Consider the following 55514-nt stretch of genomic DNA (forward strand, 5'->3'; position numbering starts at 1 on the left):
ATGACCGCGATGTAGCCCCTCTCGCCGCCCCGCTGGAATGGCACGGCCTTCATCTCGCCGAGCGACGTCTGGTAGACGGCCAGCACGTTCCGGATGAGCTCCGCGTGTTCGAACGACGCCTCCAGCACGAGCTTCGTGCCAGGCTCCGCGCTGGCGATCGGTGCGTGATGGACGCGCGGCGTCGTGGGCTTCGGCGTCTCGCCCGGCGGGATGTCCTCGGCCTTTTGCGCCTCGGCGTCACGCGCCGCGAAGGACAGCGCGACCGCGGCGAACGTGGCCAGGGTCTTCACGAAGGTTCGCGTCACCATTCGTACCCCACTGCTCCGCCGAAGCCCGGCCCTGCATGGTTGATGGTTCGGCCCTGGAACGACACGCGCGCCGCGACGACGAACCCGGGCGTGAGCCGGTAGCCCACCTGAATGATCCCGCGTGCGCCGACCTCGCCTTCCTCCTGGGACTGCGTGGGCTCTCCGTTTTCGGTCGGCGACCTGTAGCTGCTCGATCCGGCTGGCTGGTTCGTCACCTCGGTCCGGACGAGGATGGGCACGCGCTTGAAGGTGTTCAGCTCGAGCTGGGTGAAGCCGCGTAGACCGACGCCGCCGAGCAGCTCGCCGCCGAGCACCAGGTTCGTCTCGCGGTCGTTGCCGATGCGGAAGAGGATCTGTCCGCCGCCCGAGATGCCGTCGTCGAGCAGCCCGATCGCCATCCTGCCGATCACGCCGAACAGCCGGTGGAAGCCGACCTCCGTTTCGAGGTAGCCGTAGGTCAATCCGACGGGGCGACCCGAGAGCCCGAGCGTATCGAGATCGTTGAGCGAGCCGCCGACGCCGCGGTAGACGCCGAACCCGGTGCGCAGCGCGCGCACGCCGGTGTCGCCGTAACGGAGCCCGAACGTGCCTTCCGTTTGCCAGACGCGATCGTTGCCCTTGAGCCCGTTGTAGTCGGCGAAGTCCGTGAGCACCATCGCCGACGCGATACGTTTCTCAGGTTTCGCGATCTTGGGTGCATCCTGGATCTGGATCCGCTCGGGGGCGCTCGGCAGGCCGACGACGGCTTTTGCGGCGCCGCTCGCCATGGTCGCCTCGATGAAGTACTCGATTTCCGCGGGCACGAGGCGGTCGCCGGGCACGGTCGCGGCCCAGTAGCCGGGGCCAGCGCTCGTCATCACGAACGGCGTGTACGTCTGTTTCCCCTTCGTCCGCACGTGCAGGATCGCGCCCGTGGCCAGGTCGTCGAGCTCCACCGCGAGCTCGAGCGGCGTGCCTTCGACCGCTGCCGTTGGTCGAGAAAAACTCACGAGTGAAGGCTCGGTCCGCGTGGTCTGCCCTTTTGCGGGCGCCGCCTTCGACCCGGGTTTGCCATCGGCTTCGATCAGCCGGCGCAGCGACGCGGCCTCTTCATAGAGCACGCGTGCATAACGACCGTTCGGTTTCTCCCGGACGTAATCCTCGTAGGCCTTGATGCGCGTGACGAGGTCGGCGCCTTTGAGCTTGTCGAACATCGTGGCGATCACGATCGCCTCGGGATCGGCGTCGCCGGCGGGCATCTCCTTCGCCTCCGTGGTCGTGGAGGCGTCGGGCTTTGTGGGCTCGGGTTTGCCGGGGGCCGGGGCTTTGCGCAGGATCACGAGGTCGCCCTTTTCGGGGGTCCGCGTGAGCGTGCCGGTTGCCGTGGCGATCGACATCGAGGGCCGCACTTGCCCGAGCTCGAGGGTCCCGATCCGGAATCGGTCGGAGATCACCTTGCCCGTCACGGGGTGTTTGAGCTTCAGCGGGCGCCAGATCTCGACCGTCGCCCCCTCCGTCGCTCCTTGGGTCGAGCCGAGGTCCAGGATCAGCTCCTCGCCTTCCTCTTCGAGGGCGAGCACCGTCCCCGTGATCTCGGTCGGCGCCGCGTCCGAGGCGGACGTTTTCGTCTGCGCCCCGGCGCCCGTCCCGATTCCGAGAAAGCAGAGCGCGGCCAGCGCCGCAACGAGGCGCGCCCTCGTGCTCCCCCGGTTCAAACCATTTTCGAGTTCGAACACGCTACGATCGATCTTTATCGAATCGAATCCCAAAAGAAAAGAAAATACCGGCTGACGGAAATTCGACACACCGAGGTCGACCGCCTCTTTCGCGCGAATCCGAATTCGCGTTCATCGTCACCGCCCATTCGCGGCAACGATCCATTGTGTGGTTTTTCGGCGATACTCAACCGGTAACGCTATCGACCACCCGGCCCCGGTCGAGCACGAGGCGCGCGCCGGCCCGCTCGCGAAAGAGCTCCGGCTCGTGCGAGACCACGACCACGGCCGCGCCGCGCGCGACCTCCTCGTCGACCACGGCGAGCAGCCGCGTCACGCCCGCCTTGTCGAGGCCGGTCGTCGGCTCGTCGAGCAGGACCAGCGAAGGCTCGTGCGTGAGCGCCCGCGCGAGCGCGATGCGTTGCCGCTGTCCGCGCGAGTACGTCCGGACCGGCCGCTCCGCGAACGCGCCAAGCTCGAAGCGCGACGAAGCCCGCGCCCACGCCTCCGCCGCGTCGAGCCCCACGAGCCGCGCCGCGAGCTCCACGTTCTTCCGACCCGACAGGTCCGGGTACGCCATCGTCTCGTGCGAGACCCAGCCAATCTCGGCACGCACCGCGAGCAGGTCATCGCCGAGCGGCTCGTACACGACCGTGCCCGCGGTCGGCTTGATCACCGTGCCGAGGATGCCCAGCAACGTGGACTTGCCCGAGCCGTTCGCGCCCTCGACGACGAGCAGCCTGCCTAGCTCGATCGTGAGGCTGACGCCGCGCAAGGCCACGGTGGGGCCGTAGGCCTTGATGAGGCCCTTGCCGACGATGCGTGTAAGGCGTGGCGTTCGGCTCATCCGACGCGGCTCACGACCCCTTCTCGGGCACCGGCGGCGCCGGGAACGGGCGCACGAGCGTCGGTCGCTCGTCGGAGAACGAGGGCCGGTCGACGAGTGTGCGCTCGTCGTCGTCGTCGTCGGTCACGGGGCGCGCCGGCGGGACGGGGCGCGGCGGAGGCGGCGGCAAAGGCGCGGCCGCGTGGACCGGGATGGGCACGGACGCCGGGGGCGGCGGCGCCGAAGGCGGCGGCAGCGGCGCGGGCGGAGGCGGCAGCCACGCCTGGCGACCGCTGCCCACGCCCATGCTCGCAAGCTGCCCGGCCGGCATGGTCGACGGCGGGCCCGAGGAGGCGGATGCCTGGGCCGCTTGCTGCTGCGCGGGGTGCGACGGCGGCGGCAGCGGCAAGGGAGGCGGCAGCGGCGCGGGCAAGGATGGCGCGCCTGCGTGCGGCGCGGTGACGGTCGTGGGCGGGCCGAAGCGGGTCGACGGCGGACCCGCGTTGCCGGTGCCCTGCTTCGACGAGCGCGGCGGCGCGATGGGCAGGCCGAGGTCCTTGCGCGAGAACGAGAGCACCATCGTCTCGTCGTCGTCCTCCGCGAACGACATCTTCGCCGGCGGCAGCGGCGCGCGGCGTGACGGCGGCGGCGCCTCGGGCTCGAGGGCGCGTCGCAGGCCGTCCTGGAACTCGGGGGCGTTCTGGTAGCGGTCCTCGCGCATCTTGGCGAGCGCCTTGTCGACGACGCGCTCGAGCCCACGCGTGATGTTCGGACGCACCTCGGAGAGCGAGCGGTGCTTCGAGGTGAGGATCTGTACGAGCAGCGCGTTGTAGTTTCGTGCGACGAACGGGCGGCGGCCCGAGAGCGCTTCGTAGAGGATCACGCCCGCGGCCCAGAGATCGACGCGGTGGTCGAGCCCGCGATCGCCGCGCGCCTGCTCGGGCGCCATGTAGTACGGCGTGCCCATGACGATGCCGGGCATCGTGAGGTCGATGGACGTGTCCTCGTCGATCGTCTTGGAGATGCCGAAGTCGAGGAGCTTGGCGATGGGCGGTACGCCCGCCTTGCGGACGAGAAAAACGTTCTCGGGCTTGAGGTCGCGATGGATGATGGCTTTTGCGTGCGCGGCCGTGAGCGCGGAGAGCACCTGGTGCATCACGTCCGCGACGTCGCGTTCGGGAAGCGCGCCGTCGCGCTTGATGCGCTGGTCGAGCGTCTCGCCGATGAGCCGCTCCATCACGAGGTAGGGCGTGCCGTCCTCGAGGCGACCGAGGTCGTAAATCTCGCAGATGTTCGGGTGACCGATCGAACCGGCGATACGCGCCTCGTGCTTCAGCCGCGCGACCGAGTCGGCCTGCTGCGCGTGCTTCGGGTGCAGCACCTTCACCGCGACGATGCGGCCGATGGCCAGGTGCTCGGCCTCGTACACCGCGCCCATGCCGCCCTCGCCGAGCAGCGCCTTCACGCGGTACTTGTCGCCGATGACGTGGCCCACGAGGTCACGCCGCGCGAGCCTGTGCGAGCTCTGCGAGGAAGGGCCGTCGCGGTTCGGGGCGGCGCCGGGCTGTGCCGGGCGAGCGTTCGCGGCGGGCGCGAGGGCGGGCACGCGGGGCGACGGGATGCCCATGGGTCGTGGAATGCTCGGCGCGGGCGGGATGAACGAACGCGGCGTGTGCATCGCCGGGCGCGACGGCAGACTCGACCCTGGCCCGATGGCGAGCCCCGTCGCCGGGCAAATCACGAGCCGTTCGTCATGCCGGATGCCGCAGTGGCGGCAGCGGAGTTCGCCCATCGCGAGAGCCCTACGTTCGGCCATTCCGTCGCGCGCGGCCACTGCAAAATCGCTCGGCGATCGCGTTTTCGTTCCCACGGCGCAAGCTCACGAGCGCGGGCGAGCCCGTGACGCACTCGGTACGCATCGGTACGCAGGTGCTCGTCTGGTCAGTCCGCGGCGCCCACAGCCGAACGGGGGCAAGCTGGGGATAACTTCCGGTGATCCCAGGGTCTGCCTTGGGGAGAGAACCGGGCTCGGCCGTCCCCCCGTCGAGCTCTCCCCGACCCGACCCCGGGGTTGCCCCGATTCATCCACAGGGGGGTGGCTCCGTAAGTCATCGAAATCATAGGTCGATCCAGAGTTTTCCCCATCGTCCACAGGCTCTACGATGACGACCTGATCTAGATCTAAAGATCTTCCCTAGATCGGAGGGGAACCGGTGAGCTTGGTCACGTTTGCCTCGGTCATCTTTTCGACCTTCGCCCCGCCGATAACCCTGCTAAGAGGGACCGACCCGCTGCTTTCCCGCCGCGGCGGAGTTGAAGGGCCATGGACCTCGTCATCGCGAAGAAAGATCTGCTGCGCCTCGTCGACCGCTGCCAGGGCGTCGCCGACAAGAAGAGCGCCATGCCGGTGCTCGCCAACGTGCTGCTCGCCGCCGACGGGAACGCGCTGCGCGTTTCCGCGACCGACCTCTACCTCGCGGTGAGTGGTCAGACGGCGGCCGAAATCGTGAGCGCAGGCTCCGTGGCCGTTCCGGCGAAGGACCTGCTCGACCGCGTGAAGGCCATGCCCGACGGGCCCATCCAGGTGACCGCGCGCGAGGGCGCGCAGACCGTCATCAAGGCCGTCGGCTCGCCGCGCCGCTACACGCTGCACGGCATGCCCGGCAGCGAGTTCCCCCAGCTGCCGAAGCCCGCGCCCGACGCGCCCTCGCTGGAGCTACCCGTGGAGCTCCTCTCGCGGCTCATCGAGCGCACGCACTTCAGCATCTCGACCGACGAGACGCGCGCGCACGTGAACAGCGCGCTCTTCGAGTGGGCCGGCCACCGCGTCCGCATGGTCACGACCGACGGTCACCGGCTGTCCAAGATGGAGGTCACGCTGGAGGGAACGAGCGCGACGGCGACGATGCTCATCCCGCTCAAGGCCATCCACGAGCTGCGCAGGCTCACGAGCGGCGTCGACAAGGAGACGCCCACGGTGCACATCACGCAGAGCGGGCCGAACGCGTTTTTCGGCGTCGGTGGCATGACCTTCTCGGTGAAGCTCGTCGACGCGCAGTTCCCGCCCTACCAGCAGGTCATCCCGAACGTGAGCGACCGGAGCATCCGCGCGCCGCGCGCCCAGCTCGCCGAGGCCCTGCGCGCCGTCTCGCTCGCCGCGAGCGACCGCACGGGCGGCGTGAAGCTCACGGTGACGTCGCGCGCGCTGCGCATCACGAGCGAGAGCCCCGAGAGCGGCAACGGCTTCGACGAGGTGCCGATCGACTACGATGGGCCCGAGGTGACGATCGGCTTCAACGCGAAGTACTTCCTCGACGTGCTCGCGGCCATCAACGACGACGAGGTCGTCCTCGGCGTGTCGGGCGAGCTCGACCCTGCGGTCATCCGTCCCGCGACGGAGTCGGCGGCGGAGAGCTATGTCTCGGTCATCATGCCGATGCGGATTTGAAACGCGGTCGCTACATGGGGCGCACGTGCGTACCCTCGCCGCGCCCCGTCTCCGATACACCCTCACCCGAACCCCTCTCCCGCCGGGAGAGGGGTGAATCTCGATGAATCGCCTCGAGCTCGAACGGCTCACCGTGCGCGGCCTTCGCGTCCTCTCGCGGGTGGACATGGAGCCCGCGCCGCGGCTCAACGTCGTGTGGGGCAACAACGGGCACGGCAAGACGAGCGTGCTCGAGGCGATTTACTTCGCCGCGACTTCGAAGAGCTTTCGAACGGCACGCGTGGGCGAGCTCGTGCGGCACGGCGAGCAGGCGGCGAGCGTGAAGGCGCGTTTCGTCGAGCGCGGCGGCGCGCTGCCGGCGCTGTCGCGCGAGCAGACGGCCGCGGTGCAGGGCAAGAGCGTGACCGTGCGCATCGACGGCAATCGGCCGCGCGCGCTCGTCGAGTACGCGACGCGCTCGCCCGTCGTGGTGTTTCATCCCGAGGAGCTCACGCTGTCGAGTGGACCGGCGCAGGGACGGCGCACGCTGCTCGACCGGCTCGCGCTCTTCACACGGCCCGAGAGCGCAGATGCGCGCGCGCGGTATGCACATGCGCTCAAAGCACGGCAGGAGCTCCTGCGGCGCGGCGCGGACATACCTTCGAGCGATACACGTGAGCTCGATGCGTTCGAGGAGCTCTGCGCCGAGCATGGCGCGGCCCTCACGCGGGCGCGCGCAGCCGCGGCCGAAGCGCTCGTGGTCGAGCTCGGGAGTGCGTTCGCGCAGATCGCCGCGCCCGACCTCCGCCTCGAAGCGCGATATGCGCCGGGAGGCTCGGCCGACGTGGAGACCGCGCGCGGCGAGCTTGCGCGGGGCCGAAAGCGTGATGCGTTCCGCGCGTCGGCGGGGTTCGGCCCGCATCGCGACGAGCTCGAGCTCTTGCTGGATGGGCATCCGGCGCGCGTGGTCGCGTCGCAGGGACAACATCGCGCGCTCACGCTCGCTCTCAAGGCGGCCGAGACGGCGACGATCGCCAAAGAGCGGGGCATCGAGCCCTTGCTCTTGCTCGACGACGTTTCGAGCGAGCTCGATCCGGAGCGCACGGGCGCGCTCTTTTCATTCCTCGCGCTCCATCGCGGTCAGATTTTCCTGACGACCACGCGCCCCGAGCTCATCCGCGCCGAGGACATATCGGCCGAGGGACGGCGTGACTTCCGCGTGTTTCGGGGCGAGCTCGACGAGGGCGCGGGCTGACCTCCGGCCGTTTCGGAGCGCCTCGACCACGAGCGCGCGAAACGGGCACCAATCGGGCGTGATTTCCTCACGAAAAGGGCCCCGCCGAGCTTGCCCAAGAGGCACAAAAAGGCTAGATTTCCGCGACTCCAAACGGCCCCCGCGCGCGTGACATCAAGGCGTCCGCGCTCGGCCCGAGGAACCTCTCGATCCGCGCAGACGTGCGGGTCGGAACGAACCGATCGGCCAGACGCTCGGGAGCCGAAAGCACGAGACCGATGACGACCGAACCGACGAGCATCCAGCAAACCGAATCCAAGACGACCGCGGGCCAGGCTTACGACGCCAACAGCATCACGGCGCTCGAAGGCCTCGAAGCCGTGCGCAAGCGCCCGGGAATGTACATCGGTGACGTGCACGACGGCTCGGGGCTGCACCACCTCGTCTGGGAGGCCGTGGACAACGCGGTCGACGAGCACCTCGCGGGGCACTGCACCGAGATTCGCGTGACCGTGCACTTCGACGGATCGATATCCGTGGAGGACAACGGCCGCGGCATTCCGGTCGGCATGCACGCGAGGGGCGTGAGTGCGGCCGAGGTCGTGATGACCGTGCTCCACGCGGGCGGCAAGTTCGACAACGCGAGTTACAAGGTCAGCGCGGGCCTGCACGGCGTGGGCGTCTCGGCGGTGAACGCCGTCTCTGAGTGGTTGAAGCTCGAGATCAAGCGCGAGGGCAAGGTCTGGTACCAGGAGTACGAGCGTGGCGTGCCGCGCAAGCCTTTGAAGGCCCTCGGCGAGACGGACCGGACGGGCACGAAGGTGTCGTTCAAGCCGGACGTGCAGATCTTCTCGGTGACGGAGTTCAATTACAACATCCTCGCCAATCGCCTGCGCGAGCTCGCGTTCTTGAACGCCGGCCTGATCATCAACCTCGAAGACCAGCGTCCGACCGGCCGTAGCGAGACATTCCACTACAAGGGCGGCATCGCCGAGTTCGTCGCGCTCCTGAACCAGGCGCAGGAGGCGATTCACGACGACGTCATCGCGTTCGTGGTCGAGGGCCAGGCCGAGGCGGCGGGCAACGGTGGCTCGAAGCCCACGCCGCCCATCACGGTCGAGGTCGCGATGCAGTGGAGCGGCTCGTATACCGAGCAGATCTATTGCTACACCAACAACGTCCACAACAAGGACGGCGGCACGCACCTCGCCGGCATGCGCTCGGCGCTGACGAAGACGATCAATCAGTACGGCAAGGCGCAAAACCTGTTCAAGGAGCTCAAGCAGGAGCTCGCGGGCGAGGACATCCGCGAGGGCCTGACCTGCGTGCTCAGCGTCAAGCACCCCGACCCGTCGTTCGACTCGCAGACGAAGTCGAAGCTCGTGTCGAGCGAGGTGAAGGGCATCGTCGAGCGCGCCGTGACCGACAAGCTCGGCCAGTATTTCGAGGAGCACCCGCAGGGCGCGAAGAAGATCATCGAGAAAGCGGTGCTCGCGGCGCGGGCGCGTGAAGCGGCGCGCAAGGCGCGTGAGGTCATCCGCAAGGGCTCGCTCGACATCACCTCGCTCTCGGGCAAACTCGCCGATTGCCAGTCGAAGGATCCCGAGAAGAGCGAGGTTTACATCGTCGAGGGCGACAGCGCCGGCGGCAGCGCCAAGATGGGGCGCGACCGCCATTTCCAGGCGATCCTGCCGCTCCGTGGCAAGATCCTGAACGTCGAGCGCGCGCGACTCGACCGCATGCTGAGCTCGGCCGAGGTCGGCACGATCATCACGGCGCTCGGCTGCGGCATCAGCGGCGTGCGCACGACGCGCGGCGAGGGCGAGGACAAGGATGACGATGGGATCGAGCTGAACAAGCTCAAGTACCACAAGATCATCCTGATGACCGACGCCGACGTCGACGGGTCGCACATTCGCACGTTGCTGCTCACGTTCTTCTTCCGGCAGATGCGCGAGGTGATCGAGCAGGGTCACCTCTACATTGCGCAGCCGCCGCTTTATCGCGTGCGCAAGGGCAAGAAGGACATCTACCTGAAGGATCAGGCGGCGCTCGACGAGTACCTCGGCAGCAATGCGGTCGAGGACCTCATCCTGTCGTCGGAGGGCCGCCCGCCGGTGCCGTCCGCGGTGCTGCCGAACCTCGCGAAGCGGCTCAAGCAATTCAAGATTGTCCTCGGCAACCTCGACAAACGGTGCGATGCGCGCATGGTGGCCTCGCTCATCCGCGCGACGGGTTTGGGGCAGGAGGATCTGCGCGACGAGGCGAAGGTCGAGTCGGCGCGGGAAAAGCTCAAGGCGTACCTCGAGCGCCGTTATCCCGACATGATGCCGTTCAAGGTCGTCTCGTCGCTCGACTCGGAGCACGGCGCGCATCGCATCACGGTGACCCCGCGGCCGGGCGCTTCGAGCCGCGTGGCCGTGATCGATTGGCAGCTCCTCGGTTTGCCCGAGTACAAGGACGCGCTCGACATCGAGCGTATGCTCGTGGAGACCGCGGGCCCGGCGCCCTGGACCGCCGTGTCGAAGGGCGGCAGCGAGTCGAAGCTCGAGACGAGCGAGGCGCTCATCGAATACCTCGAGGAGCGCGGCAAGAAGGGCATCACGCTCGGCCGCTACAAGGGTCTCGGCGAGATGAACGCGGAGGAGCTCTGGGAAACGACGATGAACCCGGACGTCCGCACGCTGCGCCAGGTGAAGATCGACGACGAGACCGAGGCCGCGCGGCTCTTCGCGATTCTGATGGGTGAGCAGGTCGACGAGCGGAGGCGCTTCATCGAGGTGAATGCGCTGAACGTGAAGAACCTCGATATCTGACGGGGGCAAACCCCCAAGCACAAAGCCCTCCTCGGCGCTGCTCGAGGGGGGCTTCGTGTTTCGAAGGGTTTTACTTCTTCAGCATGTTGTTCGGGCCGCCCTTGGCGCGGTCCTTGGGGACGGGCCTCTGCCACGAGGTGCCGTCCACGTTCATCCAGGAGACGACCACCTCGATGGTGGCATCGGCCTTCCCGGCGGCCTTGTCGAAGGGCCCGACCGTGATATCGGCCGCCTGACCGGCGTCGAGCCCCTTCGGGTGCTTGCCGCTGATCATCTCGATGAGCTTGCCGTCTTTGTCGTACGCGAACGCCTTGTACTCGAGCATCTTGATGCCTTGCTCGCTCGCGTTCTTGAGCTTGCCGCCAAAGCCCTTGTCGGCGACGGCGCCCTGCTCGAACTTCACCGCGTCGGCGACGGCCTCGAGCGTCGCGCTGTCGAGCTTCTTCGGCTCGGCCTTGGCCGGCTCCGCCTCTTTTTTGGGCGCCGCATTGGCGTCGGCGCTCTTGGCGCTCGCCTCGGCTGCGGGTTTGTCCTGATTGGTTTCGGTCTTGGACTGCCCGCAGCCGGCGAGCAGCAATGCACCGAGTGTAACCGCAATGAGAAGGTTCGCTTTCATCGCGCGGCACACTAGGCGAGCTTGCCCTGGCCTGTCCAGGGCGTTACGTCAGTTCGGTCCGCCCTCACAAACGCCGCTACCCTGGGCGACGTTGTTGTCGGTCCGGCATTCGTGCCACGCGTGCGGCGGCGATTGATCATCGACGATCACGAAGATCTTTTTCGACCCATCGAGCACGCCGGCCGGCGGCATCGGGAGGGGGAGCGTCACGTCCTCGGCTTCGGCCGGATAAAGCACCTTCGTGGTCATGACGGGGCTGCCGGGCAGCGGCACGCCGCCGTTTGCCGGGTCGTCCAGGTAAAACCCGATGTTCACGCCCGCCGGTACGCTCGCCTCGCCGATGTTGCGCACGCGCGCGATGAGCCCGTACGTCGGGCCTCCGCAGATCGGGAACACCGTGGCGACGAGGTCCGGCGCGGAGAACTCGCCCGAGGGCTGCACGTTTTGCCGGAAGTTGTTGAGCTTCGGCTGCTTGTAGTTCGGCTGCTCCACCGTGGGGATCGTCCCGTCCTCCTCCACGTTCGTCACGTGATACCCATGCTGATTCCACACCCGGCGCGTGCGGACCCAGTTTCCGTTTTTATCGCCGAAGATCCGCACGCCCGCCGTCTTCGAGCCGTCCGCGCAGGTAAAACTCGAATACGAGTTCGACACGACCACGATGTCGGCCTGCCCGTCGTTGTCGACGTCGGCGACCAGCGGATACTCGTAGAGCGTGCCGTTCGTATTGCACGTCTCGTAAAGCACCGTTCCGTCGGTCCCGGCATAGACGTGGATCATCTTCTCGTCGGCGTAGACGACCTCGGCCTTGCCGTCGCCCTCGAAATCGAAGACCGAGCTGCCCGTCGAGGCGGACGAGCAATCCTGGGTTTGCCGGATCCAGAGCAGCGTCTCGGCGTTCGGGATCGCGGGGGCCATGAGCTTCTTGCCGTCGAAGACCGCGTATCCAACGCCGCCGGCCATGGCCACGTCGGGCGTACCGTCGCCATTGAAGTCCGCCACCGTGGGCGGGCCGCCGCCTTGCGTGTAGCCCGTGCTGTTCGTGGGGCAGAGCGCCGGATTGAGGGTGCCGTTGATGTCGATGCCCGTGCGCACGACCTTGAAGCCGCCGGGCTCGTTCGGGTCCACGCGCCAGATCCGGAGCTCGTGGTTCGAATTGTAGATCCCGATGACCTCGGGAATGCCGTCCTTGTCGAGGTCGCCGACGGCGGGGAAACTCGCAACGAGGCTGGAGTCGACGAGGAGCGTGCCGTCAGCCTTGTAAATGCGCCTGCCCGTGACGATGTCGAGCTTGCCGTCGGCGTCCATGTCGGAGACCACGACGTTCGAGGTGTTCGCCGGGTCGAACGTCGCGACGGTCGCGCCCGTCTTTCCGTCGAGGATCTGCGATTCCACCACGACCTCGACGTCGCCGTCCTGATCGAGGTCCGCGAGCGAGGACATGAAACACGTGCCGGGCCCGCTGAGCCAGAGCTCCGCGCCCGTCGCCGTATAAGCGCGCGCACGGCCGTCGATCGTGCAGACCACGATCTCATTGCCCGGCACGCCGTCGATGTTGCCCGCGGCGATCGAGCGGCCCGGGTGGTTCTGGCTCGTTGCGCCCGCGTTCGCGGTCCACTTCTCGACGATCTGGCCATTGACGATCGAAATGGCGTGGAGCGTGCCATTTTCGTTGTACTTGTTCGTCTGGAACGTGAGGAAGACGATTTCCGGGATGTCGCGCTCGTCGACGACACCGTCGCAGGTGTCGTCGTCGAGCTGGATCACGACGGGCGCCATCATCACGCTGTCCTGCGTGTTCGCCGCGGCCGGGTTTCCCCAGGCGTACTTGAGCACGGGCTCGAACTGGCCGACGGGCGGCTTGTACTCGCATTTCGCGAGGCAGGTGATCGGGTCGTTCGGGCCGGGCTCCATGCCGGGCGCGCATTCGGGCGGCTGCGGCAAGCATTTGCCCGTCGCCGGCGTCACGCCGCCCTGGCACGATCCGCCCGCGCCGCCGTCGGGCATGCCGCCCGGCTCGCCGAGCGCATATTCGCAGTAGGAGCCCGCGGGGCATTCCGTGGCGTCGATGCACGTCGTGCCGGGGACCACGCATTGCTGGAACGAGCAGACCTCCGCGTCGCCGCAGCAAGCCGTCCCACAGGCCTTGTCCTGCGTGCAGCACACGCCGCCCGACGTGCAGACGCCGCCGTCGCCGCAGGCCTCGCCGGGCGTGCAGCCGTTGGTTCCGCTGTCGCCGAAGAGGTCGCCGCCCTGACCACCCTGGCCGCCGCCGCCCTGACCGCCCTGGCCGCCGCTGCCGCCCGAGGAGGTGCCTGCGGAGGCGCCGCTGCCCGTCACGTTACCGTCACCGCACGAGGCGAGCGCGGCCGCGAGGGACGGGACCACGAGCGCCGTGAAAGCGAGAAAAGAGAGCCGATGTTTGCGCATGAAGGCGCATCTTCGCCGAGGGCGCCCGTCCGTGTCGATCGCGAAGAACCCGAAAAGGACTCCCGAGCGTGTGACCTCTTCGCTTCCTTGGCAAGGGCCTTGCTTGCGTGAGATCCGGCCTTAGTTTCGGTCGTGCCATGCGGATCGATAGAATGACCACCAAGGCCCAGGAAGCGGTTCGTGCTGCCGTCGACCTCGCGAGCCGGCGCGGAAACCCGGAGCTTTATCCGGAGCACCTCCTCCGAGCGATCGTCGCTCAGGAGGATGGGATCGGGGCGCCGCTCCTGGAAAAGGCCGGCGTCGACCCGGGGCGTGTTTTGCAGGCCCTCGACGCCAAGATCGATAGCTACCCCCGCGTCAGCGGCGGCGCCGAGCCGAGCTTGTCGCGACGAGCGCTCGGGCTGATGCAAAAAGCCGAAGACGAGATGAAGTCCCTCAAGGACGACTTCATCTCCACCGAGCACCTGGTCCTCGCCGCGCTGAAGAGCGACAAGGACACGTCGCAGCTCCTCGAGCGCGTGGGGCTCAATTACGACAAACTGCTCGCGGCGCTCACACAGGTGCGCGGCAATCAGCGCGTCACCGATCGGGATCCCGAGGGCAAGTTCCAGGCGCTCGAGAAGTACACGCGTGACCTCACGGACCTCGCGCGGCGCGGGAAGATCGACCCGGTGATCGGCCGCGACGAGGAGATTCGCCGCGTGATTCAGGTGCTGTCGCGCCGGTCGAAGAACAACCCCGTGCTCATCGGCGAGCCGGGCGTCGGCAAGACGGCGATCGTCGAGGGCATCGCGCAGCGCATCGTGGCCGGCGACGTGCCCGAGTCGTTGAAGGACAAGAAGCTCGCGGCGCTCGACCTCGCGGCGATGGTCGCAGGCTCGAAGTTCCGCGGCGAGTTCGAGGACCGGCTGAAGGCCGTCCTGAAGGAGATCGAGAACGCGCAGGGCCGGATCATCCTGTTCATCGACGAGCTGCACACGCTCGTCGGCGCGGGCGCGGCCGAGGGCGCGATGGATGCGGCGAACATGCTGAAGCCTGCGCTCGCGCGCGGCGAGCTCCGCTGCATCGGCGCGACCACGCTCGACGAGTATCGCAAGCGAATCGAGAAGGACGCGGCGCTCGAGCGCAGGTTCCAGCCCGTGTTCGTGGGCGAGCCGAGCGTCGAGGATACGATCGCGATCCTGCGCGGGCTCAAGGAACGGTACGAGATTCACCACGGCATTCGCATCCAGGACGCGGCGCTCGTGGCCGCGGCGATGCTCTCGCACCGCTACATCACGGAGCGATTTCTGCCGGACAAGGCGATCGACCTCGTGGACGAGGCCGCGAGCCGCATCCGCATGGAAATCGAGAGCCTGCCGACGCCGATCGACAACGTGGAGCGGCAGCTCGTCAAGCTCGGCATGGAGGAGCAAGCGCTGCAGCGCGAGCAGGACAAGGCGAGCAAGGCGCGGCTCGAGGACGTCAAGCGCGAGATGGCCGAGCTCCAGGCGAAACGCGACACGATGCGGGCGCAATGGATGCGCGAGAAGGAGCTGCTCTCCGAGATCAAGAAGACGAAGGAATCGATCGAGCAGCTTCGCCTCGAAGAGGAGCGCGAGAAGCGACGTGGTGACCTCGGCAAGGCGGCCGAGATCCATTACGGCAAGATCCCCGAGGTGGAGAAGAAGCTCGAAGGGCTGCGTGAAGCGCTCGCCAAACTGCAGGAGAAAGGCAGTTATCTCAAGGAGGAGGTCACCGACGAGGACATCGCGGCCATCGTCTCGAAATGGACCGGCATTCCGGTCTCGAAGATGCTCGAAAGCGAGATGCAGAAGCTCCTGCGCCTCGAGGACGAGCTGCGCAGGCGCGTCGTGGGGCAGGACCACGCGCTCGTGTCGGTGGCGAACGCCATCCGGCGCTCGCGCGCGGGGCTCGGCGAGGAGAAGCGGCCGATCGGCTCGTTCATGTTCCTCGGGCCCACGGGCGTCGGCAAAACGGAGCTCGCGCGGGCGCTCGCCGAGTTCCTCTTCGACGACGAGAAGGCGATGGTGCGCATCGACATGAGCGAGTACGGCGAGCGGCACACGGTCGCGCGGCTCATCGGCGCGCCGCCCGGATACGTCGGCTACGAAGAGGGCGGTCAGCTCACCGAGCCCGTGCGGCGGAGGCCCTACACCGTGGTGCTCTTCGACGAGATCGAGAAGGCGCACCCGGACGTGTGGAACGTGCTCTTGCAGGTGCTCGACGATGGCCGATTGACCGATGGTCAGGGGCACACGGTCGACTTCAAGAACACGATCCTGATCCTCACGTCGAACCTCGGCACGCCGGCGGCGATGGCGGTCGAGGAGCGTGAGGGGCTCGATCCGCGGGACAAGGCCGAGCTCGTGCGGCGCGTGGTGCTCGAGGAGGTGCGCAAGCACTTCCGGCCGGAGTTCTTGAACCGGCTCGACGACATCGTGGTCTTCCGCAGGCTCGAACGGTCGGAGGTGGAGAAGGTCCTCGACATCCAGCTCGCGCAGTTCGAGAAGCGCCTGGCCAAGCGCGGGATTTCGATGACCGTCGCGCCCCCGGCGAAAGCCTTCCTCATCGAGCAGGGCTGGGATCCGCAATACGGCGCGCGGCCGCTCAAGCGGGCCATCCAGCGCTACATCGAGGACGAGCTCGCCAAACGGCTGCTCGCGGGCGAGTTCAAGTCGGGCGATACCGTCGCGATTGGACGGTCGGGCGATGGCCTGACCTTCACGAAAGTCACGTACAACTAGGCTGACAGCGGCGGAGGTCTCGGCTAAACCCGCCCCCATGCTGGACCTCCGCCACGTCGTCGATCACATGGACGACGTCCGCGCCGCCCTGGCGCGGCGCTCGCCCGCGGCCGCGGCCGCCCTCGCCCCCATCGCCGAGCTCGGCCAGAAGCGGCGCGAGCTCATCGCGCTCAGTGAATCCAAGGCCGCCGCGCGCAACCAGGCCAACGAGAAGATGGCCAAGGCGGACAAGAAGTCCGCCGAGTTCACCGAGCAACGCGAGGCCCTGAAGCGCCTGTCCGCGGAGATCAAGGACGCGGAGCAGGCGCTCAAGGACGTCGAGGCGAAGATCCACGAGCAGCTCGCCCTCGTCCCGAACCTGCCCGATCCGTCGGTGCCGGACGGCAAGGACGAGCACGACAACGTCGTCGTCCGGACCTGGGGCGACAAACCGTCGTTCACGTTCACGCCCAAGGCGCACTGGGACATCGGCGAGGGCCTCGGCATCCTCGACTTTTCGCGCGGGGCCAAGCTCTCGGGCTCGCGCTTCACCGTGCTCTGGGGCGCGGCGGCGCGGCTCGAGCGCGCGCTCATCAACTTCATGCTCGACCTGCACACGCGCGAGCAGGGCTATACCGAGGTCCTGCCGCCCTTCCTGGTGAAGGACTCGGCGCTCTATGGCACGGGGCAGCTCCCGAAGTTCGCCGAGGACCTCTTCAAGACGCACAAGAGCGACCCCGAGCGCGCCTACGACCTGTATTTGATCCCGACGGCCGAGGTGCCCGTGACGAACCTCCACGCCGACGAGATCCTCGAAGCCGACAAACTGCCGCTCGCCTACACCGCGTACACGCCCTGCTTCCGCGCCGAGGCGGGCAGCCACGGCAAGGACGTCCGGGGGCTCATCCGGCAGCACCAGTTCGACAAGGTCGAGCTCGTGCGCTTTTCGACGCCCGAGACCTCGGCCGAGAACCACGAGACCCTCACGCGGAACGCCGAGGAGGTTCTCAAGCGGCTCAACCTGCATTACCGCGTGTCGCTGCTCTGCGCGGGCGACATGGGCGGCGCCTCGCAGAAGACGTACGACCTCGAGGTGTGGCTGCCGGGGCAGAGCGTCTATCGCGAGATTTCGAGCTGCTCGAACTTCGGCGACTACCAGGCGCGGCGCGCGGCGATCCGCTACCGGCCCGAGCCGAAGGCGAAGCCGCGGCTTCTGCACACGCAGAACGGCTCGGCGCTCGCGGTCGGCCGGACGGTGATCGCGATCCTGGAGCAGTACCAGCAGGCCGACGGGACCGTGGTCGTGCCCGAGGCGCTGCGGCCGTTCATGGGGTGCGAGGTCATCAAGGGGGTTTGACCTCACCCCCATCCCCTCTCCACTCCGTGGAGAGGGGGGAAGACGCGCGTTTCTCCTCCCCTCTCCACTCCGTGGAGAGGGGTTGGGGGTGAGGCCTGCGAAAACTTGGCCGACCTCACGAGAACCCTGTAGGAGCGCCCTAGTCACGTCGAGCGTCCGCCCGTCGCCCCATATCGCGGGGCCTGCGGACGCCCGGTGTTTGTCGGGAAGGGGCGTCTCATGCAGGCGTCGTGTGCGTCGTCGTCCATCAAAAGCAGGGACCCGGAAGACACGATCCCGAGCGTCTTTCAGCCGCGCTCGTCCATGCTCCCGCCCCCCGCGGAGAACCAGGCCGAGACGCAGCCGGCGCCGCTCGTGCGCGAGAGCCATCCGACGATCCCCTACGAGCGCGCGAACCCCAAATCCTGGTTCGCCGCCCAGAAGAGGCGCAGGCTCGCGCGGCTCCACCTCGACGAGGAGAGCACCGAGAGCGGCCGCCCCATGCCCGAGTGGTGCGTGGAGCACGGCCCGGGTCTGCGGGCCATGACCACGTTCGAGCTCTGGATGGCCCTCGCCAGGGGTGAGATCGGGGCCGAGACGACGGTCTGGCGCGACGGGATGGAGGGGTGGAGGCGCATCGAGCACATCCCCGAGCTCGCCTATGCGCTCGCCGATTCGGTCTCGTTCGACCCGCCGCTCGTGACGCCCGCGCCCTTGCCGGACGTCGCGCTCACGCCGCCGCGTGGCGAATCGAGGACGCCTCTCACCTTCAGCGGTGCCGTCGCGCAGACGGGCGACCCTCCGCACGTACGGTCTCTCGAGGGAGACGAGACCCGCTCGGAGCCGATTTCGCTCCCTGTTCGGGCGTGGCCCTTCGGTCGCAAAGGTGGGTCACGACGGTCTCTGGCAGGGCAAGGAGGGTTCTCCTTCTTACTCGGGTGTGTCGTGGCGGTGACGGCCGTTGGCCTCGCGCTCGTGCATCGAGGGATCGCGCCTGCGGTTCTGTCTGGGCAAGCCGGGGGTCCGGACCGTCCCGCGCTCGTGTCCGGAGCCTCCGAGCTCGTGTCGAAAGTGGGGCACAGGACGGTCGAGACCTTCCGGCAGACAGAGGCGGCTCCCATGGCGCCCCCTCCGCCCTCGGCGCGCCACCATACCGACCCGGGTCAGAGACGGTCGCGACGGGGCGTTCGGCGGTAGCGACCGTCCCCGAAGACGAGCGCGACCCTCCTGCGCTGGGGGTCGACCGCCGGCGAGGTTGGTCACGGCTCTGTTTCGCTGGGGGTCGACCGTCGCCGAAGTCGGTCGGCCTCCTCCCGCGGCCGGCAGCGACCGTCTCCTCGGCACGTGCCAAGCGGGGAGAGTCGCGCTATCGTCCCGGCCCTCTCGAGCTCCGGGCATGCCCGGGGCTCACTCCGGCGTCGTCTAAGGGCAGGACGGGGGACTTTGAATCCCCTAATCATGGTTCGAATCCATGCGCCGGAACCACTAGCGTCCCCCGACCGAGGGCGTTTACCGTAGCTGCGAGGAGCAGCCGGGCGTGACGAGCGACGACGAGACCGAGGAGGCCAGGTTCGTCGCGCGTCTCGTGGCGCGTGACGAGTCGGCCTTCAACGAACTCGTGGTCGCCTACGAGCGACGCGTGTTCGCGCTCGTGTTCCGGATGATCGGGCGACGCGACGAGGCCGAGGACCTCGCGCAAGAGGTGTTCGTCCAGGTCTTCAAGGCGATCGATCAGTTCCGCGGAGAGTCGAAGCTCTCCACGTGGATCTTCCGGATCGCCGTGAACCTCTGCAAGAACAAGGCGAAGTACCTGTCGCGGCGCAAGGTGGGCGAGCAGGAGGACGTCCACGAGATCGCCGATCGCGTGACGGGCGACGGCGGCAAGGGCGTCACGGTGAGCGGAGCGATCAACCGCCCGGACGAGATTCTGGAGGGCATGCAGCTCGAGCGCATCGTCAGGCGCGCGATCGAGCAAGTCGACGCGGACTTCCGCGAGGTCTTGATCCTGCGCGACGTGGAGGACATGTCCTACGACGAGATCGCGGAGGTGACGGGCTTGCCGGAAGGCACGGTGAAGAGCCGCATTTTCCGCGCCCGCGCGCAGCTCCGGGCCCTGGTCGAGAAGGCGCTCGGCGACAAGCTGAGGAGCGAGAAGAAGGCATGAGCGGCGACGCGAAGCGAAAGCCAGAGGCGGGCGCGCCGGCCGACGATCAGGATCTGCTCGGCACGGAGGGCGACGTCACGGGCGAGGAGGCCGAGCGCCTCGCGGCCGAAGCAGAGCGCTGGCTCGACGCCGAAGAGAAGTCCGCGGCGAAGGACGAGACGTCGGGCGCAGACGAAACAGGCGCGGCGAAGACGCGTGACGAGGACGAGGACGAAGCGCCGCTTGACGAGGTCGAGGTGCGCGAGCTGCTCCGGCGCGCGCTGCGTCCACCGCCGGGCGCGGTGGCGCCGAGCCTGCTCGGAGGCGTGCAGAAGAAGCTGCGCACGCGCTCGCGAGGGAAGTTTTACGGCGACGGATGGAGCACGTCGCGCTCGCCGCGCTCGACGTACCTCGTGACCAGCGTGCTCATGCTGGTGCTCGTCGCGTTCGTGTTTTTGGTGCTCCTTCCGTGGGGCGGCGCCGCGCTCCCTTGAGCGACGCGCCCTAGGCCACGAGCTCGTCGTCTTCGACGGCCTTCGCGCTCGGCTCCGACGCGCCCGCGGCGGGCAGGTGAATCAGAAACCGCGTGCCGCCGCCTTCACGGCCGAGGCAGCGGATCGTTCCGCCGTGCGCTTCCACGATGTCACGCGTGACCGCGAGGCCGAGGCCCGTGCCGCGTTGCTTCGTGGTGAAGAAGGGATCGAAGATCGACGCGCGTAGCTCCTCGGGCACGCCCGAGCCCGTGTCGTCGACCGCGAGATCGATGCCATCGTCCTTGGCCTTGCGGATCGACACGACGAGCTCGCCGCCTTTCGCCATGGCCTCGCGCGCGTTGCGCACGAGGTTCAGGAGCGCCTGACGGAACTGCGACTCGTCGAGGCGCGCGTCGGGCAGATCGTCGTCGGCATCCACGCGGCTCGCCACGCCGCCGCGGTCGAGCTCGGGTCGCACGAAGGCCACGAGCTCGCGCGCGAGGTCCTCGACGCGCTCGCGTTCGAGCCGCGGGCGAGGCCTGCGCGAGATGCTGAGGTACTGCTCGGCGATGCGCGAGAGCCGCTCCACCTCGGCCTTGATGGCGACGACGAGCTGCGAGGCCTCCTTGTTGTCCGACGACGCGACCTCCTCTTCGAGCAGCTCCAAATTGAGGCCGATCGACGACAGGGGATTGCGAATCTCGTGCGTGACGTGCGCGGCCATCTTGCCGATGGCGGCGAGGCGCTCGGCGTTGACGAGCTCGCTGCGGGCGCGCTGGATGGCGGCGACCATGCCCTCGAACGTGGTCGCGAGCTCGCCGATTTCGTCGTTCGTGGCCATGACCTCGCGCGGCGTGAGGTCGCCTTGGGCGACGGCCTTCGCGCGCTCGGTGACGGCCGTGAGCGGCGCGAGCACGCGGCGCGCGTAGATGGAGATCACCACGCCGACGAGCAGCGTGAGCACGAAGAGGCCGACGAGGAGCTGGATGGACCGGGCCTCGCGTCGTTTCGCCTCGGCCGTGAGGCTCTCCATCCGCTCCTCGACGCGCAGCTTGATGGCGCGGAGCCGCTGCGCGCCCTCGGCCTCGCGCTTGAGCAGCTCGTCCCGCGCCCGCTCCGCGGCTTCACGATCGCTCACCGCGAGCGCCTGGAAGAGCTGCCCGAACCGCTCGGGATCCGCGCCGAGCAGCCGCTCGATCGCCGCGGCCTCGCGTACGATCTCGTCCTGGAACTTCGCGACGGAAGGATCTTCGTCGACGAGCCCTTTCTCCGCGGCTTCGCGCACGTGCGCGAACGTGAGAGGGCGCGTGCGGCGCGCGGTCTCGATCCACTCGCGCACGTCGCCGGGGTTTTTCGCGGCCGTGATGTGGTTGAGCTGCGCGTTGAACACGTTCTGCGCGGCCAGGGCCTCGCCCACGCGGAGCAGGAGCGGCGCGTATCCGCTGCGGAGGAGCTCCGCGCCTTGCGACGTGTCGCGCAGCGCGCGAAAGCTCCAGGTCACGGTGAGCGCGAAGGCCGCGAGCACGAGCACGTAACTCGCGAGCAGCCTGCTCGAGACGGTTCGCCTTCGGCGAGGAACCTTCGGGGTCGACATGCGTGCGGTCGTCAGGGAGCGAGCGCCCGCGCGAGCAGGCTGACGAGGTCCTCGGCAGCTTCGCCGCGGCTCCGGAAGCGCCGCAAGCTCGACCCGCACGCCGTCACGAGAAGGCCTCCACCCCGCGCCTTGTGCTCGGCGATGCGCGCGTCCGCGATGGCCTCGCTCGTGCGCGGACGCGTCACGGGCAAGAGCGCGCCTGCGCCGCTGCACTCGCTGTGCTCGCGGTCGCGCTGGAACGTCGCGGGCTCCTTGCCGGACATCTTCGCGAGCAGCGCGCGCGGCTCGTCGTACCGGCCGAGCCCGCGACCGAGCTGACACGGCGCGTGCCACCGCACGGTCGTGCCTGCGAGCTCGGGCAGCACGCGGAGGCGGTCCTGCGCGGCGTGCGCGAGGTCGAGGAGCAGCTCGGGCTCGCGGGGCATGGTGACGCCGACGCGCGCGTGCTCGACCATCGTGGCGCGCGCGCAGCCCGGGTCCACGACGAGCAGGCGCGGGACCTCGGCGACCTCGGCGGCGAGGCGCTCGGCGGCCACACGGAAGCCTTCCCGGTCACCCGCGTGGAGCGAGGGGAGGCCGCAGCAGCTTCGAATGGCGCGCACCGGGCCGCCGACGAGCTTCGCCGCGGCGGCGAGCGCGTCCTTCGCGACGGCCGGGTTTTTCCGAGCGTACGAGCATCCGACGAGCACGCCGGCCGCGACGTGCCTTGGCGTTTCGCCCTCGATCGCATCGAGCGCCGCGGCCGTCTCGCTGGCGCGCGCTTGCGTCCGCATCACCACGTCCATGGCGGCCTTCGGCGCGGCGCCGCGTGCGAAAAAGTCCGCGCGCGACTCGACGAGCACCGTCGCGGGCTCGTTCCTGTGGTCGCACTTCTCACGGCACGCGTGGCAGCCCGTGCAGGCCCATGCGGGCGCGGTGTGCTCGGCCTCGACGGGCACGTCGCCACGGCCCGCGAAGTACGTGAGGCTCATCTTGCCCCACGGCGTCACCGTCTCGCTCGCCTCCGCGTTCGAGACGGGGCACGCGGCGCGGCAGAGCTTCGGGCAGTACACGCACGTCTCGAGCGCGCGTTTGTGCGTGGCGACGATGGGCAGGCGGAGCACCTCCGGAGTCTCTGCTCCCGAGGCGATGCGCGCAAGGGATCCGCGGATTCTACCGAGCTATCCGGTTCGTCCCGCGGGTTGGCCCGGGTTGCTCGCGCGGCCGCTGCGTCGGCTCGGTGGCCCTTCCTCGCCGGGCTGGCTCGCTCGCGCCGTCTTGGCCGATCGGTCGGCCTCGGACTCCTCGGCCGCCGGCGCCTGCGGCGAGCGCGCCGTCGCCGCGGAGGCCGACGTGGGGCTCGTCGCGTGCACGAGCGGCAAGCCCGTTGCCTCGTCGACACGCGCGCTCGATGCCCGTGGGATGTGCGGCGACGCGGGAGACGCGGTCGGGGCAGGGGGCGCGATCGTCGCCATCATCGGCGTCTCTTGCGGGATCCGGATCGTGAACGTCGTTCCGCGCTCGGACGAATCCACCTCGATCGAGCCTCCGTGCTCGTCGACGATCTTCTTGACGATCGCGAGGCCGAGGCCTGTGCCGCCGCGCTTGCCGCTCGTCACGAACGAGTGGAACAGCCGCTCGCGGATCTCCGGCGGAATCCCGCGTCCCGTGTCGGAGACGCTGAGCACGAAGTCCGAGCCGTGCCGCAGTGCGCGCAGTACCACCTTGCCGCCGCCGTGCGGCTCCATCGCCTCGACCGCGTTGCGCACGAGGTTGTGCACGACGCGCGTCATCTTCGTCTCGTCGAAGCGCGCGGTGCCGCGGTCGTCGAGCTCCATCACGATCGTGACGCGGTTGCCTGCGAGGTCGAGCTGGAGCTGCTTCTCCAGGTCGCCGAAGAACTTCGTCAGGTAGACCTTGCGCACGAGAATGCTGCGCTCGCCACGCGCGAACTCGAGCAGCTCGCGCTGCATCGCGCTGATTGCGTCGAACTGCTTCAGGATGAGCCTCGCGTGCTCGGCGCGCACAGAGGACTCGCTCGCGGTCGCCATGAGCTGCACGTAGCCGCTGATCACCGTGAGCGGCGTGCGCATGTCGTGCATCACGCCCGAGAGCAGACGCCCGATCGCCGTGAGACGCTCGCTCTTCTCGCGCTCGGTGCGCGAGCGGAAGAGGCGCACCGCGGTCGACGCGTTCGCCGACACGAGCCGCAAGAGCGAGCGATCGTCCTGCGTGAAGCCGAGCGTGTTCTTCGCGTTGTAGAGCCCGAGCGCGCCGAGCGACGTGTCTTCCTCGCCTTCGAGCGGCACGACGATCGCGCTCTCGATCTCCAGATCGAGCGACGGATGCATGTGCGCGAGCGCGGCCTCGGCGACCGGCCCGATCGGCGGATCTTTCGGGCCGAGGTGGACCGACTCGTTGTGCGTCATGGCCCAGCCGAGCAGGCCTTCGCCGCGCTTGACGGGCAGTCGCTTCACGTCGACGTCGCGCACCGAGACGCCCGGCGCCGACGCGTCGCAGAAGTACAAGAACACGCCGGCCTCGCCCTCGTCGACGAGCAGACCACCGGCGCGCGCCTCGCACGCCTTCGAGGCCTCGGCGATCACCGCGCGGCTCAGCTCTTCGAGCGACGAGGCTCCGCTCATCGCCGTTTCGAGCTCGAAGAGCAGCTTCAGATCGGCGACGCGGTGCTCGAGCTGTTCCTTCGTCTCAACGAGCTGCATGTTCTTCTGGATGACCGAGAGGAACAGGCGCGAGTTGTCGATGGAGATCGCCGCCTGCGTGGCGAGCGCCGAGAGCAGCTCCTCGTCGTACTGCGAGAACTCGCCCTTGCCGCCGTGCTTGTTGAGCACCTGCACGACGCCGATCGTGCGGCCCACGTGGTTGCGCATCGGCGCGGCGAGGATCGAGCGCGTCCTGTAGCCCGTGAGCTCGTCCCACGTGCGCTGGAAGCGTTTGTCCCTGTACGCGTCCTTGACGCGGGCGATTTTGCCGTGCTTGGCGACGTGGCCGGCGATGCCTTCGCCGACGGGCAGCTCGATCGAGCGCACCTCGCCGCCGAGCATCACCCGCGAGAGCAGCATCTTTCGTTGCTCGTCGAGCAGGTACAGCGTGGCCCGGTCGGCTTCGAGCAGCTCCGTGATCTTGCCGAGGATGAGCTCGAGGAGCTGGTCGAGGTCGAGTGTGGAGCCGAGCGCGAGCCCGACGTCGCGCAGGGCGCTGACGGTCTTCTCCGAGCGTTCGAGCCTGGCCTCGAGCTCCTCGACCCGGGCCGTGAGCTCTCGCAGGCGGTCCGCCTTACCGGTCACTCGTCGACGCTAACACGCCTCCGGCCGGCGCTACAGCGCTCCCGCAAAATCGCGATGGATCCGGCGTTTGCCCGAGGGATCGGGAGGGGAGGGGAGGGGAGAGGAGGGTAAAAAGGGAAGGGGGCCCCACGAATTGCGGGGCCCCTCAGGCTCGACCGAAGGCCGGGCCTACTGATTCATGCTTTCGAGGAACTCCTGGTTCGTCTCGGTGCGGCTCACCTTGTCGAGCAGGAACTCCATGGAGTCGATGACGTTGAGCGGGTGCAGGAGCCCGCGGAGCAGCCAGACGCGCTGGAGGATCCACTCGGGCAGGAGCAGCTCTTCCTTGCGCGTCGCGCTCTTGTTGATGTCGAGGCAGGGGAAGATCCGCTTCTCCATGAGCTTGCGGTCGAGGTGGATCTCGCTGTTGCCCGTGCCCTTGAACTCCTCGAAGATCACCTCGTCCATACGCGAGCCCGTATCGACGAGCGCGGTCGCGATGATCGTGAGCGAGCCGCCCTCCTCGATGGAGCGGGCCGCGCCGAAGAAGCGCTTCGGCTTGTGCAGCGCGTTCGAGTCGACGCCGCCGGAGAGGATCTTGCCGCTCGGGGGGACGACGGTGTTGTAGGCGCGGGCGAGGCGCGTGATCGAGTCGAGCAGGATGACCACGTCGTGCTTCTGCTCGACGAGGCGCTTGGCCTTCTCGATGACCATCTCCGCGACCTGCACGTGGCGCGTCGCAGGCTCATCGAAGGTCGAGCTGATCACCTCGCCCTTGATGTTGCGCTGCATGTCCGTGACCTCTTCGGGCCGCTCGTCGATGAGCAGCACGATGAGCGTGGTCTCCGGGTGGTTCGTGCTGATCGCGTTGGCGATGTTCTGCAGCAGCACCGTCTTGCCGGCGCGGGGCGGCGAGACGATCAGACAGCGCTGGCCCTTCCCGATCGGGCAGAGCATGTCGATGATGCGCGTCGAGAAGCCCTTCGTGCCGTTCTCGATGTTGAACTTCTGCTGCGGGTAGAGCGGCGTGAGGTTGTCGAAGAGGATCTTGTCGCGCGCGACCTCGGGCGAGACGCCGTTGATCTTGTCGACCTTGAGCAGAGCGAAGTACGCCTCGCGCTCCTTCGGGGGCCGGATCGGGCCGCTCACCGCGTCGCCCGTGCGCAGGTTGAAGCGCCGGATCTGCGACGGGGAGACGTAGATGTCGTCCGGACCCGGCAGGTAGTTGTAGTCGGGCGCCCGCAGGAAGCCGAAACCGTCGGGCAGGCACTCGAGCACGCCCTCGCCGTACACCGGCTGGTCTTGGGCAGCCAAGGCCTGGAGGAGCGCGAAGATGAGCTCCTGCTTGCGCAGGCCCGCGGCTCCTTCGATGTTGAGGCCCTTGGCCATCTGCACCAGATCGGCCATCGATTTCTGCTTCAGTTCACGCAGGTGCATCGATCGAAAACTCCACGCAGGGGCGTCGGCCGGGAGACGGCGCGTTCCCCGAGGTCGGTAGGGTTGTGGGAAGGTCGAGCTTCGAGTCGGCCCTTGGGCCGGCTCTCGTGGATTGCCCGCCCCTGGGAAGGGCGGTTCGACGGACAGTGATGGGCGTCCCCAGCGAGGGGGCGCGGCCGAGCGCGGTGCTCGGCGGGCGGGGACTCTATCAAGCGATACTGCCCTGTCAATCGGCCGATTCGCCTCGCGGGTTCGCTCCTTCGGGGGCGGATCGTTTCAGCGCGTGCGTTCGCGCGCAGGCCTACGAGGTTGCCTCGGTCGCGACGTGCGAGTAGGAATCGAGCGGTCCGATGGGGCTGAAACAAGTGCATCTGCACGTGAAGGGTCGCGTCCAGGGCGTCTATTTCCGGGCGTCGACGCAGCGCGAAGCCAAGCGCCTCGGCCTCTCCGGCTGGGTCAAGAACCGTCCGGACGGAGGCGTCGAGATCCTCGCCGAAGGCGAAGAAGACGGCTTGAAAGAGCTCATCGCCTGGGCCCAAAAAGGCCCGACCGCGGCGCGCGTGGAGCGTGTCGACATACGCTGGCGCGGATTCCAGGGCGATTTTCCGGACTTCCGCATCGTCGAGTGAACCGCCCGGGAAGGGCCGCGCGCTCGCCCGTCGTTCTCGGGGGCACCGTGAATCACGTCTCGAAGCTCGCTTCGTCGTTCGTTCTCGTCTCCGCGCTCGCGCTCGTGCCCCTGCACGTGCACGCCGCCGGAGAGCTCACGCAACCTTCGGCCTCGGCCTCGGCCGCCGCAGCGCCGGCCGCGCCCGCTTCTTTGCCAGAGCTGCCGAAGCTCCAGCCGATCGTGCTGCAAGAGCCCGACGCCGCGGCGCTGCAAGAGCTCGACCGCGTGCTCGAGCGCCTCACGACGGGCGACGCGCGCGCGAAGGAAACGGCGCGGACGGCCGTCGCGGAGGTGACGCCCGCCGTCGTGCCTGCGGTGCGCGCGCGTGTGCAGGAGCTCCGCGCCGGGCTCGACCGCAAGGAGGCGCAAGGCCTGCTCGACGACGCGCGCAAGGCCGGCCGCAAGTCGCTGCGGGACAAGGAGAAGGCCGAGAAGGCGGAGAAAGGAGGCAAGGAGAAGGACAAGGCCGGCAAGGACGAGAAGGCCGCCGCCAAGGACGACAAGGCCAGCAAGGACGCGAAGGCGCCGAAGAAGAGCAAGGCCGACAAGGAGAAGGACAAGGACGCGGAGGACGAGGGCGATTGGCTCGAGTTTGTCCTGGCCTCTCCAAAGCCGAAGAGCGACACCTGGCGGGATCTCGTCCGCCTGCTCGCGATGGAGCGCATGCTGACCGCGGCGGGCACGACGCCCGCGGTGCGCGAGCTCCTGCAGATGTACTCGTACTTCGGCGAGCTCTTGCGGGTCGATCTGCAGCGGCAAATCGGAAAGCTGCGCGACCGCGCCGTCCCCGCGCTCATCGAGGGCCGCCAGCACGACGCAAAGATCGTCCAGCGCTTCGCGAGCAAGCAGCTCGATCTGCTCGGCCGCGCGATCCCCGGCGAGGCCGTCGGCGTGACCGATCCGCAAGTCCTCGCCGACATCCTGCGCGCCTACGGCCGCACGCGCGACGTCGACGCCGTCCGCGTGATCCTCTCGTTCAGCAACAGCGACCGCATCCAGCTCCGCGAGGCCGCGCGCGAGGCGATCGCAGCGATCGGCGAGCCCGGCATCTGGCAGCTCCGCGACGCCTACCTGAACCAGACGGGCAACAAGGCCCCGCGCGAGTTCACATGGGACCGCATCGCGCGCGAGCTCTTCGGCATGTACGACCGCGCGCGGCTCGCCGAGGTCTACAAGCTGATGGACGAGGGCGCGGCGCATGCAGCCGCGAGCCGCTGGGTCGAGGCGACGAGCGCGTTCGACAAGGTGCTGGCGCGCTCGCCGGTGTTCGAGCGGCGCAAGGAGATGGCGCCGGCGTACGTGGCGCACGCGAAGACGCTCGAAGAGAAGGAGCCGGCGGCGGCGCTGGAGATGCTGCGCAAGGCGCTGCGGCTCGACCCGAAGGGGGAGGGGGCGCGAAAGATCGAGGCGGAGATCGCCTACCTCGAAGGCGTGACCCTCATCGCACGAGGCACGCCGGACAAGTTTCCCCTGACGAAGGCGATCGAGCTCGATCCGAGCAACGAGCGCGCGAAGCGGGCGCTCGCGTCGCTGGAGCAGGAGCGCATCGCGCCGCAGAAGAGCTCGCTGCACCGCTACGTGGCGGCGAGCGGCGTGGGGCTCGTCGCGCTGATCGCGATGATCTTCCTGGCGCGGCGCAAGCCTGACGCCGGTCGCGACGCGGAAGGGTCGCGGGCAGGCAGCAATCCGCCCACTCCGCCCGCGCCAGATGCGCCGGTTGCCGGCGCGGAGTGAGCTTCCGCGAAGCGGATCGCAGTCCAGACAAACGAAAACACGGGCACCCTGTGGTGTCCGTGTTCGTTTTTCCCTTCCAAACCCGTGAACGGTGGCGACCGGTCACCCGATCCCCGTTCACGGGTTCGTCGTGGGAGCGCTTTACTCGTTCGACGCGGTCTCGCCCGAGCTCGCCGTCGAGGCGGACTCGGCCGAGGCCGACGCGGCCGACGTGGGCTCGGCGGTCACCGCCGCAGCCGGCTCCTCGGGAGCCTGCTTGTCGGTCACCGGCGTCGCGTCGATGAACTCGATGTAGACCATCGGCGCATTGTCACCCCGGCGATTGCCGAGCTTGATGATGCGCGTGTAGCCACCGGGCCGGCCCTCGAAGCGCTTCGAGAGGTCGAGCATCACCTTCTCGACGACGTCGACCTTGGTCCCGTCGGCCTTCACGCCGAAGCGCGGCACGTACGACGAGACGAGACGCTCGGCGTGGAGCCGGCGCGCCTTGTCGGCCGCCGACAGCTCGCTCTGCGCGGTATAGGCGATCTTGCCGAGGCGCGTGGCCTTGGTGATGAGCCGCTCCGCGACGCGCCGGAGCTCCTTGGCCTTCGCGTCCGTCGTCTCGATGCGCTCGTGGGTGATCAGGTTCGCCGTCAAGTTGCGCAGCATCGCGCGCCGGCTCGACGTGTCCCGACCAAACTGCCTCCCCGCCTTCTTATGACGCATATCGCACCCTCTAGGCTTGCGCCTGCTGCGCCTTCCAGCGCTCGAGCAGCTGCGGCCAGTTGTCGATCTTCATACCGAGCGAAAGCCCCATGTTCGCGAGGATCTCTTTGATCTCCTTCAGGGACTTCCGACCGAAGTTCTTGGTCTTCAGCATGTCCTGCTCGGTCCGCTGCACGAGCTCGCCGATCAGGGTAATGTTCGCGTTCTGGAGGCAGTTGGCGCTGCGCACGCTGAGCTCAAGCTCCTCGACCGAGCGGAAGAGGTTCTCGTTCAGCGGCTCCTCGTCGCCCGGCACCGTCTGGTAGCTCGTCTCCTCCGACTCCTCGAAGTTGACCCAGATCGAGAGCTGTTCCTTCAGGATCTTCGCGGCGAACGCGACCGCGTCCTGGGGCAGCACCGAGCCGTTCGTCCAGACCTCGAGCGTCAGCTTGTCGTAATCGGTCACCTGACCGACGCGCGCGTTCTGGATCGTGTAGTTGACCTTGCGGATGGGCGAGAACAGCGCGTCGATAGGGATCGTCCCGATCGCCATCGTCGGCGTCTTGTTCCGCTCCGCGGGCACGTAGCCGCGGCCGACGTTCACCGTCAGCTCCATCGCGAGCGGGCCCTTTTTGTCGAGCACCGCGATCAGGTGATCGGGGTTCAGCACGCTGAGCCCGTCGACGAGCTGGATATCGCGCGCGTACACCGGCCCCGGGCCCTCTTTGTCGACGCGGACCGTGTAGGTGCGCGCGGCGGCCGCCTTGAAGACGACCTCCTTGAGGTTGAGGATGATGTCGCTCACGTCCTCGACGACGTCGGGCACGGTGGTGAACTCGTGCAGCGCCCCCTCGATGCGGACTGCGGTGATCGCCGCGCCCTGCAGCGACGAGAGGAGCACGCGGCGGAGCGAGTTGCCGATCGTGATCCCGAAGCCGCGCTCGAGAGGCTCGCAGGTGAACTTCGCGTAGAAGTTGTTCGCCGACTCCGTGTCGATCGAGATGCCCTTCGGGCGGATCAGATCGCGCCAGTTTCGCGCGATCATCGTCATGCTTCCGCTGGTCTGCATCGTCATCAGCGTCCTCTTTCTTCGAGGGGTTCGCGCGGAGATCTCACCCCGTCACCGCACTCGGTGAGCGAAAGCCGTCTCCTGCCCGCGTCGCGCCAGATGGCGCTCTTTTCCTGCAATCAAAAAGCGATCGGGGCCGCGCTCCCTCGCACGCCCCCGATCAGCTTTCCGAAACGTTCACCGCAAGACCACCGACCTGCGAACAGAATCAGCGCGAGTAGTACTCGACGACGAGCTGCTCGCGGATCTCCGGCTCGTTGAGGTCCTCGCGCACCGGGGTGCCCTTGACCGAACCCGAGAACGACCCGCGGTCGGCCTCGAGCCACGAGGCGATCGGGCGCTTGTCCGCGCCGGCCACGGCGGCCGCCACGAACTTGAACTTCTTCGCGCCCTCCGTGAGCTCCACGCGATCGCCCACCCGAACCACGAAGCTCGGGATGTCGAGGCGCTTGCCGTTCACCTTCACGTGACCGTGGCGCACGAGCTGACGCGCCTCGGAGCGCGACGCCGCGTAGCCGAGCCGATGCACGACGTTGTCGAGGCGACGCTCGAGGAGCGCCAGCATCTCTTCACCCGTGCGGCCCTTGCGACGGCTCGCCTCCTGGAAGTAGCCGTGGAACTGGCTTTCGAGAACGCCGTAGATGCGACGCACCTTTTGCTTCTCGCGGAGCCGGACGGCGTACTCGCTGAGCTTGATGCGACCCTGGCCATGCTGGCCGGGCGGGTAAGGACGCCGCGTGTAGGCACACTTCTCCGAGTAGCAGCGCTCTCCCTTGAGGTAGAGCTTCATGCCTTCGCGGCGGCAGAGCTTGCAGACAGGACCAACGTAGCGAGCCATGTTCGTAACCTCGAGCGGACTCCCGCGCGCGCTGCTTCAGACCCGGCGCCGCTTGGGCGGCCGGCAACCGTTGTGCGGAATGGGCGTGACGTCGCGGATCAACGTCACCTTGAAGCCGGCCGTCTGCAGCGCACGGAGCGCGCTCTCGCGCCCGGCGCCAGGGCCCTTCACGAATACGGCCACCGACCGCATCCCGTGCTCCTGCGCCCGCCGCGCCGCCTCTTCGGCAGCGAGCTGCGCAGCGAAGGGCGTCGACTTGCGCGACCCCTTGAACCCGCGCGCACCGGCCGACGACCACGCCACGGCATTGCCGTTGATGTCCGTGATCGTCACGACCGTGTTGTTGAACGTCGACTGGATGTGCGCAATCCCAGCCGCGATGTTCTTCTTGACCTTCTTCTTCTGCTTGGCCTTGGTGGCCGCCGTTTTCGGACTCGCCATAGCGTCCTCTTCCTAACGTCCCGTCACGCCTTCGTCGCCGGGCGACGCTGCAGCATGCCCTTGCGGGGGCCCTTGCGCGTACGCGCATTCGTGTGCGTGCGCTGGCCATTCACCGGCAGACCGCGGCGATGCCGAAGACCGCGGTAGCAGCCCAGATCCATCAGCCGCTTGATGTTGAGCTGAACCTCACGACGAAGATCGCCCTCCACCTTGTACTCGGCGTCGAGGATCTCGCGGATCGTCCTGATCTCTGCGTCGTTCAGCTCCTCCACCCGCTTGTTCTCGGGGATCTTGGCTTTCGCGCAGATCTGCTTCGCGAGGGCGCGGCCGATACCATAGAGGTACGGAAGCGCATACGCGAGATGCTTACGACGCGGGAGATCGACGCCAGCAATACGTGCCATGGTTGCTCCAGCTCAGCCCTGACGCTGCTTGTGGCGAGGGTTCTCGCAGATCACGCGCACGACGCCGCGACGGCGCACCACCTTGCACTTGTCGCAGATTTTTTTGACGCTCGGTCGCACCTTCATGACGCGGCTCCGTTCCCTGTCCTCGCTCCGCTATTTGGGCTGCTTGGTCTACTTGTGACGATACGTGATCCGGCCACGCGTCGGGTCGTAGGGCGAAACCTCGACCGTAACGCGATCGCCGGGCAAAATCTTGATGTAGTACTGACGCATCCGGCCGCTGATGGTCGCGAGCACCCCGAGACCATTGTCGGCCTTTACCCGAAACATCGCGTTCGGAAGAGCCTCCTGAACGACACCATCGAACTCGAGCTTGTCGCCCTTCGGTTCCTTCGCGGGTTTCGAGCTTTGGTTCGATCGCCTCATGACTCTTCCGGATGCGCTCGGCCAAGGGCCCCGAGCACCCTCGCCGTGACCTCCTCGGGTTTGCCGACACCATCGACACGCCGGAGGAGACCTTTTGCTTCGTAGTAGGGCAGAAGTGCCGCCGTCATCGCCTCGTACGCATCGAGACGCTTTCCGACGGCCTCCGGCCGATCGTCCGCCCGATGCTCTAGCTCGGCATCCGGGGGCGGCGGATTATAGACGAGATGGTAGATCTGTCCAGACCTTTTGTCGGTCCGACGGTGGATCAAGCGCTCCTCCAGGAGAGATCGCGCCACATCCAGCTGCAAAACAGCATCGATCGTGAGGCTCCGACCCGCAAGCAGACGCTCAAGCGCCTCGGCCTGGGGGACCGTACGCGGAAAACCATCCAGCAAGAACCCGTTCTTGCAGTCCGCATCGTCGATGCGCTTGTCGATGAGATCGATCATCGCCTGGTCCGGAACGAGGCCGCCCGCGTCCATGATCGCGCGGTACTGCGGATCGAGCGTGCCGGCTGCCTTGGCAGCGCGAAGCATGTCACCCGTCGAGATCTGCGGGATCCCAAACTTGCCGGTGAGAACCTTCGCCTGCGTGCCTTTGCCCGAACCGGGCGGACCAACCAAGATCGCGATCATCCGAAGATCTCCCTTCTCATCCCTCGGGGAGGCGCCGCGCCCGAATGCGGCTCGCCCCAGGGCCGGTGAGCCCTTCGTAGCTGCGCGTGATGAGCTGCGCCTCGATCTGGTTGACCGTATCAAGCGCAACACCCACGACAATCATCAGGGACGTCCCGCCAAACGTAATCTGCACACGCAGGAGGTCACCAACCACCGACGGCAAGACACACACGGCCGCGACGTACATCGCCCCGCCGAACGTGATGCGATTCATCACGCCCTGGATGTAGTCCGCCGTCTGCTTGCCCGGGCGAATGCCAGGGATGTTCGCCTGCTGCTTCTTCAGGTTCTCCGCCACGTCGACCGGCTGGAACGTGACGCTCGTGTAGAAGTAGCAGAAGAACACGATCAGGAGCGCGTAGCCGGTGTTGAACACCCAGCCGCCGCCGCTGATGATCGACTGGAGCTTGTCCGCACCCGGCACGTTCATGTTCGCCAGCGTCGCGGGGAACATGAGCAGCGAGGAGGCGAAGATCGGCGGGATCGTGCCCGCCGTGTTCACCTTGAGCGGCAGGTGCGCGTTCTGCGCGCCGTACACGCGACGCCCCACCTGCCGACGCGAATAAACGATCGGGATCTGCCGGCGACCGTTCTCGAAGAACGCGATCACCGCGATCGCAGCCACGACGAACGCGCCGACCGCAGAGATCGTGAGCGGCTGGATGTTGCCCGCGTTCGTCGCGAGATAGCTACCCACCCAGCCCGGCACGCCCGTCACGATACCCGCGAAGATCAGGAGCGAGATGCCGTTGCCGATGCCGCGCTCCGTGATCTGCTCGCCGATCCACATGAGAAACGCCGTTCCCGTGGTCAGCGTGATCATCGTCATGAGCTGGAAGCCGAGACCCGGGTGCGTGACGATGCCCGCGCCCGCGTCCGAGGCCGACCAGCCCTCGACGAGCTTGGCGCTGCCGTACGCCTGGAAGAGCGACAGCGCGACCGTGCCGTAGCGCGTGTACTGATCAATCTTGCGCCGCCCCTGCTCTCCCTCTTTGCGCAGCTCGTCGATGGGCTTGTAGACCATGCCCATCAGCTGGATGATGATCGATGCCGAGATGTACGGCATGATCCCGAGCGCAAAGAGGGAGAAGTTCTCCAGCGCGCCGCCGGAGAACATGTTGAAGAAGTTCAGCAAACCGCCCGACTGCTTGGCCATGTACTTCGACATGGCGGCGCGGTCGACGCCGGGGACCGTGACGAAGACCCCGATGCGGTACACGGCCAGCATCACGAGGGTGAAGATCACCCTGCGCCGGAGCTCCGGGACCTTGTGGAAGTTCGCAATTCCCGCGAGTGTGGCCATGGTACGTCGGTGTGCTGCCTTGGGGGGGCTCGAGCCGAAAGGACGTTAGGCTTGCGCCGAAGCCTTGCCGGGCGCAAGCACGATCGCCTTGCCGCCCGCCGCCTCGATCTTGGCGATGGCGCTCTTCGAGAACCGGTGCGCCGTCACGGTGAGCTTCTTCGTGAGCTCGCCGTCGCCGAGCACCTTGATGAGGTCGTAACGACCCTGGAGCAGGCGCTTGCCCTCCAGCGCCTCCTGGTTCACGTCCGCGCCAGCCTCGAAGATCTCGAGGTCGCCGACGTTCACGTTCGCGACGATCGCCGCGAGCGGGTTGCGGAAGCCGCGCTTCGGGAGGCGACGCTGAATCGGCGTCTGGCCGCCCTGGAAGTGCTTCTTGCCGATGTTGCCCGTCGACCGGGCCTTCTGGCCCTTCTGGCCACGACCCGCCGTCTTGCCGAGGCCGGAGCCCACGCCGCGGCCGACGCGGGTCTCCTTCTTGTTGGCGCCTTCCGGGGCCTGAAGCTTCGAGAGGATGTCCATGCTGCTTCGCTTTCTTACTTCGACGCCTGCGCGCCGTTGCCGTCGACTTCCTCGACCGAAACGAGGTGGATCACCTTCTTGACCATGCCACGGAACGAGGGCGTGTTCTCCACGAGAACCTCATGGCCCGGCTTGCGAAGGCCGAGGCCCCGCAAAACCTTGCGCGTGTGCTCCGTCTGGTTCGTCACGCTGCCCGTCTGCCGCACGCGGAGATGGCTCTTCACGGCGTACCTCCTTCACCCCCCTCGCGCGGGTTGCGAGCGGGGGGCATCTGACTCGCACGACGACGGTTCGTCGCGCCCGTCGCGCTGCCGCCCTTGCGCTGCCAACCCACGTCGTCCACCTGCATCGAGCGCCTGCCCGCGACCTGCTCCACGCTCTTCAGCGCCTTGAGGGCCGCCACCGTCGCGTGAACGACGTTGTGCGGGTTGCTCGTGCCGAGCGACTTCGAGAGAACGTCGTGGATGCCCGCGGACTCGACGACCGCGCGCACCGCACCGCCCGCGATGACGCCCGTTCCAGGGCTCGCCGGCTTCAAGAGCACCTTGCCCGCGCCGACGTGCCCGAACGCGTCGTGCGGGATCGTCGCCCCGTCGAGCGGGATGCGGAAGATGTTCTTGCGGGCCTGGTCGTTGCCCTTCCGGATCGCCTCCGGAACCTCGTTGGCCTTGCCCAGGCCGACGCCCACATGTCCCGACTCGTCGCCCACAACGACGAGCGCCGAGAAGCTGAAGCGCCGCCCGCCCTTCACGACCTTGGCGACGCGGTTGATGTGGATCACCCGCTCCTTGAGCTTTTCTTCGTCGACCTGATCGAACGCCATACCGTGCCTTCTTCGTCGTCCGTGAAGTCTTCGCTATCGCCCGAGACGTTTTGCCCGAGACCCCCGCGGGTCCGGCGCCTTCGGGGCTAGAACTCGAGCCCCGCCTCCCGCGCGGCCTGAGCGAGGGCGCTCACGCGCCCGTGATAGAGGTAGCCGTTCCGATCGAACACGACACGGTCGATCTTCTTCGACTTGCAGATCTTGGCGATGAGCGCCCCGACCTTCTTGGCCGCGTCGACCTTGTTGTCGTTGTCGAGCGTGCCCTTCAGGTCCTTCGACAGCGTCGACGCGTGCGCGACGGTCTGACCCGTCGTGTCGTCGATCACCTGCGCGTAGATGTGCTTCGCGCTGCGGAAGACGGTGAGGCGCGGGCGAGCGGGCGAGCCGTTCACCTTCTTGCGAATACGGAGCTTGCGGCGCTCCCGTCCGACGATCTTCATAGCCATGGTCGTAACCCCGTACCTGTAGGGGCGACACGAGGTCGCCCCGCTCGGTTACTTCTTGCCGCCCTTACCGCCAGCCTTACCGGCCTTCTCGCGAACGCGTTCGCCACGATAACGAACGCCCTTGCCACCGTAGGGCTCCGGCGGACGGAAGCCACGGATCGTCGCGGCCGTCTGCCCGATGAGCTCCTTGTCGGCGCCCGTCAGAACGAGGACCGTGCCCTTCGAATCCGCCGGAATCGTCGCCGTGAGGCCCTTCGGCACGTTGAACACGACCGGGTGCGAATACCCGAGCGCGAACGTGAGCGTCGTGCCCTTCAGGTCGACACGGTAACCGGTGCCCTTCAGCTCGAGCACTCGCTCGTAGCCGTCGGCCGCGCCCTTCACCATGCCGGCGAGCAGCGCCCGCACGAGCCCCTGCAGCCGCGAGCCATCACGCCCGGGAGCCGTCGAGGTCACGTGCAGCTTCGCGCCTTCGACCTTCACGTCGACGGTCGAAGGCAGCTCGCGCGCGAGCTGGCCCTTGGTGCCCTTGATCTCGACCTTGCGCCCCTGCACCGACACGGTGACGCCCTTGGGGACGTCCACCGGTCGCTTGCCGATGCGCGAAGTCTTGGAGGCCTCGCCTTGTTGCGTCGTAGCCGTCTGCATCACCACACCTCGCAGATGAGCTCGCCTCCGAGCTTGTTTTTGCGGGCGTCGCGGTCGCTCATCAGGCCGTGGGAGGTGCTCAGGATCGAGATCCCGAGGCCGGAGAGCACGCGGGGGATGCGGTCGTGCTTGACGTACACGCGTCGCCCCGGACGGCTCACCCGACGGACTCCGTCGATCGCGCTCGAGCGGTCACGCCCGTACTTCAGCACGATCGTCAACTTCCCAGGGTTGCCGTCGCTCGGCCGCACGTCCGCGATGTACCCCTCGGACTTGAGGATCTCGGCAACGGCCTGCTTCATTTTGCTTGCAGGAACCTCGGTCCGATCGTGCCGCGCGAGGGCGGCGTTCCGGATCCGGGTCAGCATGTCGGCGACAGGATCGGTCATCATGGCATCACCAGCTCGCCTTGATCACGCCCGGCAGCTCGCCTCGGAGCGCGAACGTACGAAGACAGATGCGGCAGAGCTCGAAATCGCGGTAATAAGCCCGCGAACGGCCGCACACCTTGCAACGGTTCCGGTGCCGCACGGCGAACTTGGGCGGCCGGTTCAGCTTGGCGAATTCTTTTGCACGGGCCATCGAACGTTCCTCAATGCCTGAACGGGATCCCAAGCTCCGTGAGAAGGGCTCGTCCCTCCTCGTCGGTGCGCGCGGTCGTCACGAACGAGATGTTCATTCCCTTCACGACGTCGACCTTGTCGTAGTCGATCTCAGGGAAGATGATCTGCTCGCGCAGACCCATCGTGAAATTGCCCTTGCCGTCGAAGCCCTTCGGGCTCACGCCCTTGAAGTCACGCACGCGCGGCAGGGAGAAGCTGATCAGGCGATCGACGAACTCCCACATCCGCTCCCCGCGCAGCGTCACCATCACGCCGATCGGGAGGTTCTCGCGGAGCTTGAACGTCGCGATCGACTTGCGGGCGCGCGTCACGACCGGCTTCTGGCCCGAGATCGCCCGCATGTCCTCGACAGCGGAGTCGATGATCTTCGGGTTCCCGACGGCAGCGCCGAGGCCCATGTTGATCACGACCTTCTCGAGGCGCGGCACCATCATCGGGTTCTTGTACCCGAAGCGCTTCGAAAGCGCGGGCCCGACAGCGTCCCGGTACTTGTTGCGCAGACGCGGCGTGTAGCTCGGATCGCGCGGAACGTCAGCGACTTCGGCTTGCGACGTGGCCTTCGCCTCGCCCTTGCCCTTGCCGCCCTTCCCGGCTTCCTTGCCACCCTTGCCGGCCGCAGCCGCCTGCGGCTTCGCAGCCGCCGGCTTGGCGTCCTTGGGCTTTTCGCCCTTGCCCTTGCCCTTTTCTTCCTTCTTGTCCGCCATGGCTCAGCCTGCCGCGATCACGGCGCCGCTCTTCGCGGTGCGCTGCTTCTTGCCATCGACGATCGTAGACTTCACCCGCGTGGGCTTGCCCGTCGTCGGATCCACCGGCATCACCTTGGAGGCATGGAGCGGCGCCTCCTTCGTGATCTTGCCGCCTTGCTGGTTGCGCGGCGTGGGGCGCTGATGGCGCGTCACCACGTTGATCCCCTCGACGACGACCTTGTCGTCCTCCGCGAGGACCTTCGTCACGCGACCCTGCTTGCCCTTGTCCTTGCCGCTGATGACCTGCACGAGGTCACCGACTCGGAGCCGTCGCATCAGAGCACCTCCGGCGCGAGCGAGATGATCTTCATGAACTTCTTCGCGCGGAGCTCGCGAGCCACCGGCCCGAAGATACGGGTCCCGATCGGCTCCTTCTCCTTGTTGATCAGCACCGCGCTGTTGGTGTCGAACTTGATGTAGGTGCCGTCCGAACGCTGATACTCACGCGCCGTGCGCACCACCACCGCCCGCGCCGTGTCGCCCTTCTTCACCTTGGTGCCCGGCATGGCTTCCTTGATGGACACGACGATCACATCGCCGAGCCCCGCGTACTTGCGACGCGAGCCACCGAGAACCTTGATGCACTTGACGACCCGAGCCCCGGAGTTGTCAGCCACTTCGAGATGCGTCGTGACCTGGATCATGGCTACTCCTCCACCGGGCGGGAAATGAGCTTCGTGACGATCCAGCGCTTCTCGCGCGAGATCGGGCGGTGCTCCTGGATCTCCACGCGGTCACCGACCTTGTACTCGTTCTTCTCGTCGTGCGCCTTGTAGCGCTCGCGAGCCCGGACGTACTTCTTGTAGACCGGATCCGGCGAGTTACGCACAACCTCGACCACGACGGTCTTGTCGCACTTGTTGCTCTTCACGCGCCCGACGAGCTTGCGTCGGAAGCCGTGCGGCTTCGCGGTCGTCTCGGCCTGAGCCTGCCCGGCGGCGGTCGCGTTCGCCTCGTTCGTTGCCATGGCTCTACTTGTTCCCTTCCGCCGCTGCCGCCGACTCGCTGGCACGCTGCTGGAGGATCGTCTTGACCCGGGCGAGATCGCGGCGCGCCTTGCGGATCGCCGACGTGTCGTTCAGCCGGTTCGTGAAGTTCTTGAACTTGGCGTCGAACACCTCACGGCCGAGGTTCTTCTCGAGCTCCTGCAGGTGCTCCGTCGTGCGTTCGCGCAGATCCTTCGCCTTCATCTCGAATACCTCACACGATCCCGCGAGCGATGAACTTGCACGCCATCGGGAGCTTGTGCCCGGCGAGGCGGAACGCCTCACGCGCCATCTCCTCGGGCACGCCCGAGATCTCGTACATGACGCGGCCCGGCCGCACCGCCGCGGCCCACTCCTCCGGCGCACCCTTTCCGCCACCCATGCGGACCTCGAGCGGCTTCTTCGTCACCGGTCGGTCCGGGAAGATGCGGATCCAGAGCTTACCCGCGCGCTTGCAGTGCCGCTGAATTGCCATACGCGCAGCCTCGATCTGGCGAGACGTGATGCGCGCGGGCTCGAGCGCCTGCAGGCCGAAATCACCGAAGGACACGTCGCTTCCCGAGGTCGCAACCCCGCGAATGCGGCCCTTCTGCATCTTGCGGAACTTCGTTCGCTTGGGAGACAGCATCGGTCTGTCCTACTGAATCCGGCGCGATTTGCGCTGGAGAACCTCACCCTTGAAGATCCACACCTTCACGCCGATGATGCCGACCTTCGTCCTCGCCTCAGCGAGGCCGAACTCGATGTCGGCGCGCAGCGTGTGGAGCGGAACCCGACCCTCGCGGTACGTCTCGACCCGGCTCATCTCGCTGCCGCCGAGCCGGCCCGCGCACCGAACGCGGATGCCCTTCGCGCCGAACTTCATCGCCGTCGCCACGGCCTTCTTCATGGCGCGGCGGAACGCGATGCGGCGCTCGAGCTGCGTCGCGATGTTCTCCGCGACGAGCTGCGCGTTCGTCTCCGCCTTCCGGACCTCCTGGACGTCGATGAAGACCTCGTTGTCCGTGAAGGAGGCGACGCCCGGGAACACCGTCTCACCCTTGGTCGCGGTGCCGACGTTGCCACCCTTCAGGGTCTCGATGCCCTTGCCGCCCTTGCCGATCACCATCCCCGGACGCGCCGTGTAGACGATGACCTTGGCCCGGTTCGCGGCGCGCTCGATCTCCACGCTCGCGATGTTCGCGTTGTAGAGGTACTGCTTGATCGCCCGCTTGATGCGGATGTCCTCGTGGAGCCACTTCTGGTACGCGTTGCCGTCCTCGTACCACTTGCTGCTCCACGTCTTGATCACGCCGACGCGGAAGCCGTACGGATGGGTCTTCTGTCCCATGGAAGCCGTGTTCCTTTACTTGCGCTCGCTGAGCTCGATCACGATGTGAGAGACGCCCTTCACGACTTTCGTCGCGCGCCCCATCGCACGGGGGCGCCAGCGGCGGTTGAACTTGTTCGGGCCCTTGTCGACCGTCGCCTTGCTGATGAACAAAGCGTCGACGTCGGCGCCACCCTGGCGGGCGTTCGCCACCGCGCTCTCGATGACCTTTTTGATCACCGGCGCGGCTGACTTCTCCGTGAACTGGAGCAGCTGGATCGCATCCGCTGCATCACGTCCGCGGACCAGGTCCGCAATCATGCGCGCCTTTCGCGGAGAGATCCGCGAAAACATCGCACTGGCCTTGCTTAGCATCCGAGAAACCTCGCAGACAGGGGGCCGGTTCGGCCCAGGGCGCCCGGTCGTTGGCCAACCCGGTCGACCAGCGTTACGCCTGTCGAACCGAGCCCTGCCGTCGTACGTTCCGGAACATCAACCCGACGTCTCGCGACGAGAAACCCTCTCCGCGTCACCGGGGGGTGTCCCACGGCGGCCGAAGAGGCGAGCTGAGTCCGAAGCGCCGTTACGGCTTCGGGAGAGACGAACACCAAAGGTGATCGCCTCCAGGAAAACGGAGCGCGGTGTCTAGCAAAGCCCCACGACGCTTGCAAGCGAGATCCGCAGAAAATCTGCGCGCTCCCCCGTCCGTGAGGGAGCCGGCTGAACGGATCTGCCGCGATCGCTGAACGGGCGTACGGAGCACGGTTCGGTTTTGAAGGATCCGCCGGGCCGCTCGTACTACGCTGACACTTCTTGAAATCGTCCGCGCCGGAGCCCCACCCCCCCGGGCCCTCGGCGCCTCCTACACTCCGGAGGTTTCGGAACATGCAGTCTCGCTCGACGTTTGCCTTGGTTCTTACTTCGTTCCTCACGGCCGCGGCCCTCAGCAGCGGCTGCATCATCGTCTCGGATCCCAACAACAACACCGGCGGCAACGGTGGCGACGGCGGCGCGGGTGTCGGCGCCTCGGGCGGCACGGGCGGCACGGGCGGCCAGGGCGGCACGGGCGGCGTCGGCGGCACCGGCGGCACCGGCGGCACCGGCGGTGAGGGCGGCGGTTCCAACTGCGTCGGCCCCGAGGACGGCGACGGCAGTGTCGCCGCCTGCGACGCCATGAACATCACGCCCAAGCCGGAGGGCCCCGCGGCCCAGTGCCCGGGCACCGACCCGAACGGCAACCCCATCGAGTTCGACCCCCCCGGCTACGGCACGTGCAAGCGCGGCTTCGAGATCTACACGCGCGGCGCGGCCACCGTGCTCCAGAACTGTCTCTCGGACATCGGCGTCGAGCCCGCGAACGCCTGCGACGATCAGCAGGTCGCGGACTGCGTCGGCAAGATGTACGGCGCGGCCTGCCCCTCGGCCGACGCGGCCCTCGCCTGCGAGACGATCTCCAACCAGCTCTGCATCAACGGCGAGACCTTCGACACGCAGGGCTGCCAGCTCGAGACGAATCCCTTCAACAACGCCGCGCTCCAGGAGCTCGCCAACTGCATCTCGGACAGCGCCCTGCCCGATTGCAACGACGCATACGACGCCTGCTTCGCGCAGGTCACGAGCTACTGACCCTCCCTCGCCCGCGCGTCCGGCGATAGAGAACCCCGGGCGCGCCGCCCTTCCTCCGTCCGCATTCCCTCCCAGGATCGCGAGTTCTCCCACGATGGGAGCCGTTCGTTTGCACGGCTGCAGCTCGCATCGGCTGTGGATCGACTTCGTTCGTCCGAGTTGAGCCGCACGCGGAAATCTGAGACGATGCTCCGGAAGTCGCTTCGGCCCGCTTGATCGGAGCCGCACTCCCGGCAGGCGCGCGCTCCGGATCCGACATGCGCGGCGGGTGCTCCACGTGGCCGCACCACCGCGCGCATTCGGGCGGCGCCGCGCCGGCGCGTTGCTCCCGGAGGTTTTCCTGATGGCTCGTACCCTTCTCTTTTCAAGCTCGCTGCTTCTGCTTGCGGGCGCCCTCGGCCTCGCGTCGTGCTCGGACGACGGCACGGGGGGCCAAGGTGGTAGCGGCGCGACCGGCGGCACGGGCGGCGCGGGCGCGACGGGCGGCATGGGCGGCACCGGGGGAACCGGCGGCGGCACGGGCGGCACCGGCGGAGTGGGCGGCATCGGCGGCACCGGGGGAACCGGCGGCATCGGCGGCACGGGCGGCACCGGCGGCGTGGGCGGCACGGGCGGCATCGGCGGCACCGGCGGCGGCGGCGGTGAGGGCGGCCTCGGCGGCGCGGGCGGAGCCGGCGGCGCAGGTGGTGCCGGCGGAGCCGGGGGCCTCGGCGGGGCCGGCGGCGCGGGCGGCGGCGGTGGTGAGGGCGGCGATCCGCTGGCCGTCGACAAGGACATGGACGGCTGGACCATCGGCGACGGCGACTGCTGCGACAACGACGTCAAGTGCGACATCCCGGGGAGCGTGAACCCCGGCGCGTTCGAGTACCTCGGCAACGGCATCGACGACGACTGCGATCCCTCGACGAAGGACGACGTCGCCGCGGTCGATTGCACCGATCCGCCGCTCGCCACGCCGACGAGCACGCTCGAGCTCGTGAAGGCGATGGACCTCTGCCAGTTCACGACGGAGAACCCGCCGCTCCCGCAGAAGAAGTGGGGCGTGATCGCGAGCTACCTCCAGCTCGCCGACGGGACGAACGCGGTCGTGCCGAAGGACGTGCAGGTCGGCGTGCTCGCGAACTACGGGCCGAACGTGCTGCCGAAGAAGGGCACGACGATGGCCGTGCTCTCGACGGGCACGGCGCGCGACGAGGGCGACCTCGGCTTCATCCACCCGCAAAACGGGCCCGATCCCGAAATCCAGAAGGGCAACTACAAGGCAAACACGGTCTGCCCGATCCCGGCGCCCTACCTCACGGCGAACGGCGGCAAGCTCCCCTCGCCCCCGGAATGCCCGGCGTGCGTCGGCGAGAACTGCACGAAGGCGTTCGACTCGGTCAACTTCAAGATGCGCATCCGCGTGCCGACGAACGCGCGGTCGTTCTCGTATCGGCTGAAGAGCTACACCTCGGAGTACCCCGAGTACAGCTGCGGCCAGTTCAACGACTTCTTCCTCGCGCTCCTGAAGAGCAACTGGACGCCCGATCCGATGGCGAACCCGCCTCAGGCTCCGCTCCCCGCGGATCGCAACATCGCCAAGGACTCGACCGGCAAGACGATCACCGTCAACAACGCGTTCTACGAGGTCTGCTTCCCCTCGCCGATCTCGCCGCCGGGCGCCTGTCCGGCCGGCGTGCTCGAGCTCCTCGGCACGGGCATGGGCGGCTGGAGCGGCGACTACAAGGACGGCGGCGGCACGGTGTGGCTCGTGAACGACGCGCCCGTCGTGCCCGGCGAGACCATCGAGATCGAGTTCATCATCGCCGACGCGGGCGACTCGAACGTCGATTCGACGGTGCTGCTCGACTACTTCCGTTGGGACATCAAGGCGGCGGCCGCCGGCGTCCACAAGTGATCCGCTGCGCGCTGCGCTCTTCGTGAGCGCGGCGCGCGGCCTCGGGCTTCGGATGGTGCGGGCTCGGCCCGCTCGCGATTTTACGAAGAGGTATTTCGAGATGATGAAGCGTACGAGGCGGAACGACATGCGTTTTTCGCTTTCGACCCTGCTCGTCCCGGCGCTCGTCGCATACGCGGCCGCGGCCGGCTGCGCCGCGGACGTCGGCGGAGGAGGGGGCGGCTCGGCCGGCACGTCGAACGTGAGCGACGGCGGGAGCGGCGGCACCGGCGGTGCCGGAACCGGGGGCATGGGCGGCGCGGGCGGCACAGGCGGCACAGGCGGCGCGGGCGGCGCGGGCGCCGGGCCCACGGGATGCGTGGTCGACGGCGATTGCGCGAACGATCCCGGCGGCACGATCTGCAACGCCGACACGGGCAAGTGCGTCGAGTGCATCCCGAGCGGCGACCCGCTCGTCGATGACTGCGGCCTCGGGCAGTACTGCAACAAGGACGAGGGGAAGTGCAAGGTCGGCTGCACGCACAAGGCTGACTGCCTGGGCGCGCAGGTCTGCGACACCATGAAGAACCAGTGCAGCGACGGCTGCATTGTCGACACCGACTGCTTCCCGGGCTCGATCTGCATCTCGAAGACCTGCATCCCCGGCTGCTCGGCGACCCAGCCTTGCCAGGCCGGCTTCAGCTGCTGCTCCTCGAGCTGCTACGACTTCTCGAACGACGAGAACAACTGCGGCTTCTGCAACAACTCCTGCTCGAATGCGTGGGTCCTCGACGACACGCAGACCCCGCCGGTCATGGGCGGCCCGCCGAACGGCACGGCGGTCTGCGACAACGGCCTCTGCTCGCTCGGCGCTTGCAAGCCCGGCTTCTCCGACTGCAACAACGACCCGTCGGACGGCTGCGAGTGGAACACGCTGCAGGACGGCCCGTGCACCTGCGTGCCGGGCCAGACGCAGTCTTGCTACCAGGGTTTGCCGGGCACGCTCGGCATCGGGCCGTGCAAGGCCGGCACGCAGACGTGCAAGGAAGACGGCTCGGGCTGGGGGGATTGCAAAGGCCAGGTGCTCCCGAAGTACGAGATCTGCGCGAACGCCATCGACGACGACTGCAACGGCGCGGCCGACGACTCCGCCGGTGACTTCGACGGCGACGGCTACAGCTCGTGCGGCGGCGGCGACTGCTGCGACTTCCTGAGCCCCGGCTGCCCGAACCCGAAGGCCGTCAACCCCGGCGCCTTCGAGTTCACCAACGACGGCGTCGACAACGACTGCGACCCGACGACGCCCGACAACGTCGAGGCGCCGCCCTGCAGCTCGTCGGCGAAGTTCGCCGCGGTCACGGCCGAGGACGTGGCGAAGGCCATGGAGCTCTGCCAGTTCGTGCCGGAAAACCCGCCGGCGGGAGAGTTCAAGAAGTGGGGCGTGCTCGGCGCCAAGCTCGTCCTCGCCGACGGCTCGACGCCGACCGCGGCCCAGCTTTCGGTCCTGCAGGACAAGTCGACCGCGATCCTGACGGGGTACGGCACGGTCGTGAAGCCGCAGAAGGGCCTCACGATGGCCGGCATCTCCAGCGGTGTCATGCGTGACCAGGACGACGTGGGGTACACCGGGACGAGCACGAGCCACAGCATCAACGGTAACCCCCCTGCCACGTACCTGCTCGCGAACGGCGGCAAGCTGCCTTCGTCGCAGGGCTGCAACGGCAGCTGCTCGTCGGGCACGGGCGCGAATGACTCGATCAACGTGCGGCTCGACATTCGTGTCCCCACGAACGCGAAGTCGTTCGAGTACCAGTTCCGGTTCTTCTCCTCGGAATACAAGAGCTGGCAGTGCTCGTCGTACAACGACTTCTTCCTCGCGTTGCTCCAGTCGGGCGCCATGGGCCTGCCGACCGACAAGAACATCGCGAAGGACGGTTCGGGCAACCCCGTCAGCGTCAACAACAGCTTGTTCCAGGTCTGCGTCGCCAAGGGCTGCAACACGTGCCCCTCGGGTTCGGGCGAGCTCACGGGAACGGGCATGCAACTCGACAACGTCGGTGGCGGCACGGACTGGCTCTTCAACACCGCCTCCGTCGTGCCCGGCGAGAAGGTCACGCTCGAGCTCATGATCTTCGACGTGACCGACACCATCCTCGACTCGCTCGTCCTGCTCGACAACTTCCGGTGGAACGCGGCCGATCTCGGCACCGGCATCCACGAGTGATCCCCTCTCGCCCGAACCGCGAGGGCGCCTCCCCGGCGAGCGCGCCCTCGCGGACAAACCCGTCCGTGGTCCAATGGTTGGACCTCCAAGTATAGACGTTCCGAACAGCTTCCATCCCGCTGTCAAGCGATGAAAGCGTGGGAAGACGATCCCGCCGGCGGGCGTTGGCATTTTTCTCCATTGCGTCTCGGCGCGTCCGCAGGCATCTTCGACGTTCGTGGCGACGAAGGCGGACGACGCAGACTGGCGAGCGCCCAGCCCTCATGGGCAACCGCTGCGATCCAGCCTCCACACGCGTCGCGTTGCACGGCACGTTTCCAGCTTCGTCCGTCTCGTCGTGGCGGCCGTTCTCGGATCAGGGGCCGTCGGCTGTGCTACCCCGGGCGGGCTCTCGCAGCTCCACGCCGTGAAGGAGCCGAGCGCGAACACCCGCGTCGCGTCCGCCCTTCGGCAAGCGCCGGTCGCGCCCGCCGAGCGGCCCATCGCGGTGCGGGCCACCGAGGCGCGCGTCGTCACGGTCGAGACGCGCCTCGCCGCAGCTGCGTGGCGCTCCATGGCCGAGGACGTGGACGGCGAGATCCTCGCGAACACCTCGCGTTGCCCGGTGGAGATGGCGCTCGTCGACAACCGCGTCTGTGTCGATCGCTGGGAGGGTTCGCTCGTCGAGCGTCTCGCGAGCGGCGAGGTGCGCGGGTGGTCGCCGTTCTACCCCGTGGATGGACACGAAGCCTCCGTGCGTGCCGTCTCGCGGCCCGGCGTGGTCCCGCAGGGCTACATCAGCGGGGAGCAAGCGCAGCGCGCCTGCCAGGCCTCGGGCAAGCGCCTCTGCGCCGCCGACGAGTGGGAGCGCGCCTGCCGCGGCCCGAACCGCACCCGTTTCCCCTACGGCGACGAGCGCAAGAGCCGCGTCTGCAACGACGACATCCGCCGCGCGCACCCCGTCGTCGAGGTCGCCTTGCGCCTCGGCATCCCCGACGATCGCCGCTGGTCGGACGGCATGAACCAGCCGCTCATCAACCAGCTCCCGGACTCGCTCTTCGAGACCGGCATGCGCGCCGAGTGCACGAACGAGTACGGCGTCTTCGACATGGTCGGCAACCTGCACGAGTGGATCGAGGATCGCGACGGCACGTTCCGCGGCGGCTTCTACATGGACACGTCGTTGAACGGCGAGGGTTGCTCCTACCAGACCACCGCGCACGACTTCCGTTACCACGATTACTCCACGGGCTTCCGCTGCTGCATGGATCCCGATCGAGTCGAGTGAGATGTTCCGAACGACGATGGGCCCCTGGTCCCCGACGGCCTACGCGCTCGCAGCCGCGCTCTCTTTGCTTCCGAGCTGCTCGAAGAAAAAAGAAGAGGCCCCGATCACGCCGCCCGCGCCTCCACGCGGCGCAGCCTCGCTCGATCAGCTCTCCACCGGCCTCGGCACCGCCAAGGGCCTCGACGCGAGCCTCGCGCCGCCGTCGATGAAGTTCGATCACGTCTACGTGCTCGACGACAAGCGGGCCATCCTGGCCGGCGGCGTCCCCGGCAGCGTGGCGATCGCGCTGATGACCGTGGACGCGGGCAAGACGTGGAAGGCCTTCCGCACGGACCGCGAGACCTGGTCGAGTTACACGTTCGGCACGGATGGCGTGTTCGCCCTCGCCCTCGGCCCGAAGGAGACGACCGCGGAGGCGCCCCCGACCGTCGGGAAGAAGGCGCCCCCGCCGCCGCCGTTCCAGTTTTTCTTCGCGGGCCTCGACGCGCCCTCGTTCGGTACGGCGACGATGGTCGATCAGCCGCCGCTCGCCCGAAAGCCCGACCCGAAGCTGCCCATCCCGAAGCCGCGCCTCGCGCTGCTCGACAAGGAGACGGCGTCGATCGTCGTCGAGCCCACACCGAAGAAATTCATAGCGCGGTATGTGACGCCGCCCGGGACCGATGCGCCGGCCGAGGTCGCGCTGCCCAAGCTCGAGACGTTCGCCACGGGGCCCGTCGGTCGGCCGCCGCGGCTCTTCTCGGTGAAGGGGCGCGAGGTCGTGTCGCGCAAGTGGCCCGCGCCCGGGCAGACCGTCGCGGCGCCTGCGGAGTCCGAGTACATCGACTTGAAGCTCCTGAAGCCGACGCCCACGCTCCTCGCCGAGCTATCCGCGCCCTCGGCGTGTGACGTCGGTTCGATCTCGTACCAGGCGATCACGCAACCGCCGACGAAGCAGAATCCGAACAAGAACTTCTACCTCGTGGTGACGCCCGACAAGCTCACGCTGGTCCCGCGTCCGGCCGAGGCGCTTTCCGGCGCGCCAATCGGCTGCACCGACACGAAGTTCGTCGTCGAGGCGCCGGATGCCGACAAGCAGAGCATAACGCTCTTGCTGTGTGAGCTAGACGGCAAGTGCACGACGCCATCGCGTCCCGTATTCAAGCCCTGGATCGAGAAACACGAGCGCGACATCGTCGCGGTGCCGACGTCCACGGGCGCGGCGGCCGTGATGAGCGCGCAAGCCGGGGAGCGCTGGGGGCTCTACTACGCGCAGTCGACGGACGGCGGTAAGTTTTACGAGCGCGCGCGCATCATCGGCGAAGGGACCGGCGCGCGCGGGCGCGTCGACTTTGGTGCGCTCGTTTCGTTTGGCAAGCGCACGCTGCTCATCGTGTCCGCCGATGTCACGGGTACTTCGAGGCGCGGCTTCTACGTGCTCGTATCCGACGACGACGGCGCGACCTGGAACCCGCCGTAAAGCCGTCGTCGGACGATTGCCTCACCGCGCCATCTCCGCTCGCTCCTCGTGCGAGCGTGAGAAGTTGAAACGCGCGCAGGGGCACATCGTTCAAAATTGAAAGGTAAGACCGTAATAGGTCTGCAAAAAAACGTCGAAAGCGTGACGCCTGCACCGTTTTGGCGACGCGCATAACGACGAGCGCGTGTTCGCGCAGTGCGGCGTGGGAGCGCATCGCACTGGCTTGTCGGCTGGGTTCGTCCGAGCGAGCGACAGTGAAAGGATGCTCGGTCCGCCCGGACATACCACGCGCGCGTATCGCCGCGACACACGCCTGCCTGCCACGCTGGGTTTGGCCGCCGACGACCAATCGAACGGGCGGCGCGATCCAGCGCGAAAAACGTTTTGGACGTCGCGACGACCTGGGACGCTCACGCGTCATTCGGGCGCTGCCGCGGGTCGACCATAACGATCGATCGTGGGCAGCCGCTCCGGTCGAGCAGAGCCGGAGAGGCGCGTCATGTCGGCGACGTCGTTTTGACTTCGTCCGGACGATCGATCGTCCTTCGAAACGACCGCGCGGCCCGAATCGAGGGCGGGGAGTCTTTCACTCACCGCCTCCGCGTCGGGCCGCCAGGTTTGCGAGTCGTAACTCGCTGGCAGGCTGTTGATAAACGGCTGCGCGCCCTGGACCTATGGTCTTCGTCGAGCGCGCGCTACGTTCCCCAACAGCCCGCGACTCACTTCGCCGCAGGCTGCGCCGCGGGGGCCGCCGCGCGCTTGCGCGTGACCTTCGCCGCGGGGGCCGCCTTCTTCGCGGGGGCGCCGGCCGTCGAGGGGCCGCTCGCCGTCTTGCGCGCGTTCAGGCTCGCCTGCTCCGCCGTCTTGAGGTCGGCCGCATAGCGGGCGAAACGACGATCACCACCCTGGAAGATGCGCTTCGCGAGCTTGAGCTCCTTGAGCGCAGCCGCCGCGCGCGTCTGCGGAATGCCGGCCTGGCGGGCCACGTCGCTCGCGCTCACGCCGTTCGACGCCTTCACGATGCGCTCCACCGAATTGAGGACCTCTTGCCGCTCCGCGGAAAGGGCCGCCGTCTTCTTCGGACGGCCGGGCTTGCGCTTCGCAGGTGCAGCAGGCGCCGCCGCGCGACCACGCTTTGCGGGCGCCGGGGCTTCCACCACCGGAGCAGCCGCGAGCGCCTGCGGCACGCGCGCCGGACGACCGCGACCCCGGGTCGCAGCCGCAGCCACGAGCGGAGCCGCCGCCGGAGCGGAGGCCACGGCCGAGCCGAGTTTATCCTTGACCAGTGCGAGAATCGCCGAGTCGGGCATCTTCCGCACAAGTTCCACAATCTGCTGCTCGAAAGCGTCGGTTGCCATGTCTTCTCCCTCGCCGAATCCCGCTCGGCGGATGGTTACGACTATGCCTTTGGAGGCGGGCGGGTCAAGCGAATAAAGTGGCAGGACGGTCCTTTCGTTCATTTTTTGGTTCGGCTCGCGCGCGCCTCCCAGGTTTTGCCTCCACCGCCGCCCGGTAGCGCCGGACGTTTACCGGACCGACCGACCGCTCGAAATCCCTCACGAGGCCGCGAGAAGCTTGCATTGTCCAGCCAGCGCTCTCGTTTGGCGCGCGCGGGCTGCCAGTCGATCCAGGCTTTGCGACCCGGGCTTTGCCGTGCACGCTGCCATGTCCTTCCGGATTGGGGGCGGGTCTCTCCCTAAAGACCGACCCGACGTCGCTTCATTGCTGCTCCTTCTCTGCGCAGGCCACGCCCGGCGGTGACACCGGGATAGCCACTGGGACGAGCTCGAGTCGCTTGCCGGTTCGATGAGGCATGCCGCGCGACGCGTCCGCGACGATTTGTGTCCGGCTCGCGCGCGCGCCCGCCGAGGCCCGCGCGGCGATAGCGTCGCCGAAGGGCCCCATCACACCGCGTTGTGCGCCGCAAAGCCTCGGGGACGATGCGCCACGAAACCGACGAGGAGCAGGCGCCCGGGACTTCGGCGCTCCGGCGCGGCTCGTTCTCGCACTCATATAATAAGGAGAGGAGGCGCGCCGCGGCAGCCTTCCGGCCGTGCAGCGACGGCCCTCACGAAGCAAGCCCGGCGCGCGGGCGCGCGTTGTCCTCTTTTCGAGGAGCCCGCCTCCGCCGAAGTCGCGGATGATGCGGCGATCGAGATGAAGAGGAGATGAAGACGAGATGTAGAGAGATGAAGAGGCGCGCGTTTCGACGCGGGAGCGCCCTCCGAGGGAGGGCGCGTCGATGTCACTCCGGGTCGATGCGGTACAGCTTGCCGGGTGTCCCGCCCTGGCTGTTGTCCACGATGACGTAGAGCTCGCCCGCGGTGTCCTCGCCGAACGAAGTGATGCCCGCGCTCAGCGATGTGCTTTCGAGATCGGCCGTGATCTCCCCCTCGGCGATGACGTTGCCCTTCGACCACGCGAGCGTGTAGAAGCGCTTCGAGCAATAGTCGGCGTAGAGGTACGTCCCGACGAGCCCCGGGATCTTCGACCCGCGGTAGACGTATCCGCCCGTCACCGAGCAGTCGTTGAAGCCGCTTGCATGCACATACTCCGTGACCGGCAAGGTGAGGCCCGCCATGTCGCAGCCGCTTGCCGGGTCGTAGCAGAGCGTTCCTTCCATGGTGTTCCAGCCATAGTTTTTGTTGCCTTCCCCGGGCGGCTCGACGTTGATTTCTTCGACCACGTTCTGGCCGACGTCGGCGATGTAGAGATCGCCGGTGCATCGATCGAAGCTGAAGCGCCAGGGGTTGCGCAGGCCCCAGTCCCAGATGTCCTTGTCGCCGTTCTGGAGGTTTCCCGGCGGAGGCGTCGGGTACTTATCGACGTCGATGCGGAGGACCTTGCCGAGCTTGGCGTTGATGTCCTGCCCGTTCTGGTCCGGATCGCCGCCGCCGCCGCCGTCGCCCGTGCCCACGTAGAGGTAACCGTCGGGCCCGAACGCGAGCATGCCGCCGTTGTGGTTGCTGTAGCCCGGATGCGGGATGGTGAGAATGACCTTGCCCGAACCCTGGACCGCCGTGTCGGGCGAGGCGCCGCGAGCGTACTCGGCGATGGCGATCGCGCCGTTCGGGTTCGCCTTCTGCGTGTAGTAGACGAAGAATCGGCCATTTTCGGCGTAGTTCGGGTGGAACGCGAGGCCGAGCAAGCCGCGCTCATTGGCCGCCCCCTCGACGATCGCGCTGATGTCGAGGAAGGGCTCCGGCACGAGATTGCCGCCGTTCACGATGCGGATGCGGCCCGGCTTCTCCAGCAAGAAGAGGCGGTTCGTATCGCCCGGCGCGCCCGTCACGTAGGTGGGCCGGTCGAGGCCCGTCACGAGCTCGGTCAGCACGAGCTTGGGCAAGGCTTCGGCCGTGCCGGGCGCGCATACCTGCATGCCGCCGCCACTGCCACCCGCGCCGCCCGCGCCGCCCGCGCCACCTGCGCCGCCTGCGCCGCCTGCGCCGCCCATTCCGCCGGTGCCGCCCACGCCCCCGTCACCACCGGTGCCGCCGGTGCCGCCGCTACCGCCCTTTCCATCGTCGCCGCAGCCGACGGTCGACAGCGCGCTGGTGGCCGTGCCGACGAAGAAGAGAAATGCCAACCTGGTCCCGTTCGACTTCAAGAAATCCATGTCCGCAACGTACGCGGATCCACCCACGACGTCGATCCCCTCGCTGGAAATGGCCGGCGGACGGCCCGTGCGTGATCGGCCTCGCGGAGCGACCATCGGGGCGAAACATTGCGACGTCGTGGTGGATGACTACCTTTCGCCTCGACTGGTCCTTCACCCGCACATCATCCAGGGAGTGAACAGCATGAACTCGTGGGACTACAGGGGGCAAACGTGGGGCGCGCAGAGCCTCACCCGCGGCGAGAACCGCGTGGCTTTCCTGAAACGCGTCTACGGCCTCTTCACGGCGAGCATCGCGTTTTCCGCCGTCGGCGCGCTTGTGGCCCTCCGCGGCGGTCTTTCCGCGTCGCAAGCGTTCGTCAGCGTCGGCGGTTCACGCGTGGCCGTTCCGCCGCTCGTGGCGTTCTTCGGACAGCACTACATCATCGGCATGCTCGTGATGCTCGGCGCCGTGTTCGGCGCTTCGATGGTGCGTCACGTGAAGGGCCTCAACGTCGTCGCGCTTTTTGGTATGGCGACCGTGATCGGCGTGGTGATCGCGCCGTCGTTGTTCTACGCGACGCTCGCCGCGGGGATCGGCAAGACGCTCTCGTCGTCGCCCATTCGCGACGCGTTCTTGCTCTCCGTCGGTGGTTTCGGCGGGCTCACAGCGTACGCGCTCACCACGAAGAAAGATTTTTCGTTCCTCGGCGGCGCGCTCACGATGGGCCTCTTCGTGGTCATCGGCGCTGGCCTGCTGAACATCTTTCTGGGCAGCGCGGTTTTCGGCCTTGCCATCGCGAGCGTGTCCGTCCTGCTCTTCGGCGCATACGTCCTCTACGATACGTCGCGCCTGCTCCAGGCTGGAGAAGACGACGCGGTGGGCGCCGCGATCCAGCTCTATATGAACTTCCTGAACATCTTCCTCGCGCTCTTGCGCATCCTCTCGTCGCGCCGCGAAGATTGACGCGCGGCAGGAGACGCGCGAAGCACCTCGGCGCCCGCGCCCCTTCGCGGGCGCCGAATCCCCGATGCGACACTGCGTTTCCACGGCCCTCTCCTTGATCGCCTGCCTTTCCCTCGTCGCTTGTGAAAAGAGCGGCAGCGAGGGAGGCGCGCCGCCCGCTCCCTCCATCGCCCCCGCGACAACCGTTCCGTCCGGAAAAACCGCCGAGGTCGCGCCGAGCGCCGCGCCGAGCCCGAGCGCTTCCGCGGCTCTGCCCGCCGAGCCGCCGGGGCTCGTGGGGACGTGGGAAGGCAAGTACGACGCAAAGAAGGGCGAGGTCGAGATGCCGCCCAAAGTGAAGGACAAAGTCCGCACGAAGGACGACGGCAAGGTGGCGGTGGGTCCGGGGACGCTCACGCTCACCATCGGCCCGGACGGCGAGCTGAAAGGAAAAACCTCGGGCGCGCTCGGCGCCGCGGCGCTCAGCGGCAAAGTCGAGGGTGACGAGGTGCGCGCGACGTTTTTTCCGGAAGATGCGCTTTCCAAAGAAGCGATGTTCGGCATCGTCCAGGGCAAGCGCAAAGACGACAAGATCGTCGGCCGCATCCGTGTGGCGAGCGGGGATGCGTCGATCGTGCGCGAGGCCGAAATCGAGCTGAAGAAGAAGGACTAACCGCGCAATTGCGTCATCGCGAAGACGCCACGAGGGCCGAGTGCGGCGCGCCGGGCTGTTCGAGCACGGTCCACACTCTCGCTTCGATGAAGACGCGCACGAGATCGGCGTCGACGTGCTGGTCTTTGACTTCGAGGCCGAGGATGTCGAGCGCGCGGTCGACGGGGACGGCTTTTTTGTAGGGCCTGTCGCTCGCGGTGAGCGCGTCGAAGATGTCGCTGACGCTCATCATCTTGGATTGCAGCGGGATTTCCTCGGCGCGCAGCCGATGCGGATAACCCGTGCCGTTCAAGCGTTCGTGATGCGAGCCCGCGATGACGGCGACGCGTCGGAACTGTTTGCCCCAGGGGATCTGCGAAAGGAACTGGTAGGTGTGGACCACGTGGTTGCGGATTTCTTCGATCTCCGCGGGCGTGAGCGATCCACGCGCCACCGACAAACACGCGACTTCTTCGGAGCGAAGGAGCGGCACGACGTCACCCGAGAAGTCGGTGAACGTCTCGCGCGCGATGGCCTCGATGCGCGCGAAATCGCCGCCTTTGAGGACCGAGGGCTCGTTCGCCGCGACGATCGCGGCATACGCGGCTTCGAGCTCGGCCTTGCGCGACGATAACTCCTGATCGAGCGCGACGAGCTCGTCGGCGCGCGCGCCGCGTTGCACGAGCCGGAGCTTGCGTTCGAGGATCTCCACCTCGTACGAGCGCGATGCGATCTCGATACGATGACGGATGATGGCGAGCTCGTGCGGATAGAGCTTCTTCGCCTTCACGAGGACCTGCTCGCGCACGCCGATCTTGCCGAAATCGTGGAGCAGCGACGCGTACTCGAGCTCGCGCAGATCGTCCTTCGTCCATGTGACGCCGCGATAGGGGCCGGCCGTGTCGCGCTCGAGCGCGCGCGCGAGGCCCACCGTGAGGAGCGCGACCCGGCGCGAGTGACCACTCGTCGTGGGATCGCGCTGCTCGATGGCCTCGACGCTGGCGCGGACGAACCCTTCGAGCATGTGATGGATCTCGGTATAAAGAACCGCGTTCTCCAGCGCGATGCCGGCTTGTGATCCGAGCGTACCGACGAGCTCTTCGCTGCGCGCATCGAACGGGACGACCTGGTCTTCGACATCCTCGTCCGAGAGCAGCTTTCGGTCGGCCGCGCGTTTCTTGTTGATGAGCT

General features: G+C 67.6%; 55 protein-coding genes and 1 tRNA gene (2 of these 56 cut by a window edge). 18 read left to right on the forward strand and 38 right to left on the reverse strand.

Annotation, left to right across the window (positions count from 1 at the left end; translation table 11 throughout):
- The 4 genes from KEG57_RS18495 to KEG57_RS18510 all read right to left on the reverse strand — a co-directional run.
- A protein-coding gene (locus tag KEG57_RS18495; protein WP_272458206.1) for a hypothetical protein crosses the window boundary here: on the reverse strand, positions 1 to 308 show its 5' end (the start). Its footprint begins 865 nt before the window's first position; the window shows 308 of its 1173 coding nt (coding positions 1–308); it begins with the start codon at positions 306 to 308; its stop codon lies beyond the left edge, outside the window.
- Positions 302 to 2023 carry a hypothetical protein gene (locus KEG57_RS18500; RefSeq protein WP_272458207.1) on the reverse strand — a complete coding sequence of 574 codons (1722 nt, stop codon included), beginning with the start codon at positions 2021 to 2023 and terminating at the stop codon, positions 302 to 304. Before KEG57_RS18500 ends, KEG57_RS18495 begins: the two co-directional genes overlap by 7 nt.
- Positions 2024 to 2189: 166 nt before the next feature.
- The gene (locus KEG57_RS18505) at positions 2190 to 2849 is read right to left on the reverse strand and encodes an ATP-binding cassette domain-containing protein (RefSeq protein ID WP_272416897.1); all 660 of its coding nucleotides are present in this window, start codon (positions 2847 to 2849) and stop codon (positions 2190 to 2192) included.
- 10 nt (positions 2850 to 2859) lie between these two features.
- Positions 2860 to 4620, reverse strand: coding sequence for a serine/threonine-protein kinase (locus KEG57_RS18510; protein ID WP_272416898.1), 1761 nt, complete (start codon positions 4618 to 4620; stop codon positions 2860 to 2862).
- A gap of 531 nt (positions 4621 to 5151) precedes the next feature.
- Between KEG57_RS18510 and dnaN the strand changes: the two genes are divergently transcribed.
- The 3 genes from dnaN (at position 5152) to gyrB (ending at position 10305) form a co-directional block, all read left to right on the forward strand.
- Positions 5152 to 6276 (forward strand): DNA polymerase III subunit beta, encoded by a 1125-nt coding sequence (dnaN, locus tag KEG57_RS18515; protein WP_272416899.1) that lies wholly within the window; start codon positions 5152 to 5154, stop codon positions 6274 to 6276.
- A 103-nt stretch (positions 6277 to 6379) separates the two neighbouring features.
- The gene (recF, locus tag KEG57_RS18520) at positions 6380 to 7510 is read left to right on the forward strand and encodes a DNA replication/repair protein RecF (protein ID WP_272458208.1); all 1131 of its coding nucleotides are present in this window, start codon (positions 6380 to 6382) and stop codon (positions 7508 to 7510) included.
- A gap of 257 nt (positions 7511 to 7767) precedes the next feature.
- Positions 7768 to 10305 (forward strand): DNA topoisomerase (ATP-hydrolyzing) subunit B, encoded by a 2538-nt coding sequence (gene gyrB / locus KEG57_RS18525; protein WP_272458209.1) that lies wholly within the window; start codon positions 7768 to 7770, stop codon positions 10303 to 10305.
- 70 nt (positions 10306 to 10375) lie between these two features.
- On the opposite strand, the gene KEG57_RS18530 is transcribed toward gyrB, so the two are convergent.
- Both KEG57_RS18530 and KEG57_RS18535 read right to left on the reverse strand, forming a co-directional pair.
- On the reverse strand, positions 10376 to 10921 hold the full coding sequence (locus KEG57_RS18530; protein ID WP_272458210.1) for a hypothetical protein: 546 nt from the start codon (positions 10919 to 10921) through the stop codon (positions 10376 to 10378).
- Between the two features lie 48 nt (positions 10922 to 10969).
- Positions 10970 to 13351 carry an FG-GAP repeat domain-containing protein gene (locus KEG57_RS18535; RefSeq protein WP_272458211.1) on the reverse strand — a complete coding sequence of 794 codons (2382 nt, stop codon included), beginning with the start codon at positions 13349 to 13351 and terminating at the stop codon, positions 10970 to 10972.
- Between the two features lie 152 nt (positions 13352 to 13503).
- On the opposite strand from KEG57_RS18535, the gene clpB reads away from it, so the two are divergent.
- The 6 genes from clpB to KEG57_RS18565 all read left to right on the forward strand — a co-directional run bounded on the left by clpB (position 13504) and on the right by KEG57_RS18565 (position 20050).
- Positions 13504 to 16098 (forward strand): ATP-dependent chaperone ClpB, encoded by a 2595-nt coding sequence (gene clpB / locus KEG57_RS18540; protein WP_276605094.1) that lies wholly within the window; start codon positions 13504 to 13506, stop codon positions 16096 to 16098.
- A 37-nt stretch (positions 16099 to 16135) separates the two neighbouring features.
- Entirely contained in the window at positions 16136 to 17434 is a 1299-nt protein-coding gene (gene serS, locus KEG57_RS18545) for a serine--tRNA ligase (RefSeq protein ID WP_272416904.1), read from the forward strand.
- Positions 17435 to 17737: 303 nt separating this feature from the next.
- The gene (locus tag KEG57_RS18550) at positions 17738 to 18610 is read left to right on the forward strand and encodes a DUF4339 domain-containing protein (protein WP_272458213.1); all 873 of its coding nucleotides are present in this window, start codon (positions 17738 to 17740) and stop codon (positions 18608 to 18610) included.
- Between the two features lie 214 nt (positions 18611 to 18824).
- Positions 18825 to 18898, forward strand: a tRNA-Gln gene (locus KEG57_RS18555).
- Between the two features lie 52 nt (positions 18899 to 18950).
- Complete coding sequence (locus KEG57_RS18560) at positions 18951 to 19577, forward strand: sigma-70 family RNA polymerase sigma factor (protein WP_272416906.1); 627 nt, start codon at positions 18951 to 18953, stop codon at positions 19575 to 19577.
- The gene (locus KEG57_RS18565) at positions 19574 to 20050 is read left to right on the forward strand and encodes a hypothetical protein (protein ID WP_272458214.1); all 477 of its coding nucleotides are present in this window, start codon (positions 19574 to 19576) and stop codon (positions 20048 to 20050) included. Before KEG57_RS18560 ends, KEG57_RS18565 begins: the two co-directional genes overlap by 4 nt.
- Before the next feature lie 10 nt (positions 20051 to 20060).
- Here the strand turns inward: KEG57_RS18565 and KEG57_RS18570 are convergent, their stop codons facing one another.
- From KEG57_RS18570 to rho, 4 genes are all read right to left on the reverse strand, one after another.
- Positions 20061 to 21623 (reverse strand): sensor histidine kinase, encoded by a 1563-nt coding sequence (locus tag KEG57_RS18570; RefSeq protein ID WP_272416908.1) that lies wholly within the window; start codon positions 21621 to 21623, stop codon positions 20061 to 20063.
- Between the two features lie 11 nt (positions 21624 to 21634).
- Positions 21635 to 22726, reverse strand: coding sequence for a (Fe-S)-binding protein (locus tag KEG57_RS18575; RefSeq protein ID WP_272458215.1), 1092 nt, complete (start codon positions 22724 to 22726; stop codon positions 21635 to 21637).
- Positions 22727 to 22783: 57 nt separating this feature from the next.
- Positions 22784 to 24910 (reverse strand): GAF domain-containing protein, encoded by a 2127-nt coding sequence (locus tag KEG57_RS18580; protein ID WP_272458216.1) that lies wholly within the window; start codon positions 24908 to 24910, stop codon positions 22784 to 22786.
- A 168-nt stretch (positions 24911 to 25078) separates the two neighbouring features.
- On the reverse strand, positions 25079 to 26326 hold the full coding sequence (gene rho, locus KEG57_RS18585; protein WP_272416911.1) for a transcription termination factor Rho: 1248 nt from the start codon (positions 26324 to 26326) through the stop codon (positions 25079 to 25081).
- Between the two features lie 350 nt (positions 26327 to 26676).
- Here rho and KEG57_RS18590 point away from each other — a divergent pair, with 350 nt between their 5' ends.
- Positions 26677 to 26955, forward strand: a complete 279-nt coding sequence (locus KEG57_RS18590; protein WP_272458217.1) for an acylphosphatase — start codon at positions 26677 to 26679, stop codon at positions 26953 to 26955.
- Positions 26956 to 27002: 47 nt separating this feature from the next.
- Positions 27003 to 28730 carry a tetratricopeptide repeat protein gene (locus tag KEG57_RS18595; protein WP_272458218.1) on the forward strand — a complete coding sequence of 576 codons (1728 nt, stop codon included), beginning with the start codon at positions 27003 to 27005 and terminating at the stop codon, positions 28728 to 28730.
- A gap of 141 nt (positions 28731 to 28871) precedes the next feature.
- On the opposite strand, the gene rplQ is transcribed toward KEG57_RS18595, so the two are convergent.
- From rplQ to rplV, 24 genes are all read right to left on the reverse strand, one after another.
- Positions 28872 to 29438, reverse strand: coding sequence for a 50S ribosomal protein L17 (gene rplQ, locus KEG57_RS18600; RefSeq protein ID WP_272416914.1), 567 nt, complete (start codon positions 29436 to 29438; stop codon positions 28872 to 28874).
- Between the two features lie 10 nt (positions 29439 to 29448).
- The gene (locus KEG57_RS18605; protein ID WP_372518158.1) at positions 29449 to 30486 is read right to left on the reverse strand and encodes a DNA-directed RNA polymerase subunit alpha; all 1038 of its coding nucleotides are present in this window, start codon (positions 30484 to 30486) and stop codon (positions 29449 to 29451) included.
- Positions 30487 to 30694: 208 nt separating this feature from the next.
- Complete coding sequence (gene rpsD, locus KEG57_RS18610) at positions 30695 to 31324, reverse strand: 30S ribosomal protein S4 (RefSeq protein ID WP_272458219.1); 630 nt, start codon at positions 31322 to 31324, stop codon at positions 30695 to 30697.
- 36 nt (positions 31325 to 31360) lie between these two features.
- Positions 31361 to 31765 carry a 30S ribosomal protein S11 gene (rpsK, locus tag KEG57_RS18615; protein WP_136935268.1) on the reverse strand — a complete coding sequence of 135 codons (405 nt, stop codon included), beginning with the start codon at positions 31763 to 31765 and terminating at the stop codon, positions 31361 to 31363.
- Between the two features lie 23 nt (positions 31766 to 31788).
- Positions 31789 to 32169, reverse strand: coding sequence for a 30S ribosomal protein S13 (rpsM, locus tag KEG57_RS18620; protein WP_272416916.1), 381 nt, complete (start codon positions 32167 to 32169; stop codon positions 31789 to 31791).
- Between the two features lie 12 nt (positions 32170 to 32181).
- Complete coding sequence (gene rpmJ / locus KEG57_RS18625) at positions 32182 to 32295, reverse strand: 50S ribosomal protein L36 (RefSeq protein ID WP_136935266.1); 114 nt, start codon at positions 32293 to 32295, stop codon at positions 32182 to 32184.
- 48 nt (positions 32296 to 32343) lie between these two features.
- Positions 32344 to 32598, reverse strand: a complete 255-nt coding sequence (gene infA / locus KEG57_RS18630) for a translation initiation factor IF-1 (protein ID WP_136921418.1) — start codon at positions 32596 to 32598, stop codon at positions 32344 to 32346.
- On the reverse strand, positions 32595 to 33233 hold the full coding sequence (locus KEG57_RS18635) for an adenylate kinase (protein WP_272416917.1): 639 nt from the start codon (positions 33231 to 33233) through the stop codon (positions 32595 to 32597). Before KEG57_RS18635 ends, infA begins: the two co-directional genes overlap by 4 nt.
- Positions 33234 to 33249: 16 nt before the next feature.
- Positions 33250 to 34578 (reverse strand): preprotein translocase subunit SecY, encoded by a 1329-nt coding sequence (gene secY / locus KEG57_RS18640; RefSeq protein WP_272416918.1) that lies wholly within the window; start codon positions 34576 to 34578, stop codon positions 33250 to 33252.
- A 45-nt stretch (positions 34579 to 34623) separates the two neighbouring features.
- Positions 34624 to 35097 carry a 50S ribosomal protein L15 gene (gene rplO / locus KEG57_RS18645; RefSeq protein ID WP_271930126.1) on the reverse strand — a complete coding sequence of 158 codons (474 nt, stop codon included), beginning with the start codon at positions 35095 to 35097 and terminating at the stop codon, positions 34624 to 34626.
- 14 nt (positions 35098 to 35111) lie between these two features.
- Positions 35112 to 35321: a 50S ribosomal protein L30 gene (rpmD, locus tag KEG57_RS18650; RefSeq protein ID WP_372518152.1), complete on the reverse strand. Its 210-nt coding sequence runs from the start codon at positions 35319 to 35321 to the stop codon at positions 35112 to 35114.
- A complete protein-coding gene (rpsE, locus tag KEG57_RS18655; RefSeq protein ID WP_272416919.1) occupies positions 35318 to 35920 on the reverse strand; it encodes a 30S ribosomal protein S5 in 603 nt (200 codons plus the stop codon). The genes rpmD and rpsE overlap by 4 nt, the downstream gene beginning before the upstream one ends.
- A gap of 86 nt (positions 35921 to 36006) precedes the next feature.
- Positions 36007 to 36366 carry a 50S ribosomal protein L18 gene (gene rplR, locus KEG57_RS18660; RefSeq protein WP_136935260.1) on the reverse strand — a complete coding sequence of 120 codons (360 nt, stop codon included), beginning with the start codon at positions 36364 to 36366 and terminating at the stop codon, positions 36007 to 36009.
- Between the two features lie 48 nt (positions 36367 to 36414).
- Positions 36415 to 37014 (reverse strand): 50S ribosomal protein L6, encoded by a 600-nt coding sequence (gene rplF / locus KEG57_RS18665; RefSeq protein WP_272416920.1) that lies wholly within the window; start codon positions 37012 to 37014, stop codon positions 36415 to 36417.
- The gene (gene rpsH / locus KEG57_RS18670) at positions 37014 to 37406 is read right to left on the reverse strand and encodes a 30S ribosomal protein S8 (RefSeq protein WP_272416921.1); all 393 of its coding nucleotides are present in this window, start codon (positions 37404 to 37406) and stop codon (positions 37014 to 37016) included. The genes rplF and rpsH overlap by 1 nt, the downstream gene beginning before the upstream one ends.
- Before the next feature lie 4 nt (positions 37407 to 37410).
- Positions 37411 to 37596, reverse strand: a complete 186-nt coding sequence (locus tag KEG57_RS18675; protein ID WP_136935257.1) for a type Z 30S ribosomal protein S14 — start codon at positions 37594 to 37596, stop codon at positions 37411 to 37413.
- A gap of 10 nt (positions 37597 to 37606) precedes the next feature.
- On the reverse strand, positions 37607 to 38341 hold the full coding sequence (gene rplE, locus KEG57_RS18680; RefSeq protein ID WP_504968466.1) for a 50S ribosomal protein L5: 735 nt from the start codon (positions 38339 to 38341) through the stop codon (positions 37607 to 37609).
- A gap of 3 nt (positions 38342 to 38344) precedes the next feature.
- Positions 38345 to 38659, reverse strand: a complete 315-nt coding sequence (rplX, locus tag KEG57_RS18685; protein ID WP_136935256.1) for a 50S ribosomal protein L24 — start codon at positions 38657 to 38659, stop codon at positions 38345 to 38347.
- The gene (gene rplN, locus KEG57_RS18690) at positions 38659 to 39027 is read right to left on the reverse strand and encodes a 50S ribosomal protein L14 (RefSeq protein ID WP_136935255.1); all 369 of its coding nucleotides are present in this window, start codon (positions 39025 to 39027) and stop codon (positions 38659 to 38661) included. Before rplN ends, rplX begins: the two co-directional genes overlap by 1 nt.
- A 2-nt stretch (positions 39028 to 39029) precedes the next feature.
- The gene (rpsQ, locus tag KEG57_RS18695; protein ID WP_271930142.1) at positions 39030 to 39350 is read right to left on the reverse strand and encodes a 30S ribosomal protein S17; all 321 of its coding nucleotides are present in this window, start codon (positions 39348 to 39350) and stop codon (positions 39030 to 39032) included.
- A 4-nt stretch (positions 39351 to 39354) separates the two neighbouring features.
- Positions 39355 to 39573: a 50S ribosomal protein L29 gene (gene rpmC / locus KEG57_RS18700; protein ID WP_272416922.1), complete on the reverse strand. Its 219-nt coding sequence runs from the start codon at positions 39571 to 39573 to the stop codon at positions 39355 to 39357.
- Positions 39574 to 39583: 10 nt separating this feature from the next.
- Positions 39584 to 39997, reverse strand: coding sequence for a 50S ribosomal protein L16 (gene rplP / locus KEG57_RS18705; RefSeq protein WP_272416923.1), 414 nt, complete (start codon positions 39995 to 39997; stop codon positions 39584 to 39586).
- 9 nt (positions 39998 to 40006) lie between these two features.
- The gene (gene rpsC, locus KEG57_RS18710) at positions 40007 to 40699 is read right to left on the reverse strand and encodes a 30S ribosomal protein S3 (RefSeq protein ID WP_136935251.1); all 693 of its coding nucleotides are present in this window, start codon (positions 40697 to 40699) and stop codon (positions 40007 to 40009) included.
- A gap of 15 nt (positions 40700 to 40714) precedes the next feature.
- Entirely contained in the window at positions 40715 to 41053 is a 339-nt protein-coding gene (rplV, locus tag KEG57_RS18715) for a 50S ribosomal protein L22 (RefSeq protein ID WP_153821371.1), read from the reverse strand.
- A gap of 510 nt (positions 41054 to 41563) precedes the next feature.
- On the opposite strand from rplV, the gene KEG57_RS18720 reads away from it, so the two are divergent.
- From KEG57_RS18720 to KEG57_RS18740, 5 genes are all read left to right on the forward strand, one after another.
- Entirely contained in the window at positions 41564 to 42304 is a 741-nt protein-coding gene (locus KEG57_RS18720) for a hypothetical protein (RefSeq protein WP_272416924.1), read from the forward strand.
- 343 nt (positions 42305 to 42647) lie between these two features.
- A complete protein-coding gene (locus KEG57_RS18725; RefSeq protein ID WP_272458220.1) occupies positions 42648 to 44201 on the forward strand; it encodes a choice-of-anchor L domain-containing protein in 1554 nt (517 codons plus the stop codon).
- Between the two features lie 127 nt (positions 44202 to 44328).
- Positions 44329 to 46404, forward strand: a complete 2076-nt coding sequence (locus tag KEG57_RS18730) for a choice-of-anchor L domain-containing protein (RefSeq protein ID WP_272458221.1) — start codon at positions 44329 to 44331, stop codon at positions 46402 to 46404.
- A gap of 406 nt (positions 46405 to 46810) precedes the next feature.
- Positions 46811 to 47671, forward strand: coding sequence for an SUMF1/EgtB/PvdO family nonheme iron enzyme (locus tag KEG57_RS18735; RefSeq protein ID WP_272458222.1), 861 nt, complete (start codon positions 46811 to 46813; stop codon positions 47669 to 47671).
- A gap of 1 nt (position 47672) precedes the next feature.
- Positions 47673 to 49130, forward strand: a complete 1458-nt coding sequence (locus KEG57_RS18740) for a sialidase family protein (RefSeq protein WP_272416928.1) — start codon at positions 47673 to 47675, stop codon at positions 49128 to 49130.
- Positions 49131 to 49547: 417 nt separating this feature from the next.
- Here the strand turns inward: KEG57_RS18740 and KEG57_RS18745 are convergent, their stop codons facing one another.
- The 3 genes from KEG57_RS18745 to KEG57_RS18755 form a co-directional block, all read right to left on the reverse strand.
- Positions 49548 to 49724: a hypothetical protein gene (locus tag KEG57_RS18745; RefSeq protein ID WP_272416929.1), complete on the reverse strand. Its 177-nt coding sequence runs from the start codon at positions 49722 to 49724 to the stop codon at positions 49548 to 49550.
- A 125-nt stretch (positions 49725 to 49849) separates the two neighbouring features.
- Positions 49850 to 50488: a hypothetical protein gene (locus KEG57_RS18750; protein WP_272416930.1), complete on the reverse strand. Its 639-nt coding sequence runs from the start codon at positions 50486 to 50488 to the stop codon at positions 49850 to 49852.
- A gap of 887 nt (positions 50489 to 51375) precedes the next feature.
- Positions 51376 to 52746 carry a PQQ-dependent sugar dehydrogenase gene (locus KEG57_RS18755; RefSeq protein ID WP_272416931.1) on the reverse strand — a complete coding sequence of 457 codons (1371 nt, stop codon included), beginning with the start codon at positions 52744 to 52746 and terminating at the stop codon, positions 51376 to 51378.
- Here KEG57_RS18755 and KEG57_RS18760 point away from each other — a divergent pair.
- Together KEG57_RS18760 and KEG57_RS18765 are read left to right on the forward strand one after the other, a co-directional pair.
- Entirely contained in the window at positions 52745 to 53692 is a 948-nt protein-coding gene (locus KEG57_RS18760) for a Bax inhibitor-1/YccA family protein (protein ID WP_272416932.1), read from the forward strand. The genes KEG57_RS18755 and KEG57_RS18760 overlap by 2 nt on opposite strands.
- A gap of 64 nt (positions 53693 to 53756) precedes the next feature.
- Positions 53757 to 54344 carry a hypothetical protein gene (locus KEG57_RS18765; protein ID WP_272458223.1) on the forward strand — a complete coding sequence of 196 codons (588 nt, stop codon included), beginning with the start codon at positions 53757 to 53759 and terminating at the stop codon, positions 54342 to 54344.
- A gap of 13 nt (positions 54345 to 54357) precedes the next feature.
- Here the strand turns inward: KEG57_RS18765 and KEG57_RS18770 are convergent, their stop codons facing one another.
- Positions 54358 to 55514: the 3' portion of an HD family phosphohydrolase gene (locus tag KEG57_RS18770; RefSeq protein ID WP_272458224.1), read on the reverse strand. Its footprint extends 871 nt past the window's final position; the window shows 1157 of its 2028 coding nt (coding positions 872–2028); its start codon lies beyond the right edge, outside the window; its stop codon occupies positions 54358 to 54360.

The organism is Polyangium jinanense, from assembly GCF_028435365.1.

Excerpts from the sequence above, each read along its gene's own strand:
- rplN (WP_136935255.1), bottom strand. The coding sequence starts at position 39,027 with ATGATCCAGGTCACGACGCATCTCGAAGTGGCTGACAACTCCGGGGCT.
- rplQ (WP_272416914.1), bottom strand. The coding sequence starts at position 29,438 with ATGCGTCATAAGAAGGCGGGGAGGCAGTTTGGTCGGGACACGTCGAGC.
- KEG57_RS18760 (WP_272416932.1), top strand. The coding sequence starts at position 52,745 with ATGTCCGCAACGTACGCGGATCCACCCACGACGTCGATCCCCTCGCTG.
- rpsK (WP_136935268.1), bottom strand. The coding sequence starts at position 31,765 with ATGGCGAGTCCGAAAACGGCGGCCACCAAGGCCAAGCAGAAGAAGAAG.
- KEG57_RS18550 (WP_272458213.1), top strand. The coding sequence starts at position 17,738 with ATGCTCCCGCCCCCCGCGGAGAACCAGGCCGAGACGCAGCCGGCGCCG.
- KEG57_RS18740 (WP_272416928.1), top strand. The coding sequence starts at position 47,673 with ATGTTCCGAACGACGATGGGCCCCTGGTCCCCGACGGCCTACGCGCTC.
- KEG57_RS18565 (WP_272458214.1), top strand. The coding sequence starts at position 19,574 with ATGAGCGGCGACGCGAAGCGAAAGCCAGAGGCGGGCGCGCCGGCCGAC.
- recF (WP_272458208.1), top strand. The coding sequence starts at position 6,380 with ATGAATCGCCTCGAGCTCGAACGGCTCACCGTGCGCGGCCTTCGCGTC.
- KEG57_RS18590 (WP_272458217.1), top strand. The coding sequence starts at position 26,677 with ATGGGGCTGAAACAAGTGCATCTGCACGTGAAGGGTCGCGTCCAGGGC.
- KEG57_RS18750 (WP_272416930.1), bottom strand. The coding sequence starts at position 50,488 with ATGGCAACCGACGCTTTCGAGCAGCAGATTGTGGAACTTGTGCGGAAG.
- rpsM (WP_272416916.1), bottom strand. The coding sequence starts at position 32,169 with ATGGCACGTATTGCTGGCGTCGATCTCCCGCGTCGTAAGCATCTCGCG.
- rpsE (WP_272416919.1), bottom strand. The coding sequence starts at position 35,920 with ATGGCGTTCGATCAGGTCGACGAAGAAAAGCTCAAGGAGCGGGTGATC.
- KEG57_RS18755 (WP_272416931.1), bottom strand. The coding sequence starts at position 52,746 with ATGGATTTCTTGAAGTCGAACGGGACCAGGTTGGCATTTCTCTTCTTC.
- KEG57_RS18675 (WP_136935257.1), bottom strand. The coding sequence starts at position 37,596 with ATGGCCCGTGCAAAAGAATTCGCCAAGCTGAACCGGCCGCCCAAGTTC.
- KEG57_RS18535 (WP_272458211.1), bottom strand. The coding sequence starts at position 13,351 with ATGCGCAAACATCGGCTCTCTTTTCTCGCTTTCACGGCGCTCGTGGTC.
- dnaN (WP_272416899.1), top strand. The coding sequence starts at position 5,152 with ATGGACCTCGTCATCGCGAAGAAAGATCTGCTGCGCCTCGTCGACCGC.
- rplR (WP_136935260.1), bottom strand. The coding sequence starts at position 36,366 with ATGGCTATGAAGATCGTCGGACGGGAGCGCCGCAAGCTCCGTATTCGC.
- rplE (WP_504968466.1), bottom strand. The coding sequence starts at position 38,341 with ATGGCGGACAAGAAGGAAGAAAAGGGCAAGGGCAAGGGCGAAAAGCCC.
- KEG57_RS18530 (WP_272458210.1), bottom strand. The coding sequence starts at position 10,921 with ATGAAAGCGAACCTTCTCATTGCGGTTACACTCGGTGCATTGCTGCTC.
- clpB (WP_276605094.1), top strand. The coding sequence starts at position 13,504 with ATGACCACCAAGGCCCAGGAAGCGGTTCGTGCTGCCGTCGACCTCGCG.
- rplP (WP_272416923.1), bottom strand. The coding sequence starts at position 39,997 with ATGCTGTCTCCCAAGCGAACGAAGTTCCGCAAGATGCAGAAGGGCCGC.
- KEG57_RS18605 (WP_372518158.1), bottom strand. The coding sequence starts at position 30,486 with ATGCAGACCAGCGGAAGCATGACGATGATCGCGCGAAACTGGCGCGAT.
- rplO (WP_271930126.1), bottom strand. The coding sequence starts at position 35,097 with ATGGACATCCTCTCGAAGCTTCAGGCCCCGGAAGGCGCCAACAAGAAG.
- KEG57_RS18720 (WP_272416924.1), top strand. The coding sequence starts at position 41,564 with ATGCAGTCTCGCTCGACGTTTGCCTTGGTTCTTACTTCGTTCCTCACG.
- rpsQ (WP_271930142.1), bottom strand. The coding sequence starts at position 39,350 with ATGGCAACGAACGAGGCGAACGCGACCGCCGCCGGGCAGGCTCAGGCC.
- KEG57_RS18570 (WP_272416908.1), bottom strand. The coding sequence starts at position 21,623 with ATGTCGACCCCGAAGGTTCCTCGCCGAAGGCGAACCGTCTCGAGCAGG.
- gyrB (WP_272458209.1), top strand. The coding sequence starts at position 7,768 with ATGACGACCGAACCGACGAGCATCCAGCAAACCGAATCCAAGACGACC.
- serS (WP_272416904.1), top strand. The coding sequence starts at position 16,136 with ATGCTGGACCTCCGCCACGTCGTCGATCACATGGACGACGTCCGCGCC.
- rplX (WP_136935256.1), bottom strand. The coding sequence starts at position 38,659 with ATGCGACGGCTCCGAGTCGGTGACCTCGTGCAGGTCATCAGCGGCAAG.
- KEG57_RS18635 (WP_272416917.1), bottom strand. The coding sequence starts at position 33,233 with ATGATCGCGATCTTGGTTGGTCCGCCCGGTTCGGGCAAAGGCACGCAG.
- rpsC (WP_136935251.1), bottom strand. The coding sequence starts at position 40,699 with ATGGGACAGAAGACCCATCCGTACGGCTTCCGCGTCGGCGTGATCAAG.
- KEG57_RS18510 (WP_272416898.1), bottom strand. The coding sequence starts at position 4,620 with ATGGGCGAACTCCGCTGCCGCCACTGCGGCATCCGGCATGACGAACGG.
- rpmC (WP_272416922.1), bottom strand. The coding sequence starts at position 39,573 with ATGAAGGCGAAGGATCTGCGCGAACGCACGACGGAGCACCTGCAGGAG.
- KEG57_RS18505 (WP_272416897.1), bottom strand. The coding sequence starts at position 2,849 with ATGAGCCGAACGCCACGCCTTACACGCATCGTCGGCAAGGGCCTCATC.
- KEG57_RS18725 (WP_272458220.1), top strand. The coding sequence starts at position 42,648 with ATGGCTCGTACCCTTCTCTTTTCAAGCTCGCTGCTTCTGCTTGCGGGC.
- infA (WP_136921418.1), bottom strand. The coding sequence starts at position 32,598 with ATGAGGCGATCGAACCAAAGCTCGAAACCCGCGAAGGAACCGAAGGGC.
- rplV (WP_153821371.1), bottom strand. The coding sequence starts at position 41,053 with ATGCTAAGCAAGGCCAGTGCGATGTTTTCGCGGATCTCTCCGCGAAAG.
- rpsD (WP_272458219.1), bottom strand. The coding sequence starts at position 31,324 with ATGGCTCGCTACGTTGGTCCTGTCTGCAAGCTCTGCCGCCGCGAAGGC.
- KEG57_RS18730 (WP_272458221.1), top strand. The coding sequence starts at position 44,329 with ATGCGTTTTTCGCTTTCGACCCTGCTCGTCCCGGCGCTCGTCGCATAC.
- rplF (WP_272416920.1), bottom strand. The coding sequence starts at position 37,014 with ATGCAGACGGCTACGACGCAACAAGGCGAGGCCTCCAAGACTTCGCGC.
- rpmJ (WP_136935266.1), bottom strand. The coding sequence starts at position 32,295 with ATGAAGGTGCGACCGAGCGTCAAAAAAATCTGCGACAAGTGCAAGGTG.
- KEG57_RS18765 (WP_272458223.1), top strand. The coding sequence starts at position 53,757 with ATGCGACACTGCGTTTCCACGGCCCTCTCCTTGATCGCCTGCCTTTCC.
- secY (WP_272416918.1), bottom strand. The coding sequence starts at position 34,578 with ATGGCCACACTCGCGGGAATTGCGAACTTCCACAAGGTCCCGGAGCTC.
- rpsH (WP_272416921.1), bottom strand. The coding sequence starts at position 37,406 with ATGATGACCGATCCTGTCGCCGACATGCTGACCCGGATCCGGAACGCC.
- rho (WP_272416911.1), bottom strand. The coding sequence starts at position 26,326 with ATGCACCTGCGTGAACTGAAGCAGAAATCGATGGCCGATCTGGTGCAG.